The organism is Mitsuokella sp. oral taxon 131 str. W9106, assembly GCF_000469545.1.
Classification (GTDB): Bacteria; Bacillota; Negativicutes; order Selenomonadales; family Selenomonadaceae; genus AWVT01.
In genome coordinates, this window is the sequence record NZ_KI273061.1 from 56,187 (window position 1) to 110,660 (window position 54,474).

At 56.4% G+C, this 54,474-nt stretch carries 53 protein-coding genes and 1 pseudogene (1 of these 54 cut by a window edge); 40 read left to right on the forward strand and 14 right to left on the reverse strand.

Features of this window, described 5'->3' with window-relative positions:
- Window positions 1–684, reverse strand: partial view of a methionine ABC transporter ATP-binding protein gene (locus HMPREF1985_RS07245; RefSeq protein WP_040637447.1) — the 5' portion only. It extends 378 nt beyond the left edge of the window; 684 of the gene's 1,062 nt are visible here — the first part of the coding sequence; the start codon lies at window positions 682–684; its stop codon lies beyond the left edge, outside the window.
- Between the two features lie 284 nt (window positions 685–968).
- Here HMPREF1985_RS07245 and HMPREF1985_RS07250 point away from each other — a divergent pair, with 284 nt between their 5' ends.
- The 13 genes from HMPREF1985_RS07250 to HMPREF1985_RS07310 all read left to right on the forward strand — a co-directional run bounded on the left by HMPREF1985_RS07250 (window position 969) and on the right by HMPREF1985_RS07310 (window position 12,700).
- Window positions 969–1,556 (forward strand): DUF3793 family protein, encoded by a 588-nt coding sequence (locus tag HMPREF1985_RS07250; RefSeq protein ID WP_021771908.1) that lies wholly within the window; start codon window positions 969–971, stop codon window positions 1,554–1,556.
- Window positions 1,557–1,608: 52 nt separating this feature from the next.
- Window positions 1,609–2,040 carry a flavodoxin gene (locus HMPREF1985_RS07255; RefSeq protein ID WP_021771909.1) on the forward strand — a complete coding sequence of 144 codons (432 nt, stop codon included), beginning with the start codon at window positions 1,609–1,611 and terminating at the stop codon, window positions 2,038–2,040.
- Window positions 2,041–2,186: 146 nt separating this feature from the next.
- Window positions 2,187–3,122 (forward strand): NAD-dependent epimerase/dehydratase family protein, encoded by a 936-nt coding sequence (locus tag HMPREF1985_RS07260; protein WP_040637405.1) that lies wholly within the window; start codon window positions 2,187–2,189, stop codon window positions 3,120–3,122.
- 214 nt (window positions 3,123–3,336) lie between these two features.
- Entirely contained in the window at window positions 3,337–4,509 is a 1,173-nt protein-coding gene (locus HMPREF1985_RS07265; protein WP_021771912.1) for an ABC transporter substrate-binding protein, read from the forward strand.
- Between the two features lie 78 nt (window positions 4,510–4,587).
- A complete protein-coding gene (locus HMPREF1985_RS07270; RefSeq protein ID WP_040637407.1) occupies window positions 4,588–5,475 on the forward strand; it encodes a branched-chain amino acid ABC transporter permease in 888 nt (295 codons plus the stop codon).
- A 12-nt stretch (window positions 5,476–5,487) separates the two neighbouring features.
- The gene (locus HMPREF1985_RS07275; protein ID WP_021771914.1) at window positions 5,488–6,450 is read left to right on the forward strand and encodes a branched-chain amino acid ABC transporter permease; all 963 of its coding nucleotides are present in this window, start codon (window positions 5,488–5,490) and stop codon (window positions 6,448–6,450) included.
- Window positions 6,443–7,207 carry an ABC transporter ATP-binding protein gene (locus HMPREF1985_RS07280; protein ID WP_021771915.1) on the forward strand — a complete coding sequence of 255 codons (765 nt, stop codon included), beginning with the start codon at window positions 6,443–6,445 and terminating at the stop codon, window positions 7,205–7,207. The genes HMPREF1985_RS07275 and HMPREF1985_RS07280 overlap by 8 nt, the downstream gene beginning before the upstream one ends.
- Window positions 7,208–7,211: 4 nt before the next feature.
- Window positions 7,212–7,928: an ABC transporter ATP-binding protein gene (locus HMPREF1985_RS07285; RefSeq protein WP_021771916.1), complete on the forward strand. Its 717-nt coding sequence runs from the start codon at window positions 7,212–7,214 to the stop codon at window positions 7,926–7,928.
- A gap of 51 nt (window positions 7,929–7,979) precedes the next feature.
- Window positions 7,980–8,627, forward strand: coding sequence for a CBS domain-containing protein (locus tag HMPREF1985_RS07290; RefSeq protein WP_040637409.1), 648 nt, complete (start codon window positions 7,980–7,982; stop codon window positions 8,625–8,627).
- 178 nt (window positions 8,628–8,805) lie between these two features.
- Window positions 8,806–9,771, forward strand: coding sequence for a type I phosphomannose isomerase catalytic subunit (locus tag HMPREF1985_RS07295; RefSeq protein WP_021771918.1), 966 nt, complete (start codon window positions 8,806–8,808; stop codon window positions 9,769–9,771).
- Window positions 9,772–10,180: 409 nt separating this feature from the next.
- Window positions 10,181–11,878 carry a methyl-accepting chemotaxis protein gene (locus tag HMPREF1985_RS07300; RefSeq protein ID WP_021771920.1) on the forward strand — a complete coding sequence of 566 codons (1,698 nt, stop codon included), beginning with the start codon at window positions 10,181–10,183 and terminating at the stop codon, window positions 11,876–11,878.
- 190 nt (window positions 11,879–12,068) lie between these two features.
- Window positions 12,069–12,425, forward strand: coding sequence for a type II toxin-antitoxin system RelE/ParE family toxin (locus tag HMPREF1985_RS07305; protein WP_021771922.1), 357 nt, complete (start codon window positions 12,069–12,071; stop codon window positions 12,423–12,425).
- Window positions 12,422–12,700, forward strand: a complete 279-nt coding sequence (locus HMPREF1985_RS07310; protein ID WP_021771923.1) for a helix-turn-helix domain-containing protein — start codon at window positions 12,422–12,424, stop codon at window positions 12,698–12,700. Before HMPREF1985_RS07305 ends, HMPREF1985_RS07310 begins: the two co-directional genes overlap by 4 nt.
- A gap of 210 nt (window positions 12,701–12,910) precedes the next feature.
- Here the strand turns inward: HMPREF1985_RS07310 and HMPREF1985_RS07315 are convergent, their stop codons facing one another.
- Entirely contained in the window at window positions 12,911–14,596 is a 1,686-nt protein-coding gene (locus HMPREF1985_RS07315; RefSeq protein WP_021771925.1) for a sigma-54 interaction domain-containing protein, read from the reverse strand.
- A gap of 286 nt (window positions 14,597–14,882) precedes the next feature.
- Between HMPREF1985_RS07315 and HMPREF1985_RS07320 the strand changes: the two genes are divergently transcribed.
- The 3 genes from HMPREF1985_RS07320 to iadA are packed head-to-tail and all read left to right on the forward strand — an operon-like array spanning window position 14,883 to window position 17,288.
- Window positions 14,883–15,539 carry a nucleoside recognition domain-containing protein gene (locus HMPREF1985_RS07320; protein ID WP_021771927.1) on the forward strand — a complete coding sequence of 219 codons (657 nt, stop codon included), beginning with the start codon at window positions 14,883–14,885 and terminating at the stop codon, window positions 15,537–15,539.
- The gene (locus tag HMPREF1985_RS07325; RefSeq protein WP_021771928.1) at window positions 15,539–16,036 is read left to right on the forward strand and encodes a YjiG family protein; all 498 of its coding nucleotides are present in this window, start codon (window positions 15,539–15,541) and stop codon (window positions 16,034–16,036) included. The genes HMPREF1985_RS07320 and HMPREF1985_RS07325 overlap by 1 nt, the downstream gene beginning before the upstream one ends.
- Before the next feature lie 52 nt (window positions 16,037–16,088).
- Complete coding sequence (iadA, locus tag HMPREF1985_RS07330; RefSeq protein ID WP_040637411.1) at window positions 16,089–17,288, forward strand: beta-aspartyl-peptidase; 1,200 nt, start codon at window positions 16,089–16,091, stop codon at window positions 17,286–17,288.
- 143 nt (window positions 17,289–17,431) lie between these two features.
- On the opposite strand, the gene HMPREF1985_RS07335 is transcribed toward iadA, so the two are convergent.
- Window positions 17,432–19,021 carry a solute:sodium symporter family transporter gene (locus tag HMPREF1985_RS07335; RefSeq protein ID WP_051349081.1) on the reverse strand — a complete coding sequence of 530 codons (1,590 nt, stop codon included), beginning with the start codon at window positions 19,019–19,021 and terminating at the stop codon, window positions 17,432–17,434.
- Window positions 19,022–19,347: 326 nt separating this feature from the next.
- Here HMPREF1985_RS07335 and HMPREF1985_RS07340 point away from each other — a divergent pair, with 326 nt between their 5' ends.
- The 3 genes from HMPREF1985_RS07340 to HMPREF1985_RS07350 all read left to right on the forward strand — a co-directional run bounded on the left by HMPREF1985_RS07340 (window position 19,348) and on the right by HMPREF1985_RS07350 (window position 22,880).
- Window positions 19,348–20,319, forward strand: coding sequence for a TAXI family TRAP transporter solute-binding subunit (locus tag HMPREF1985_RS07340; RefSeq protein WP_021771932.1), 972 nt, complete (start codon window positions 19,348–19,350; stop codon window positions 20,317–20,319).
- Window positions 20,320–20,429: 110 nt separating this feature from the next.
- The gene (locus HMPREF1985_RS07345; protein ID WP_051349088.1) at window positions 20,430–20,915 is read left to right on the forward strand and encodes a DUF1850 domain-containing protein; all 486 of its coding nucleotides are present in this window, start codon (window positions 20,430–20,432) and stop codon (window positions 20,913–20,915) included.
- 30 nt (window positions 20,916–20,945) lie between these two features.
- Window positions 20,946–22,880: a TRAP transporter permease gene (locus HMPREF1985_RS07350; RefSeq protein WP_040637413.1), complete on the forward strand. Its 1,935-nt coding sequence runs from the start codon at window positions 20,946–20,948 to the stop codon at window positions 22,878–22,880.
- A gap of 101 nt (window positions 22,881–22,981) precedes the next feature.
- Here HMPREF1985_RS07350 and HMPREF1985_RS07355 read toward each other — a convergent pair whose 3' ends face one another.
- Complete coding sequence (locus HMPREF1985_RS07355) at window positions 22,982–23,614, reverse strand: sigma-70 family RNA polymerase sigma factor (protein WP_051349082.1); 633 nt, start codon at window positions 23,612–23,614, stop codon at window positions 22,982–22,984.
- Between the two features lie 299 nt (window positions 23,615–23,913).
- Here HMPREF1985_RS07355 and HMPREF1985_RS07360 point away from each other — a divergent pair, with 299 nt between their 5' ends.
- From HMPREF1985_RS07360 to HMPREF1985_RS07380, 5 genes are all read left to right on the forward strand, one after another.
- The gene (locus HMPREF1985_RS07360) at window positions 23,914–24,477 is read left to right on the forward strand and encodes a hypothetical protein (RefSeq protein ID WP_021771937.1); all 564 of its coding nucleotides are present in this window, start codon (window positions 23,914–23,916) and stop codon (window positions 24,475–24,477) included.
- Between the two features lie 176 nt (window positions 24,478–24,653).
- A complete protein-coding gene (locus tag HMPREF1985_RS07365) occupies window positions 24,654–24,875 on the forward strand; it encodes a DUF1659 domain-containing protein (RefSeq protein ID WP_040637416.1) in 222 nt (73 codons plus the stop codon).
- Window positions 24,876–24,928: 53 nt separating this feature from the next.
- Complete coding sequence (locus HMPREF1985_RS07370; protein WP_021771939.1) at window positions 24,929–25,141, forward strand: DUF2922 domain-containing protein; 213 nt, start codon at window positions 24,929–24,931, stop codon at window positions 25,139–25,141.
- A gap of 164 nt (window positions 25,142–25,305) precedes the next feature.
- Window positions 25,306–26,481: a class I SAM-dependent methyltransferase gene (locus HMPREF1985_RS07375; RefSeq protein WP_021771940.1), complete on the forward strand. Its 1,176-nt coding sequence runs from the start codon at window positions 25,306–25,308 to the stop codon at window positions 26,479–26,481.
- 7 nt (window positions 26,482–26,488) lie between these two features.
- Entirely contained in the window at window positions 26,489–27,136 is a 648-nt protein-coding gene (locus HMPREF1985_RS07380) for an HAD family hydrolase (protein WP_021771941.1), read from the forward strand.
- A gap of 88 nt (window positions 27,137–27,224) precedes the next feature.
- On the opposite strand, the gene HMPREF1985_RS07385 is transcribed toward HMPREF1985_RS07380, so the two are convergent.
- Both HMPREF1985_RS07385 and HMPREF1985_RS10810 read right to left on the reverse strand, forming a co-directional pair.
- A complete protein-coding gene (locus tag HMPREF1985_RS07385) occupies window positions 27,225–28,313 on the reverse strand; it encodes a PRC-barrel domain-containing protein (RefSeq protein WP_021771942.1) in 1,089 nt (362 codons plus the stop codon).
- A gap of 33 nt (window positions 28,314–28,346) precedes the next feature.
- Window positions 28,347–29,384 carry a hypothetical protein gene (locus HMPREF1985_RS10810; RefSeq protein ID WP_021771943.1) on the reverse strand — a complete coding sequence of 346 codons (1,038 nt, stop codon included), beginning with the start codon at window positions 29,382–29,384 and terminating at the stop codon, window positions 28,347–28,349.
- A gap of 207 nt (window positions 29,385–29,591) precedes the next feature.
- Between HMPREF1985_RS10810 and HMPREF1985_RS07395 the strand changes: the two genes are divergently transcribed.
- The 15 genes and pseudogenes from HMPREF1985_RS07395 (at window position 29,592) to bioA (ending at window position 47,061) form a co-directional block, all read left to right on the forward strand.
- On the forward strand, window positions 29,592–31,268 hold the full coding sequence (locus HMPREF1985_RS07395) for a sigma 54-interacting transcriptional regulator (protein ID WP_021771944.1): 1,677 nt from the start codon (window positions 29,592–29,594) through the stop codon (window positions 31,266–31,268).
- Window positions 31,269–31,554: 286 nt separating this feature from the next.
- Window positions 31,555–31,821 (forward strand): HPr family phosphocarrier protein, encoded by a 267-nt coding sequence (locus HMPREF1985_RS07400; RefSeq protein ID WP_040637418.1) that lies wholly within the window; start codon window positions 31,555–31,557, stop codon window positions 31,819–31,821.
- A 107-nt stretch (window positions 31,822–31,928) separates the two neighbouring features.
- Complete coding sequence (ptsP, locus tag HMPREF1985_RS07405; protein WP_021771946.1) at window positions 31,929–33,641, forward strand: phosphoenolpyruvate--protein phosphotransferase; 1,713 nt, start codon at window positions 31,929–31,931, stop codon at window positions 33,639–33,641.
- Window positions 33,642–33,834: 193 nt separating this feature from the next.
- Complete coding sequence (locus HMPREF1985_RS07410) at window positions 33,835–35,067, forward strand: putative porin (protein ID WP_040637419.1); 1,233 nt, start codon at window positions 33,835–33,837, stop codon at window positions 35,065–35,067.
- A 294-nt stretch (window positions 35,068–35,361) separates the two neighbouring features.
- Window positions 35,362–36,867 carry a phosphoglucomutase gene (locus HMPREF1985_RS07415; protein WP_040637454.1) on the forward strand — a complete coding sequence of 502 codons (1,506 nt, stop codon included), beginning with the start codon at window positions 35,362–35,364 and terminating at the stop codon, window positions 36,865–36,867.
- Window positions 36,868–37,203: 336 nt separating this feature from the next.
- A pseudogene (locus HMPREF1985_RS07420) lies at window positions 37,204–38,717 on the forward strand (class I SAM-dependent DNA methyltransferase).
- Between the two features lies 1 nt (window position 38,718).
- On the forward strand, window positions 38,719–39,024 hold the full coding sequence (locus tag HMPREF1985_RS07425; protein ID WP_021771952.1) for a nucleotidyltransferase family protein: 306 nt from the start codon (window positions 38,719–38,721) through the stop codon (window positions 39,022–39,024).
- Window positions 39,014–40,261 (forward strand): restriction endonuclease subunit S, encoded by a 1,248-nt coding sequence (locus tag HMPREF1985_RS07430; RefSeq protein WP_021771953.1) that lies wholly within the window; start codon window positions 39,014–39,016, stop codon window positions 40,259–40,261. The genes HMPREF1985_RS07425 and HMPREF1985_RS07430 overlap by 11 nt, the downstream gene beginning before the upstream one ends.
- 28 nt (window positions 40,262–40,289) lie before the next feature.
- Window positions 40,290–40,559 (forward strand): AbrB/MazE/SpoVT family DNA-binding domain-containing protein, encoded by a 270-nt coding sequence (locus tag HMPREF1985_RS07435; RefSeq protein ID WP_021771954.1) that lies wholly within the window; start codon window positions 40,290–40,292, stop codon window positions 40,557–40,559.
- 108 nt (window positions 40,560–40,667) lie between these two features.
- Window positions 40,668–40,859: a hypothetical protein gene (locus HMPREF1985_RS11455; RefSeq protein WP_196805364.1), complete on the forward strand. Its 192-nt coding sequence runs from the start codon at window positions 40,668–40,670 to the stop codon at window positions 40,857–40,859.
- A gap of 76 nt (window positions 40,860–40,935) precedes the next feature.
- Window positions 40,936–41,553, forward strand: coding sequence for a type I restriction endonuclease (locus HMPREF1985_RS11460; RefSeq protein WP_021771956.1), 618 nt, complete (start codon window positions 40,936–40,938; stop codon window positions 41,551–41,553).
- On the forward strand, window positions 41,454–43,958 hold the full coding sequence (locus tag HMPREF1985_RS07445; protein ID WP_196805366.1) for a type I restriction endonuclease subunit R: 2,505 nt from the start codon (window positions 41,454–41,456) through the stop codon (window positions 43,956–43,958). The genes HMPREF1985_RS11460 and HMPREF1985_RS07445 overlap by 100 nt, the downstream gene beginning before the upstream one ends.
- A gap of 378 nt (window positions 43,959–44,336) precedes the next feature.
- Window positions 44,337–44,951 carry a biotin transporter BioY gene (locus HMPREF1985_RS07455; protein ID WP_021771959.1) on the forward strand — a complete coding sequence of 205 codons (615 nt, stop codon included), beginning with the start codon at window positions 44,337–44,339 and terminating at the stop codon, window positions 44,949–44,951.
- Between the two features lie 17 nt (window positions 44,952–44,968).
- Window positions 44,969–45,649 carry a dethiobiotin synthase gene (gene bioD, locus HMPREF1985_RS07460; RefSeq protein ID WP_021771960.1) on the forward strand — a complete coding sequence of 227 codons (681 nt, stop codon included), beginning with the start codon at window positions 44,969–44,971 and terminating at the stop codon, window positions 45,647–45,649.
- A gap of 62 nt (window positions 45,650–45,711) precedes the next feature.
- Window positions 45,712–47,061, forward strand: a complete 1,350-nt coding sequence (gene bioA, locus HMPREF1985_RS07465; RefSeq protein WP_021771961.1) for an adenosylmethionine--8-amino-7-oxononanoate transaminase — start codon at window positions 45,712–45,714, stop codon at window positions 47,059–47,061.
- 117 nt (window positions 47,062–47,178) lie between these two features.
- On the opposite strand, the gene HMPREF1985_RS07470 is transcribed toward bioA, so the two are convergent.
- The 8 genes from HMPREF1985_RS07470 to HMPREF1985_RS11465 are packed head-to-tail and all read right to left on the reverse strand — an operon-like array spanning window position 47,179 to window position 53,915.
- Window positions 47,179–47,358 carry a hypothetical protein gene (locus HMPREF1985_RS07470; RefSeq protein ID WP_021771963.1) on the reverse strand — a complete coding sequence of 60 codons (180 nt, stop codon included), beginning with the start codon at window positions 47,356–47,358 and terminating at the stop codon, window positions 47,179–47,181.
- 41 nt (window positions 47,359–47,399) lie between these two features.
- Window positions 47,400–48,815, reverse strand: a complete 1,416-nt coding sequence (locus HMPREF1985_RS07475) for an MBOAT family O-acyltransferase (protein ID WP_231385177.1) — start codon at window positions 48,813–48,815, stop codon at window positions 47,400–47,402.
- Window positions 48,816–48,848: 33 nt separating this feature from the next.
- Window positions 48,849–49,097 (reverse strand): acyl carrier protein, encoded by a 249-nt coding sequence (locus HMPREF1985_RS07480; RefSeq protein WP_021771965.1) that lies wholly within the window; start codon window positions 49,095–49,097, stop codon window positions 48,849–48,851.
- Between the two features lie 30 nt (window positions 49,098–49,127).
- Window positions 49,128–49,862, reverse strand: a complete 735-nt coding sequence (locus tag HMPREF1985_RS07485) for an SDR family NAD(P)-dependent oxidoreductase (RefSeq protein WP_021771966.1) — start codon at window positions 49,860–49,862, stop codon at window positions 49,128–49,130.
- On the reverse strand, window positions 49,862–50,275 hold the full coding sequence (locus HMPREF1985_RS07490; RefSeq protein ID WP_021771967.1) for a MaoC family dehydratase: 414 nt from the start codon (window positions 50,273–50,275) through the stop codon (window positions 49,862–49,864). Before HMPREF1985_RS07490 ends, HMPREF1985_RS07485 begins: the two co-directional genes overlap by 1 nt.
- A complete protein-coding gene (locus HMPREF1985_RS07495; protein ID WP_051349084.1) occupies window positions 50,272–52,083 on the reverse strand; it encodes an HAD-IIIC family phosphatase in 1,812 nt (603 codons plus the stop codon). Before HMPREF1985_RS07495 ends, HMPREF1985_RS07490 begins: the two co-directional genes overlap by 4 nt.
- Window positions 52,084–52,115: 32 nt before the next feature.
- Window positions 52,116–53,105, reverse strand: coding sequence for a hypothetical protein (locus HMPREF1985_RS07500; protein ID WP_155943537.1), 990 nt, complete (start codon window positions 53,103–53,105; stop codon window positions 52,116–52,118).
- A gap of 51 nt (window positions 53,106–53,156) precedes the next feature.
- Window positions 53,157–53,915 carry a hypothetical protein gene (locus HMPREF1985_RS11465; RefSeq protein WP_231385182.1) on the reverse strand — a complete coding sequence of 253 codons (759 nt, stop codon included), beginning with the start codon at window positions 53,913–53,915 and terminating at the stop codon, window positions 53,157–53,159.
- A gap of 271 nt (window positions 53,916–54,186) precedes the next feature.
- On the opposite strand from HMPREF1985_RS11465, the gene HMPREF1985_RS11820 reads away from it, so the two are divergent.
- Window positions 54,187–54,378: a helix-turn-helix domain-containing protein gene (locus tag HMPREF1985_RS11820; RefSeq protein ID WP_071782675.1), complete on the forward strand. Its 192-nt coding sequence runs from the start codon at window positions 54,187–54,189 to the stop codon at window positions 54,376–54,378.
- Window positions 54,379–54,474 lie beyond the last annotated feature (96 nt).

Sequence of the window (54,474 nt, forward strand, 5' to 3'; positions counted from 1 at the left end):
GACGTCGAGCACGCTGCCTTCCTCCGCGATGATGCCGTTCTCGATGACGGCGACGCGGTCGCAGAGCTCCTTGATGACCTGCATCTCATGCGTGATGACGACGACGGTCAGACCGAGCTTTTGGTTGATGTCCGTGATGAGTGCGAGGATCGCTTTCGTCGTCTGCGGGTCGAGCGCGCTCGTCGCCTCGTCGCAGAGCAGCACCTTCGGCTCGCTCGCGAGCGCACGCGCGATGCCGACGCGCTGTTTCTGACCGCCCGACAGTTGGGACGGGTACTGGTGCGCCTTGTCCGAAAGGCCGACGAGCGTGAGCAGCGGCGTGACTTTTTTCTGGATCTCCGCCGCGCTCTTTCCCGCGAGTTTCAGCGGGAATGCGATGTTGTCGTAGACGGTCGCGGACGAGAGCAGGTTGAAGTGCTGGAAAATCATGCCGATGTTCTTGCGCGCTTCGCGAAGCTCTGCGCCGCTCATCGCCGTCATGTCCTTGCCGTCGACGGTGACCTTGCCTGCTGTCGGGCGTTCGAGCATGTTGATGCAGCGGATGAGCGTCGACTTGCCCGCGCCCGAAAGACCGATGATGCCGTAGATTTCGCCGCGGCCGATGGTGAGATCGATGCCTTTCAGCGCCTTGACGGGACCGGCCGGGCTATCGTAGGTTTTCTCAATATGGGAAAGCTCTATCACGTATTTCGCCTCGAATCCATAGTTACGATATATGTTTGAATGGTAGCATAGGATGGAGCGGTTGTCAATGCTTTTCGACACGCCGCCAATCCTCTTCATTATAGCATGATAGCATGATTCCATGCACGGGATTGAAAATTTATTTTATATATTGAAAATCAATATCACTTATGATAATATGGGCTACGTGAGGGAATTTTTTCAGTGAACAGTCATAGCGGTCATAAGGAAGCCGGCCATTTGGCGTATCGCTGCGGCTGCGCCGTGCGTGAGGAAAGGCAGTGATGGCATTGGGGACGACGAAAACGTTTGAAGCAATCTTGGGGCAGCACGCAGCGCCGACGCTCGTCGGCATCAAGGCCGCGAGCCTGCTCTCATTCCGCAAGGACCGCTATCGCGATTTCAACGCGCTTCTCGCTTCGTATCAGCCGTGCTTTTCGTGCAAGGGCATAGCGACGTTTCGCGTCGCGGAGGGCGAGGCATTCGTCCTCCTCCTGTTCTACCGCGAGGGGGCGCTCATGGAGACGATGCGAAGGGCGTTTTCCGTGCCGGAGGCACGGCAGCTCTTGGTGTCGCTTGGCTATCGCACGGACGATGCGCTTGCCGATCTTTTGGAGCATCTGCGCCTGCGCATGCGCCTTCGGAAGACGTTTCCGCATGAGATCGGACTTTTTCTCGGCTACCCGCCGGAAGATGTTGTGGGATTTATCAAATACAACGGGCAGAATTTCTGCTATAGTGGGTACTGGAAGGTCTACGCGAACGAGAAGGAGACGCGTGCGCTCTTTGAGCAGTACTCCGTCTGCACGCATGAGTTCTGCACGCGCCTCGAAAGCGGGACGTCGTTCCCAGAGCTCGTGCAGGCGAGCTGAGCAGTGAGACTGGCGCCTTTTGAGGCGCGTTTGGAGATAAGGAGGATTTGCCATGAGCAAAGTAGCAATCGTTTTTTGGTCCGGCACGGGCAATACGCAGGAGATGGCACAGGCCATCGAGAAGGGCGCGAAAGCGGCAGGCGCCGAGACGAGTCTCTTCGAAGTCGAGAGCTTCGACAAGGGCACGCTCGCAGACTACGACGGGATTCTCTTCGGCTGTCCCGCAATGGGCGACGAGGTGCTTGAAGAGGGTACGTTTGAGCCGTTTTTCGCGGAGGTCGAGGGAAGCCTTTCGGGCGTCCCCGTCGCCCTCTTCGGCTCGTACGGATGGGGCGGCGGCGCATGGATGGCAGACTGGGCAGCGCGCACGAAGAAGGCGGGCGCAAAGCTGTTTTCGGACGGGCTCGCGGTCGAGAACGCGCCCGATGCGGACGCACTCGCGGCATGCGAGAAGCTCGGCAAGGACTTTGCGGCATCGCTCTAGTCCTGTCTTCAGGCCATTCGGGTTGGCTCGGCGCATCGGCTTTTGCCGGTGCGCTTTTTGGTTCGGCGTGAGCATCGTGCAAGGGGAGCGGGATTATGATATAATGGCGCGGTATGATGGATACGGCAATCGAGGAGGCTATCGCTATGAAAATACTCGTCACGGGCGGCGCGGGATTTATCGGCTCGCACCTCGTCCGTCTCTTGCTCGAACAAGGACATGCAGTCACGGTCCTAGACGACCTCAGCACGGGCGCGAAGGCGCATATCGAAGGGCTGCCGATTGGGCTTTGGCGGGCGGATATCCGCGAGAAGGCGGTCACGGCGCGCATCGCGGCAGCACGTTTTGACGCCGTCGTGCATCTCGCGGCGCAGACGATGGTCGACGCCTCCCTTCGCGACCCGCATTTTGACGCGGAGGAGAACGTCATCGGGCTCGTGAATGTCCTTGAGGGCGCACGTCTCGGCGGCACGCGCCGCGTTGTTTTCGCGTCGACGGCGGCAGTGTACGGCGATGTCTCTGCGCGCGATCTTCCCGTCCGCGAGGAGCAGGCGCTCGCGCCGCTCTCGTTCTACGGCATGACGAAGGTGGCCGGCGAGCAGTATCTCGCACTCTACAAAAAGATTTTCGGCCTCGACTACGTCGTCCTGCGCTTTGCGAACGTCTACGGCGAGCGGCAGGGCGACAGGGGCGAGGGCGGCGTCATCAGCATTTTTGCAAAGCGCGTCGCGCGCGGCGCGGGCATCACGATCTTCGGCGACGGCGGGCAGACGCGCGACTTCATCTATGCGGGCGATATCGCATCGGGCATCGCGTGTGCGCTTCGGACGAAGCATGCGTGCCGCGCGTACAACCTCGGCACGCAGACGGAGCTGTCCTTAAACGAGCTCGTGCGCGTCCTCGGCAAAGCTGCAGGAAAGGCGCTTGCGCCTGCGTACGCCGCGCCGCGTGAAGGGGACATCTACCGTTCGGCACTCTCCAATGCGGCGGCGAGGAGGAATCTCGGCTGGACGCCTAAGGTGACGCTTGAAGAAGGGCTTCGCCGCACGTACGCGTACGTCAAGGAGACCGCAGCGCAATGAAGACCTTCGGATTGGCGCGGATCTCCGTCGAGGTGCGGGCAAAGCGATGCGCCTGGATGGAGACGCCTATCCGTGCATTCCGATCGATCCGGCAAAACGACGAAAAGCAGGCGATACGCTTGACTGTTGTAACGTTGTAACCTATAATAGTTCCATCATCTTCCATCATCTTCCATCATCGAAAGGCATATCGGTATCGTTAGGGGGAATCCAAATGAAGTTTGGCAAGAAGAGCTTGCGTCTTGCGGCGCTCGCTGCGACGCTTTTGGTGGGCGGCGCACTCGCGGGCTGCGGCGGCAGCGGCGCGGACAGCAATGAAATCAAGGTCGGTGCGAACTTTGAGATGACGGGCAACGTCGCCAACTACGGCAGCGCGACGCTCGATGGGCTCAAGCTCGCGATTGACGAGGTCAACGAGGCAGGCGGCGTCGACGGCAAGAAGATCACGCTCGTGACGGCGGACAACAAGTCCGAGGCGTCCGAGGCGGTCAATGCGGCGACGAAGCTCATCTCCGACGACAAGGTCTCCGTCATCGTCGGTCCGGCGGTCACGGCGAACGTCATCGCGGAGTCGCAGGTCGCGACGGACAATAAAGTCCCGGTCATCGCACCGGACGGCACGAGCCCCGATGTCACGGTGGAGAACGGCAAGACGAAACCGTTCATCTTCCGAAGCTGCTTCATCGACCCCCAGCAGGGAACGGTCATGGCGAAGTTCGCAAGCGAGAACCTCAAGGCGAAGACGGCGGTCATCTACGTCGACAACAGCACGGACTACAGCAAGAGCCTCGGCAAGGTCTTCAAGGAGAAGTTTGAGGCAGCCGGCGGCAAGGTCGTCATGGAAGAGGCCTTCCTCGCAAAGGATCAGGATTTCAAGGCGACGCTGACGAAGCTCAAGACGGCGAATGCGGACATCCTGTTCGTCCCCGCTTACTATGAGGAAGTCGGCAAGATCGTCAAGCAGGCGCGCGAGCTCGGCATGACGATGCCGATTCTCGGCACGGATGGCTGGGATGACCCGAAGGTCGCCGACATCGCCGGCGCGGATGCACTGAACAATACGTTCTTCAGCACGCACTACTCCGACAAGGACGAGGAAGTCAAGGGCTTTGTCGATGCGTTCCACCAAAAGTACGGCCATGCGCCGAATGTCTTTGCGGCGCTCGGCTACGACGCAGGCAAGATGCTCATTGACGCGATCCGCCGCGCGGGCAGCGCCGACCCGGAAAAGATCCGTCAGGCCATCGAGGATACGAAGGATCTGAAGGTCGGAACGGGCACGATCACGATGGACAAGAACCACAATCCCATCAAGCAGGCCGTCATTTTGGAGAACAAGGGAGGCGACCGCGTGATGGTGGCAAAGATCATGCCGGATGCGGAATAAGCACATCACAAATAGGACACGTGGAATGGGGTCGCAGCGATGCGGCCTCAATCTATGTGTTTGGAAAAGGAGCAGTTCATGGAAGTCACGCAGCAGGTCTTGCAGCAGCTCATCAACGGCATTTCGCTCGGCAGCATCTACGCGCTGATCGCGCTCGGCTACACGATGATCTACGGCATTATCAAGCTCATCAACTTCGCGCACGGCGACATTTACATGGTCGGCGCGTACATCGGTTTTTTCTCCATCACGCAGGCGGGGCTCGGCGTGATCCCGTCGCTCATGATCTCGCTCGTCACGACGGGGCTTTTGGGCATGGCCGTCGAGCGGATCGCGTATCGGCCGCTGCGCCATGCGCCGCGCATTTCGGTGCTCATCACGGCGATCGGCGTCTCGTTCTTTTTGGAGTACACGAGCATGTACTTCGTCTCGCCGACGCCGCGGACGTTCCCCGCGCTGTTCGGCGATGTCGCCGTGGATTTCATGGGCATCGTCATCAATGGGCAGCAGATGCTCATTCTCGGCATCACGGCAATCCTCATGGTCGTGCTCACCTACATCGTCCAGCGCACGAAGACGGGAAAGGCGATGCGCGCGACGTCGTTCGATACGGAGACGGCGGAGCTCATGGGCATCAACTCGGACCGCATCATCTCCATCACGTTCGGCATCGGCTCGGCGCTCGCTGCCGTTGCGGGCGTGCTCGTCGGCATCTACTACAATTCGATCGACCCCTTGATGGGCATCATGCCGGGACTCAAGGCATTCGTCGCCGCCGTCCTGGGCGGCATTGGCATCCTGCCGGGCGCCGTCGTCGGGGGGCTGATCCTGGGCGTCGTCGAGGCGCTCGTCTCGGGCTTCCTCTCGTCGACGTTCCGCGACGCGGCGGCGTTCGCCATACTCATCCTCGTGCTTCTCGTCCGCCCGACCGGGCTTTTCGGCAAGAACACGAAGGAAAAGGTTTAAGGAGGTGCGCGCATGAAACGCAATTTTTTAAGGCGGAATGATCTCATCATGCTCGTGTTCGCCATCATCCTGTTTGCCGTTTTGCAGGGGCTGATCGAAGGGCGCGTCTTGAGCTCCTTTTGGCAGCTCAACCTCCTCATCATCGGCATCAACGTCATTCTCGCGGCGAGCCTCAACCTCATCAACGGCTACACGGGGCAGTTCTCGCTCGGCCATGCGGGCTTTATGGCAGTCGGCGCCTACGTCGGCGTCGTCCTCACGACGAACTTCTCCGTGCCGTTCGGCGCGGCGCTCGTGGCGGGCGGCATCGCGGCAGGGGCGCTGGGCTTTCTCATCGGCATCCCGACGCTTCGCCTGCGCGGCGACTACCTTGCGATCGCGACGCTCGGACTCGGCGAAATCATCCGCATCGTCATCATGAACATCCAGTACGTCGGCGGCGCGGCGGGCTTCAAGGGCATCCCGCACCACACGACGTTTGCGTGGGTGTTCTTCATCATGCTGTTTACGCTGTTCTTCATCAAAAACTTCGTGAACTCGACGCACGGGCGCGCCTGCCTTGCGATCCGCGAGAATGAAATCGCAGCGGAGTCGATGGGCATCAACACGACGAAGTACAAAGTCATGGCGTTCACGATCGGCGCGGCGTTCGCAGGCGTCGCGGGCGGGCTGTTCGCGCATGCGTTCTACCTCATCACGCCCGCGTCGTTTACCTTTATGCAGACGTTCAACTACCTCATCATGGTCGTCATGGGCGGTCTCGGCTCGATCACGGGCTCGATTGCGGGCGCGTTCGTCGTCACCTTCATCTCGGCGGCGCTCGCGAGCTGGCCGGAATTCCGCATGATCATCTACGCGGTCGCGCTGATCCTTTTGATGTTCTACCGCCCGCAGGGCCTCTTCGGCTACAAGGAAATCACGAACATGGGCATCTTCAGGAAATGCTTTGCGAAGGGAGGGAAGGCGAATGGATGAGCTCTTGCAAGCGGAACATGTTTCCATGGTATTCGGCGGGCTCAAAGCCGTCTCGAACTTCAACCTGCACCTAAACAAGGGGGAGCTCGTCGGTCTCATCGGGCCGAACGGCGCGGGCAAGACGACGGCATTCAACATGCTGACGGGCGTCTATCGGCCGACGACGGGAAGCATAACCTTCGCGGGGAAAAGCATTGTCGGGCTGCCCCCGTATGAGGTCACGCAGCGCGGCATCGCGCGCACGTTCCAGAACATCCGCCTGTTTTCCGAGCTGACCGTCCTCGAAAACGTCAAGATCGCATTCCACTTCCACGTGAAGTACGGCCTGATCGAGGCGGTTCTGCGCGTCGGGCGCTACTTCCGCGAAGAGCAGGAAATCGAGGAGGAAGCGATGGAGCTCCTCCGAATCTTCCACCTCGAAGACAAGGCGGACGAGGTCGCGAAGAACCTGCCGTACGGCGCACAGCGCCGCCTCGAGATCGCGCGTGCGCTCGCGGCGAAGCCGAAGCTCCTGCTGCTCGACGAGCCGGCGGCTGGCATGAACCCGCAGGAGACGCACGAGCTCATGGAAATGATCCGCTGGATCCGAAGGGAGTTCGCCCTTACCATCCTCCTCATCGAGCACGACATGAGTCTCGTCATGGGGATCTGCGAGCGCATCTACGTCTTGGAGTACGGCGAGATCCTCGCCGAGGGCACGCCGAAGGAAATCAAAGCGAATCCAGAAGTCATTCGCGCATACCTCGGAGGGGAGTGAGAGCATGGCAGAAACGATGCTGCAAATCGACCATATCGACGTATTCTACGGCGCAATCCACGCATTGAAGGGCGTGAGCCTGGAAGTCCAGACGGGCGAGATTGTCACGCTCATCGGCGCGAACGGCGCGGGCAAGTCGACGACGCTGCGCACGATCTCCGGCCTGCTCGCGCCGAAAGCGGGAACAATTACGTTCCTCGGCGCGGACATCACGGGGAAAAAGGCGCATGAGATCGTCAAGGACGGCATTTCGCAGGTCCCCGAAGGGCGCCGCGTCTTCGCCGAGATGACCGTGCTCGAAAATCTCGAGCTCGGCGCGTTCACGCGCACGGACAAGGCGGGCATCGCAAGCGACCTCGAAATGGTCTTCGCGCGCTTTCCGCGCCTTAAAGAGCGGAGGGCGCAGCTCGCGGGCACGCTTTCGGGCGGCGAGCAGCAGATGCTCGCGATGGGGCGCGCGCTCATGAGCCGCCCGAAGCTCCTGCTCCTCGACGAGCCTTCGATGGGGCTCGCGCCGCTCCTCATCCGCGAGATCTTCGACATCATCGCCGATATCAACAAGGAGGGCACGACCGTCCTCCTCGTCGAGCAGAACGCGAACATGGCGCTCTCGATCGCAAGCCGCGCCTACGTCCTGGAGACGGGACGCATCACGCTCTCCGGCGCGGCGAAGGAGCTCGCCGCGAGCGAGGACGTGCGAAAGGCGTATTTGGGCGGCTGACGCAAAGCAAAGGAACATCAGGGATCAGGGCAAGCAAGGAGGTTGGTTTTCATGTTTGTAGCAAATCGCATGGCAAAGAACCCCGTCACCGTGACGCCGGAGACGACGGTCGAGGAGGCGGCACAGGCGATGAAGCAGGGGCATTTCCGCCGCCTGCCCGTCGTCGATGCGAAGGGGAAGCTCGTCGGCTTCTTCTCCGACCGCGACATCATGCGCGTCACCCCGTCGCCCGCGACGACGCTCTCGCGCTACGAGGAGCGCTCGCTCCTCGCGAAGCTCAAAGTCGCGGACATCATGGCAAAGGATGTCGTCTCGGTAAACGAGGACGCGACGATCGAGGAAGCCGCGCTCATCATGTACAACAACAAGATCGGCGGGCTGCCCGTCGTCTCGAGCGTCGGCGTCGTCGTCGGGGTCATCACGGAGACGGACATCTTCAAGACCTTCGTTGATGTCATGGGACTAGCCGCAGGCAAGACGCGGCTCACGCTCCTCGTCGACAACAAGGTCGGCGTCGTCCACGACATCGCGGGCATCTTCACGGAGCTTGGGCTCTCGCTCGACTCCCTCGTGACCTGCCGCCAGCCGTATGGCAAGTACGAGATCGTCGTGCGCGGCGACATCCCCGATGTCGAGGCGCTCAAGGAACGCATCGAGAAGAAGGGCTACGAGGTCATCCACACGGCGAGGATCGGATAGAAGGCAGCGCGCATCGATGCCCGCCGCAAATGGGGGCTCCCCGGTTTGCGGCGGGCGTTTCCATGGAAGCGGATCTTGGGGGCGGATCTTGCTTTTTATAAGAGCCCCTATTCTTTCGAAAAGAACCTATAAAGAACTTATCTAAAGCACATATCGTTTATGGCACGGAGGATGGCTTATGAAATACCCCATGAAGCTGGTTGCACCACTCAAGGATTACCTGTGGGGAGGGACGCGCCTCAAAGAGGAATTCGGCAAAAAAACGCAACTGGAACAAGTAGCCGAGAGCTGGGAGCTTTCCTGCCACAAGGATGGAAAGAGCGTGATCGCAAACGGCGCGGCATCTGGAAAGACACTGGCGGCATGGCTTGCGGCGGCAGGGAAGGATGCGCTCGGCACGAAGGCGGCGAAGGCTTCCGGCTTCCCGCTGCTCATCAAGCTCATCGACGCGCATGACAATCTCTCCGTGCAGGTGCATCCCGATGATGCCTATGCCCTGCGCGTCGAGGGCGAGCACGGCAAGACGGAAATGTGGTACGTCGTGGACGCCGCGCCGGGGGCAGAGCTGCTTTACGGGTTCCAGCATGAAATCACGAAGGAAGAGTTCCGCCGGCGCATTGCGGAGCATACCCTTTTGGATGTCGTGCGGCATGTGCCGGTCCGAAAGGGCGATGCGTTCTTTATCCCCGCGGGCACGCTGCACGCGATTGGGAAAGGGCTTCTCATCTGCGAAATTCAGCAGAGTTCCAATTCGACGTACCGCGTTTATGACTATGGACGCGTCGGAGCGGACGGGAAGCCGCGCGCCCTCCATGTCGAAAAGGCGCTCGACGTGACCTCGCTCTCCCCTGCCGCGCAAGGGGCTTTGCGGACGCCCCAAATCGATATTTTCGCGGGCGTGCGGGCACGCCTTCTTGCCGCCTGCCCGTATTTCACCGTCTACCATCTCGCGGCAGCGGGGGAATGTGCGCTCGATGCGGGCGCGGATTCCTTTCATGCCCTGACGGTGCTGGGCGGACAACTGAAGCTGTGCGCGGCGGGCGAGGCGCTTTCCCTCCAAAAGGGCGAGACGGTCTTCTTGCCGGCGGGGCTTGGGCGCTACGTGCTGCGGGGGGACGGGGAGCTGATCCTCAGCAAGGTTTGAGCGACTGGGGCGTTTGCGGAAGCCGTGCGCCTTGGCATCGTCCCATCGTCCCATCATCCATCCGCGCATCCGTGCGCTTTTGCCGACGAGGAGCTTGCCCCGCATGCTGCATGGCGGGCGCGGGGCGTTTTATCCGCGAAAGACATGGGGCTTGCCTAGGGCAAAGCGGTATGGGCGCACGAAAGGTGCGGAACGGTTCTTGGATCTGTGCATAACCGCCTCCAAATTTGTCAGAACATTTTTTTTTTTGGATTGTTCCGAATAAGCAGGAGTTTCATTAAAGAATGAAGAATAAAAGAATCGTTAAGGGGTAGGCAGCGATCCGATCGGGATCAGGACAGGGATCGTTCTCTCCTCGCATGAAATCGCATGAGGCAGAAATGAGGCAGAAAAAGGAAGTGGATGCGAAATGAAATTACGGACAAAGGCGACGCTGTTTGTCAATGTATGCATTATCGTGGCGTGTGTGGCCATGGCGATTTTGAGCTGGCACAATGCGAATGACAGCTTTGATGCGTCGCTTCAGCTGCAGACGGCGTCCAATCTGAAGATCCTGAAGGGAGACCTGGAGGCGCGCTTCGACGGGGATTGGCATGTAGAAAGCGGGCAGCTTTTCCGCGGCACGCAAAACCTCAGTGAAGCGACGGATCTCGTCGACACGCTCGGCGAGTCGAGCGATGGGTTCGTGACGTTTTTCGTCGGGGACACGCGCACGATGACGAATGTCAAGGATGCACAGGGCGCGCGCAGCATCGGGTCGAAGGCATCCGGGAAGGTCGTTGACGCCGTGCTCAAGAAGGGCGGGAGCTACACCGGGCACACGACGATAAACGGCGCGGACTACATGGCGGCGTACCTGCCGCTCACGGATGCCTCGGGGCAGAACGTCGGCATGATTTTTGCCGGCAAGGCAATCAGCCACATGGCAGGCGTCAAGAGCGACTTCATGGCGAAGGCGCTCGTCAGCACGCTGATTACGGTGCTGGTCCTGATCGCGGTGCTCGGCGTTCTCTCGTACGTCGGCATCGGCAGGGCGCTGCAGCCGCTCGTCTACCTGACGGAGGTGCTGCAAAAGATCGCGGACGGCGATCTCACGAACAAGCTGTCGGCGACAGATCGTGCCGATGAGGTCGGCATGCTGCAGAACAGCAGCAGCAAGATGATGAAAAGCCTGCGCGACATGGTGAAGAATACGGCACAGGCATCCGAGCAGGTTTCCGCGTCGAGCGAGGAGCTCACGGCAAGCGCGAACCAAACGGCGCAGGCGTCGCAGTCCGCGGCAGAGTCCGTCGTCTCCATTGCCGAGCAGAGCGCGGAGCAGAGTGGGATCGTCGAGGAGACGACGAAGAAAGTCGAGGGCGTGAACGAGCGCATGAAATCCGTGTCGAAGGCGCTCGTCACGGCAAAGGATGCCGTGGACGCGGCGCAGCATGCGACGGAAGAGGGCGACCGCGTGCTCGATGCGGCAATCGACGGCATCGAGGAAATCGCGCGCGGCTCCGTCGAGTCGGGCGAGGCGGTGCAGAAGCTCTACGAGGGTTCGAAGAACATTGCCGAGATCAATAAGGTGATCACGGACATCGCAGGCCAGACGAAACTCCTCGCGCTCAATGCGGCAATCGAAGCGGCGCGCGCGGGCGAGCAGGGCAGAGGGTTTGCCGTCGTGGCGGACGAGGTGCGCAAGCTCGCGGAGGAATCCGAGTCGGCGGCGCAGGAGATCGGCGGGGTCATCCAAACGAACAGCGAAGAGATCGAGCGCACCTTTGCGCTGGCGAAAAAGCAGCAGGATGAGGTGCACGGGGGTGTCGCGCAGGCGAAAGCAGCAGGCGAGAAGTTCCACGACATCATGCAGCGCATCGCCGATTTGAATACAGAAATCGCGCACATTGCCTCCATCGGCGAAACGATTCAGAAGGAATGCGTCGAGACTGTCAAGGGCGTCGCGCGCGTCAGCGAGGTCGCGCACAACGTGCAGAAGAAGGCGACCGACGTCAGCGCCGTCAGCGAGGAGCAGGCCGCGTCGACGGAGGAAATCGCGGCGGCAAGCCATACGCTTGCCGAGCTCGCCGAGAAATTGCAGGCGGGCGTGCAGAAATTCCGGCTTTGAATGATTCACGGAAAGGCGAAGGGCTTTGGGCAAAGGGGGAACACACTTTGCCCAAAGCCCTTTTTGGTGCTGGAGGAGGTACGCTTTTCCTGCCTGTTTTGCAGCAGGCTTTTGTATCGATAATTTGTAGAAAAATTTTTTTTATGCTATAATGATTATAGGGTAAATCCAATATCGCGAGGGATAATAGGTGGGAAAATTTGAGATTGCCTTTTATGAAACCATTTCTGGGAATAGGCCAGCGGAAGCTTTTTTGCTGGGGCTGGATGCGAAAATGCGTGCGAAGCTGGTTCGGACGATTCAATTATTATCCGTCAATGGGAATCAATTGAGAGAACCGTACTCAAAAGAATTAACCGATAAAATTTTTGAGCTGCGCGCGAAAGTTGGGAGCGATATTTCACGTGTATTATACTTCTTTGTCGTTGGACGTCGGATTATCTTGACGCATGGTTTTATCAAAAAAACGAGAAAGACGCCCACGAATGAGATTGAACGGGCGAAACGATATCGCCAAGACTATATGGAAAGGACAGATGCGTTATGACAAATTTCGATGTTTTTTTTGCGAAGCAGATGCAAGACCCTGCATTCCAACAAGAATATGATGCACTGGAGCCGGAATATGACATTATTCAGGCAATGATTGATGCGCGAAAGAATTCGGGACTGACGCAAAAGGAACTGGCGATGAAGACGGGGATTGCTCAGTCGGATATTAGCAAACTGGAACATGGAAACGCCAATCCGTCTTTGCGGACGCTGCAGCGATTAGCTGCAGGAATGGGCAAGAAACTTCGTATCGAATTTGCATCTGTGTAGGGAAGATTCGGATATCCAATCAACATCCATTTTGGGATGATGCCGTGCAGGACCTGCAGGATACGATGCTGTAACAGGCAAAAGCCCGGTGCAAACGGAATGCGTTCCCGTTTGCACCGGGCTTTTGTATCCTCCTGCCTGAGGATCTGAAGCAGCGCCCCGTACGGGAAAGGCTGCTCCGCATGGTTGCGCGTACGCGTGCCGGTGCCGTCATGTGGCATTCATGCGAATGCCGCCGCGCCCTCGCGTCAGGCGGATTGCGCCCTCCTTTTCCAGCGCTTTCAGCTCGGCTCGGATACGGCTTTCCGGCGCGCTCAGACGGGCGGCGAGCGAGCGCCTGCCGATGGTTTCGCCGGCTGCATTCGCGCGCCGGATCTCGTCGCGGATCCGCTCTCCGAGCGGGCGTGCGGGGAGCGGCGAGGCGGCGTGCACGGCGCTTCGCCGCTGCAGGTTGGGCGGCAGGTCGGCAAGTGCGGGGCAGCGGTGCCCGCAGACGCTGTGCAGGTATTCGACCGCATTTTGCAGCTCGCGGATATTGCCCGGCCATGCGTATTGCAGGAGGCGGTCTTTTATATGGCTGAACCAGATGCCCGCCTGCAGGTCGTCCATGCGGCTGTCCAGCTGCCGCAGGATATGCTTTGCGAGCAGCAGGACGTCCGTGCCGCGATTCGCGAGCGGCGGCAGGGCAAGCGGCAGGACGCTCAGGCGATAGTAGAGGTCGCGGCGGAATTTTCCCTGCCGCACGAGCGCTGCGAGATCCTGGTTTGTCGCGGCGATGACGCGCACGTCGATATGGATGGGGATGACGCCGCCGACGCGCCGGATCTCTTTTTCCTGCAGCACGCGCAATAGTTTCGCCTGCAGGGCGAGCGGCACGTCGCCGATTTCGTCCAAAAAGATCGTGCCGTGGTTGGCGTGCTCGAAAAGGCCGACCGCTCCGTGGCGTGCCGCGCCCGTGAAGGCGCCTTCGACGTAGCCGAACAGCTCCGAATCCATGAGGGATTCCGTGACGGCGGCGAAGTTGACGGCGACGAACGGTCCCTTGGCGCGCGGCGAGGCATTGTGGATGCTTTGCGCGAGCAGTTCCTTTCCCGTGCCGCTTTCGGATTCGATGAGTATGGTCGATTCCGAGGCGGCGAATTTTCGGGCGAGCGCAATCGTATGGCGCAGGGCGGGGGCATTCCCGATGATGTCTTCGAAATGATAGGCGGCGCGGGCGTGCTGGCCCGGCGTCTTGCGGATCGTGCTTTCGAGCCTTGCCAGTTCGTCCTTCAGGCGGATCGCCTTGTTCTTGTATTGAAAGCTGAGCTTGGTGAGCTTGATGATGTCGTGGATGTAGTAGGCGGAGAGCAGGTTGCCGTATTCGCTTAGCGCATGGAAATGTTCCAAAATCTGTACGAGCGCCGTAATGTCGAGCTGGCGCGTTCCGATGTCGATGATGGTCTGGATTTCTTTCGGGACGAACTGCGCCTCGCCGGGCGTCACGGCGATGTTCGTCTCATGCGTGCGGGGCATGCCGGGCGCGTACGCGTAGTAGTTCAGGTGGTCGATGCCCATGGTCTGCAATAGGACAATGACGTTTTCCGCCGTGTCGATATGGTCGTTGACGAGCAGCACGTCCGTGCCCGCCGGCACCGCCAGGAGCTTTTCGATCTCATTGTAGTTGATGGCGCGCTGCGCGATGATGAACGGCGTATGGGGCGGGAGAAAGTCCTGCCCTCCGTCGAATGCGATTTGGCTCGTAAAGACGATGAGGTCGGCGTCAACCTGCTTATGCGTGCGCATCGCGGTGCAGAACGATTGCAGGTTGGCCTCGCTGCCGATGATTTTTGCGAGCTGCTCGCGGCAATGGTCGGCCGTGTTTTGCCCACAGGAGATGATGGCAATGTTTTTCATGTCCGCTCCTTTTGGGATACATTAGGATAATCCCTATTATAAATCCAATTGATTCCCGTTTCAAACCGATCTGATCCGACTTTTGATGAGAAAGCAAAAGGAAAATCATGATTTTGCATGAGAATATCCGCTTCAAGGAATCGCGGATCCAATGAAGTTCGTCCGATTGGCGTAGATGTTTCGTCCGTATGATCGTTTATTTTGTCCATTTTGGCACAAATCTTGCGAGGAATATAAGTGTGGCCGTCATTTCGATCATGTGGATTCGAAAAAGGAGAGGATACGAATGGACAAGGAAAAAACGCCGAAGGCGGGGATTCTTGGGTACGTGGCATTCTTTTTTGCCATCATCCTGTTTTCAGGCATTTTTGCCAACGCGGATAGCTGGCTGCGCGTCTTTGACTTCAATACGCTGAACGGCAGCTTCGGCACGATCACCGATGCGGCGGGGAAGGCGCTGACGTTCCGCGGGGCGAACGGAGCGGGTGCGCGCGATGGATTTATCTTTGCGATTACGCTGATTCCCGCCGTCATTCTCGCGCTCGGCATCGTCAACGTCGTCGACGGGCTCGGCGGCATGCGTGCCGCACAGCGCATGATGACGCCGATCCTGAAGCCGCTGCTCGGCATACCGGGCGCGACGGCTCTCGCGAACATCGCGAACCTGCAGTCGACCGATGCCGCGGCCGGCATGGTCAAGGAACTGTACGACAACAAGGAGATCAACGATACGGAGCGTTCCATCACCATCATGTACCAAACGAGCGCGAGCGCCACGGTGACAAATTACTTCGGTTCCGGTCCTGCGGTCTTTGGCTTTATGGTCTGCCCGCTCATCCTGCCGATTCTCGTCATGTTCGCCTTCAAGATCATCGGCGCGAATATGCTTCGCGTCTATCTGAAGTTCGTCAGCAGGAAGCAGTCAACGGGAGGTGCGGAATAATGGAAGCGAAGGAAAATGCGGCAGCGGCAAGCGCGCCGAAGAAAACCATATTGGATCTTTTTGTCGAGGGCGCCCGCAGCGGTTGGACCATCGGCACGACGAGCCTCCTGCCGAATGTCATCATGGCGTTCGTCATCATACGCGTGCTCGATATCACGGGGCTTTTGCATCTGATTGGGGTCGTGTTCTCGCCCGTCATGGCGCTTTGGGGGCTTCCAGGGGAGGCGGCGACGGTCATTGTGACATCCTTTATGAGCATGGGCGGCGCGGCGAGCGTTGCGGCAACGCTCTTCATGGACGGCAAGCTCGACCCTATCCAACTGAGCTCGCTCGTTCCGGGCATCTACCTCATGGGCAACCCGGTCCAGAACATCGGCCGCTGCCTCGGCATCTCGGGCACGAATACGAAGCACTACGTGCCGATTCTCGTCATCTCGTTCATCAATGTCCTGCTGTCGATTTGGGTCATGCGCCTGCTGCTTCTGGTTTTTGACTGATGGGTTCTTGTCATGGATGATGGGTTTTTGTATATGGAAGGAAGGAATGGATATGCCAGAAAAAACATTTTTCACCTTGATTCGCCATGCGCACGTCTATGCGCCGGAAGACCTCGGCGTCACGGATTTCCTCATCGCAGGCGAAAAGATTGCCGCGATGGGCAGCGGCGTGGAAGCGCCGAAGGGGGCTGCCTGCCGCACGGTCGACCTTGCAGGCGCACGCGTCCTGCCGGGGTTCATTGACTCGCATGTCCACATGATCGGCGGCGGCGGTGAGGGCGGCCCGCATACGCGCACGCCGGAGCTGCTGCTCTCGAAGGTGACGGTCTGCGGCGTCACGACGCTCGCGGGGCTTTTGGGCACGGACGGCGTCACGCGCCATGTCGAGAGCCTGCTCGCGAAGGCGCGCGCGCTTGAGACGGAAGGGCTTTCCACCTATATCTACACGGGCGCGTACCAGCTCCCCGACACGCCGACGATTACGGGCAGCGTCCGCAAGGACATCGTCGTCATTGACAAGTGCATCGGCGCGGGCGAGATCGCGATGAGCGACCATCGCAGCGGGCAGCCCTCTGTGCAGGACTATCGCTACATCGCCGCGCAGGCGCGCGTCGGCGGCATGATCAGCGGCAAGGCAGGCCTCATCAACATGCACATGGGCAATGGCACGGATGGGCTCAAGGTGCTCTTTGCCATCACGGAGAGCGGCGAGATCCCGAAGACGCAGTTCCTGCCGACGCATATGAACCGCAAGCGCTCGCTCTTTGAGGAAGGCTTCGCGTGGGCGAAGGCGGGCGGATACATCGACATAACGTCGGGCATCAATCCCGAAGACCCCGGCTCGGAGGGGGCGGTCAAGCCCGCGACGGCCGTCCGCGAGGCGCTCGAGGCAGGCGTGCCGCTCGAGCGGATTACGATGAGCTCGGACGGCAACGGCAGCATGCCCGTGTTCGATGCGGCGGGGAATCCCATCGGCGTCGGCGTCGGCGACGAGAAGACGATGTTCACGGAGTTCCGTGACATGGTCGAGAAGGAAAAGCTGCCCATCGGGCAGGCCATTCAGGTGCTCACGGCAAACGTCGCAAAAGCCATGCAGATTTACCCGAAGAAGGGCACGGTCGGCGCGGGGCGTGATGCGGACTTTATCGTCATCACCGAGGATTTCCTTCTGCAGCACGTCTGGGCGCGCGGACAGCAGATGGTCGCGGACGGCAAGCCCATCGTGTTCGGCACGTTTGAGCCGAAGGAATAAAACCAAAAACATGGCAGCCTTGGCTTCGGCACAGACGCATGCGCCGCCGGAACGCGGCGCCGACGACGTCATGAGCGAAGATCGTTCCTCATAAGAATCCGCCTTCGATCCCATTGGGACGGAAGGCGGATTCTTGCTGCCCGTTATTTTGCGAGGACGAGCGGGGAGAAGAGGAGGTAGAGCGATACGATGCCGGCGAGCACGACGGCGGCAAGTATCTTGCGGTATTTCCACGGCGTGAGATCGACTTTGTTCGCGCTCGGCCGGAAGCGGAATTCCTGCGGGAGCGGTGCGAACTTTGCGAAGAGCAGCAGGACGAGGATGTCGAGCAGGAAGAGGACGCTGTGGATGTAGAGGAAATGGATGCCGTCGAAAGCAAACTTCGCGATGACGTAGAACCCGATGTGGAATGCAAAGCACGCTTTTGCGCCCGTCGCCGACACACTCTTGTTGAAGAAGCCGAAGAGGATGATGGCGATGAGGGGGATGTTATAGAAGCCGACGTATTCCTGCAGGAAGTTGTAGAGGCCGGTCGGCGCATGGATGAGGAGCGGCGCGAGCGTGACGGCGATGAGCGAGATGATGACGTTCGCGACCTTGCCCGCATGGACGGTTGCGGCCTCCGAGGCATTCTTGCGGAAGATGCCCTTGAAGAAGTCGAGGGAGAAGAGCGTCGAGACGCTGTTTAGCGCGGCGACGTAGGTGCTCAGGATCGCGCCGAAGATGATTGCGCTGAAGACGCCGTACAGTCCTTCCGGCAAAATGGCGTGGACGAGTGTCGGGTAGGCAGCATCCGAGAGCGGAAGCGATCCTTGGAACATGACATAGGCGATGATGCCGGGGAAGACGAGGTAAAAGGGGCCGAAGAGCTTGAAGATGGCGAGCGTCAGGACGCCTTTCTGCCCCTCTGCGAGGTTGCGTCCCGCAATGGTCTTCTGCACGATGAACTGGTTCGTGTTCCAGTAGAACATCGTGTTGAAGAGCAGGCCGAAGAGAAGCGTCGGCCAAGGCACTGCCTTGGAGTCGACCGCTCCGAAGGCATTGAGCTTTTCCGGCGCAGATGCGACGACAGCCGAAACGCCTTGGATGATGCTCCCGTCGCCGAGCACGTAGAGCCCGATGAAGGGGATGCTGATGCCGCCGATTAAAAGGCCGACTCCGTAGATGCTGTCGCTGATGGCGCTGATGCCCATGCCTCCCATCAGGAGGTACGCAAGGCCGATGATGCCGACGGCCGTCGCCGTGACCATGAGACCTTGGTAATCGGAGATGCCGAGAAGTGTGCCGACGCTGAAGAGCTGGTTGAATACAAGCGCGCCGGAGTAGAGGATGCTCGGCAGCAGCACGAAGATGTAACTCGACTGGATCAGAAAGGAAATGACGAGGCGGAATTGGTTGTCGTAGCGCAGAGCTAAGAATTCCGGGATTGTGGAGACGCCGTGCTTCAGGTAGTTCGGCAGGAAGACGAAGGCGAGCGTGAGGATGGAAAGGCAGGCGATGATCTCCCATGCCATAGTCTCCATGCCGACGCTGTAAGCGAGGCCGCTTTGCCCGACAATCTGCTCGGTCGAGAGGTTCGCCATGAGCATCGTTCCCGCAATGACGAAGCCGCCTAGGCTCCTTCCGCTGAAGAAGTAGCCGTCGGTGTTTTGCTTGTTGATGTGTTTCGTTCGGCGGTAGGCATAGAACCAAATGCCGGCGACGATGATGATGAAGGTCAGGATAGGAACCATGGATATCATCCTTTCAACAATAAAATGAATAAAATCAACTAACATAGAACTAATAGATAATCAACTATGAACACTAATATTATAACGAATGGAAATAATTTTACAAGATCGATGCCAGAAAGGAAACATCCATTTGGATCATACGCACCTCGATCGGCTGCCGGGGTGATGGGCAGCAAATCCAGGGACAAATCGGATTTTTTCGATTTGCATATTGTATTCTTGTGCAGCCCAGTCAAAGAAGCTTGATTTGTCCTAAATACTATGCTAATATAGTATATGTTATATGTATATATGATATTAACCAAAGAACGGGAGGCGATTTTATGAAGTTCCATTCCATTCGCAGGTTTCTCATCGCCGGCCTTGTCGCGGCGGCGGCGATCGCTGCGGTCGCCGGCTGCGGCGGGGACGGGCAGCAGGCAGGAGCAAAGAAGTTTCTGAACATCGGCACGGGCGGCACGGCGGGCACGTACTACCCGATCGGCGGTGCGATGGCGGAGATCCTCAACAAGGAGATCCCGGGCATGAATGCGAGCGCGCAGTCGACCGGCGCCTCGGTTGCGAACATCAACATGCTCCAAGATGGCTCCATTGACCTTGCCATCGTACAGAACGATATCACCTATTACGCGGTCAACGGCACGGAGATGTTCAAGGACAAGAAGTTCGATGGGCTGCGCGGCATCGCGACGCTCTATCCCGAGACGTGCCAGTTCGTCACGCTGGATTCGAGCGGCATCAAGAGCGTCAAGGATCTGAAGGGGAAGCGTGTCGCCGTCGGTGCGGCCGGCTCGGGCGCAGAGGCAAATGCGCGCCAGATCATGGAGGCGTACGGCCTCACCTATGACGACATCTCGGTGCAGTACCTCTCGTTCGGGGAGGCGGCGAGCGCGCTCAAGGACGGCAACGTCGACGCGGCGTTCCTCACGGCGGGTTACCCGACGGCATCGGTGCAGGATATTTCCTCGCAGAACAAGATCCGCCTGCTCCCCGTCGAGCCGGCTGCGGCGGACGCGCTCATCGCGAAGTACCCGTTCTACACGAAGACGACGATTCCCGCCGGCACGTATGCAGGCTGTGACGAGGAGATCCCGACGATCTCCGTCATGGCGATGCTCGTCGCGAGCGACAAGGTCGACGAGCAGATGGGCTACGATATCGCCAAGGCGATCTTCTCGAACCTTGACCGCCTGCAGGCGGCGCACAGCGTCGGCAAGCTCATCACGAAGGAAGGCGCGAAAAACGGCATGTCGCTTGACATGAATGCGGGCGCGGCAAAGTTCTTTGGCGAGTGAGCCGGCATTCGGGAACATGTGAAGGCAATGCAGCCTTCCTCGCAGGAGGAAGGCTATTGCTTTTCCTGACCGAAGCGATTGCGCTTAGGATCTCGCAGGATTGGTGGACTATGGGTCGGATTCGCATTTCGGTTCTGCTCACGGCGGCAGGCATCCTGCTCGCCGCCGCACAGATCCTCCTCGAGCCGTGCCTTCTCGTCACGGCAAACGGCGAGCGCATCGCGCTCGCCCCCGCGCAGGCGGGCTTCCCGCTTTCGGTTCGCTTCATCCACTCGGTGCAGAAGACGCCCGTCGAGGAGAACCTGCGCATTGAGGACGGCGGCTTTACGCTCGACTCGACGCGCTACCAGTCGTTCGGCGTCGGACTGCCGTTCCTCGCGGAGGAAGGGCGCTTTCGCCGCGAGGGCGACGATTTTGTCTTTGACCGCATGAACCGCCATTTTCCGGCGCTCTCGCTGCGTACGGGCGTCGGAACGCATCTTGTGCTCACGCTTGGCGCGGGCGGCGCAAAGCGCGTGCTCGCCCTATACGAGCGCTGGGCGCCGGGGACGCGGATCGATCTTTCCGTGCGCCCGCTTTGGCGCGTGATGTTCTAGTTTTCTAGTTTCCAGGAGGGAATGTTGTTTATGCAAGACAAGCCAACTGCTTCGGCGGACGATATTCTGAAACAGTACGACCGGGAATCGGACACCATGATGTACCATGGCGTGATGGCGAAGATCGTCACGGCGCTTGCCATCGCGTTCTCCGTATTCCAGCTCTACACGGCGATATTCGGCGTGCTCGACGCGCAGCTCCAGCGCGCGGTCCATTTGGGATTCGGGCTGTGCCTCGTCTTTTTGCTCTATCCGACGCGCAAATCGTGGTCGCGCCATAAGCTGCATCCCCTGGACCTCGTGCTCGCGATCCTCGGCGCAGCAGCGCCCGCCTACATCGTCATCGCGTACCAGAGCCTCGTCCTGCGCTCGGGACTCGTGTCAGGCACCGATCTCGTGATCGGCACGGCCGGCATCGTGCTCGTCATCGAGGCGGCGCGCCGCGTCGTCGGGCTTCCGATGGTCTGCGTCGTACTCGCATTCCTCCTCTATGCGTTCGTCGGCCCTTATATGCCCGGTGTGCTCGCGCACCGCGGGCTTACGCTCTCGCAGCTCGTCGGCCATCTCTACTTCACGACGGAAGGCGTCTTCGGCATCCCGCTCGGCGTCTCTTCGACGTTTATCTTCCTCTTCATCCTCTTCGGCGCTTACCTTGAGTCGACGGGGCTCGGCAAGTTCTTCATCGACCTCGCGAACAGCATTGCGGGCTGGGCGAGCGGCGGCCCGGCGAAGGTCGCCGTGCTCTCGTCGGGACTCATGGGCACGGTCTCCGGTAGCTCGGTCGCCAATGTCGTCGGCACGGGTTCCTTGACGATCCCCATGATGAAAAAGCTCGGCTATCACAAGAATTTTGCGGGCGCGGTCGAGGCGGCGGCGTCCACAGGCGGACAGCTCATGCCGCCCGTCATGGGGGCGGCGGCGTTCCTCATGGCGGAGTTCGTCGGCGTTCCCTACATCGAAATCGTCAAGGCGGCGGTCATTCCTGCCCTGCTCTACTTTGCCGGCGTATGGCTCGGCGTCCACTTCGAGGCGAAGCGCGAGAATCTGAAAGGCATCCCGCGCAGCGAGCTGCCGAAGCTATCCACGATCCTGAAGGAGCGCGGGCATCTCGCACTGCCGCTCATCGTCATCGTCTATCTCCTCGTCGCGGGCTACACGCCGATGCGTGCGGCGCTCTTCGCCATCATCCTCTCGATCCTCTGCTCGATGATCCGGAAGTCGACGCGCATGAAGCCCCTCGAGATCGTCATGGGGCTTGAGCGCGGCGCGCGCGGCGTCCTCTCCGTCCTCGTCGCCTGCGCGGCGGCGGGCATCGTCATCGGCGTCGTCACGAAGACGGGCGTCGGGCTGAAGCTCGCGTCGGGGCTTCTCGACCTCTCGGGCGGCATGCTGCTCCCGACGATGTTCTTCACGATGATCACGGCGATCATCCTCGGCATGGGCGTGCCGACGACGGCGAACTACGTCATCACGTCGACGATCGCCGCGCCCGCGATCATCCAGATGGGCGTTCCCGTCCTGTGCGCGCACATGTTCGTCTTCTACTTCGGCATCATCGCCGACGTGACACCGCCCGTCGCGCTCGCGGCGTTCGCGGGAGCCGGCATCGCGGGCGGCAATCCCCTGCGCACGGGAATAAACGCCTCGAAACTTGCGATCGCGGCGTTCATCATTCCGTATATGTTTGTGCTGTCGCCGAACCTCCTCATGATCGATGCGACGGCACTGAATCTCATCATGACGACGGTGACGGCGCTCGTCGGCATGATCGCGCTCTCTTCGGCGCTCATCGGCTTCCTCGCCGACAAGGCGACGCGCATCGAGCGCATCGTGCTCATCATCGCCGGACTCCTGCTCATCAAGCCGGGCATCGGGACGGACGTTCCGGGATTTGTCCTCTTCGCCATCATCCTCGCGATTCAGATGCGCCGCAGCCGCGCGCGCAAAGCCGAAGCAAACGCGTGACCCGCATCTGCCGGAATCGGGCGTCCGCATCAAAGGGACACCGCAATGGATATACGCGGACGCCTCGCTTTGAAAGCGACCGTGCATCTCTCCCCATCCGGTCAATAGGCAGGCGTCGCTTTGCCGCCCTCCATGAAGATCCTCAGTTTTCTGAGGATCTTTTTCTTTGCGAAGGATACCGCCTGATGCGTGACATGCAGCAGCTCGGCGAGTGCCGTCACCTTCATGTCCTCAAAGTAGAGGAGGCGCAGAATCTTCTTCTCGCGCTCGGAAAGCGTCGCGATCGCCTGCTGCAGGACGATCCTGCGGCACGTCCGCTCGTCCTCGGCATCCGCGCGATCCTGTGCGCCGCTGTATCGCTCCCAAAAGCTGCCCGCATCCGCGTTCTGATCGGGGTGCGTCTCCCGTTCCCAAAGCTTTCGCGCACGGCGAAACGCGTTGTAGAGCGCCGCGTGGACGCGGCTCGCGGCAAAGGCGGCGAAGTGTACGCCGCGGCTCGCATCGAAGTCGCGGATCGCCTCAAGGAACGCCAGCCGCGCGATGCTCGGCGCGTCGGCGGCGAGCGCGGCGCGCAGGTAGGGCTGACGCGACTCCTTGATGATGAGCCCCTCGTACTGCGCGAGCAGGCGCTCCTGTGCGGCGCGGTCACCCGCTGCCGCGCGGCGGATCCAAGCGTTTTCTGCCTCCGTCGGCAGGATGCTTCCCGCTTCGCCGCGCACGATTTCGTTTTTCATGAAAACCACTCCTTTCCCTTGCAAAACAAATGCAGTTCGCATTTTAGCGAAGATCGGAGGGCGGCGCGAATGCACAATCGCGATGCAGGCGAGAGGGAATTGGACAAAATTGAGGGGCTGGGGGCGCGGATTTTTGCCGGATCGCGGCGGATTCGGAAATTTTCAGGAAGCATGGGTCTCGTTTTGTTCGAGAATCTTTAACCCAAGGCAAATCTGGGATTGCTTTACTGAAACGTATGTTCTATAATAGGCCTAAGGAAATTTCGTGCTTTAGGGGTCAGGGAGATTAGGAGGATCAAATGGAAAATCAGTTGGAGAAGTACCCCATGCCGAAGGAAGAAGAGCTCCTTGCCATCCTGCCCGAGAGCGGCACGGCAGGCGAGAACGGCACGCGCATCATCGCACGGCGGGCGGCGTTTTGGGTGCCGAACTGCGTCTCGTACGTCCTGCGCTACTACGCGGCGCGCGAGGGGCGCACGCTCGCGCTCATCAAAAAGGCGCACTTCGCGCGTATCCGCGGCATGGTGGGCAGGCGGAAAGCAGGGCAGAACGCGCGGCGCAATCTGACGGTCATGCTCGCGCCGTGGCTCATCCTCGTACCGACGCAGGTACGCGAGGCGGACGGCGAGCGCGGCACGCTCGGCTATGTCAACGCGAGCCGCCCCGTGCAGCTCGCGCCGCTATCGGAGGGGCGCGCGAAGTCCGCGCTCATCCTCGCAAACGGCATGCGCATCGCATCGTTCTGGACGGTCGAGCGCAACGAGGCGCACCTAAGTTACGGCGATTACCTGCACGTGTGCGCGCTCCTTCGCCTGCGTGCGCGGCTGCAGGAGGAGGAACGCCTCATGGCGGCATCCTTTTAGCGCATTCACGCAGGTTTTTTCCAAAATTTTTCCGTCGCGCGTTGCAAGACGGTGCCTATCGTGCAGGTACATTGGTGTCAGGAGGCAAGAGGCGGGCAAAGGAGCCCGATGCCCCTGCGGGGACAGCCGGCAGTCCCGGGAAGGACCAGCACGAAAAGAGAAAGGGAGTAGGTACTATGGCAACGCGCAAAGGAGCAACGAGCAAGCTCGTGATCAAGATCGCGGCAGGCATGAATGCCGCGGGCAAGGCGACGTACAAGCAGCGCACGTTCACGAACGTGAACCCCGCGCTCACGGACGAGGATTTCCTCTCGATCGGAAACAAGCTCGCCGCCCTGCAATCCGAGGAAGTCGGCGGCATCGTCCGGCAGGACGCTGCGAGCATCATCGCGGGCTGAGCTGCTCGCATGCTGCTCGGAACTGGAACGGATTTTGGAAAGGAGAATGAAAGATGAAGTCTACGCTCAAAATGGTCATGAAGCTCGATGAAAAGAAGACGGTGACGCTCTCGCTCGCTTCCCCGAAGACGGGACTCACGAAGGCGGAGGTCGAGACGTGCCTCAACGAGATCATCGCGAAGCAGGCGATCCTCGTGAACGGTGCAGCGCCGACTGGGATCAAGGAAGTCTACGTCCAGAACACGGAGGCGCAGGCGCTCGCCTAAACGGCCTTTAAGAGCTGCGGCGGACGCATCGCACGGAGAAGCCCCGACAGGCAATTCTGCCTGTCGGGGCTTTTTATCCGTTTTTAAGGGAAACATGCTATAATAAGAATGATTTCATACAGACCCGGTTTTGCCGGCGGGTTTTGGGCGAAAGGAAGATCACTATGCCATTCACACATTTGCTCGAAAGCTTCTTGATCCACTATTTGGAGCGGTTCAGCGATGCCTGCTTCTGCGTGCGCCTGCGCGACAAGACGTATACGATCGGCGCGGGGGAGCCGCTTTTCACGATCCATGTGAAACAGGACATTCCGAAGAAAGAGCTTCTGACGAGCGCAGAGCTCGCGATGGGCGAAGCGTACATGCGCGGCGACATCGATATCGAGGGCGATCTCTTTACGGCGCTGTGCGTCCTGCTCCCCCATTTCAGCAAGGACAGCATCGATCGCAGCGCCCTGTCGAAACTCTTCCACGCAAGCACGAAGAAGAGCGATCAGAAGGAGCAGGTCGCTTCGCATTACGACCTCGGCAACGACTTTTTCAAGCTCTGGCTTGACAAGACGATGAGCTACTCCTGCGCGTACTTCAAGAAGGAGGACGATGACCTCTTTACGGCGCAGCACCAAAAGGTCGACTACATTCTCGAGAAACTCTATTTGAAAAAGGGCATGACGCTCCTCGACATCGGCTGCGGCTGGGGCTTCCTCCTCATCGAGGCGGCGCAGAAATACGGCGTCAAAGGCTATGGCTGCACGCTGTCGAAAGAGCAGTGGGCAGAGGCGCAGAGGCGCATCGAAACACTCGGCCTTCAGGATCTCGTGACGATCGATCTCATCGACTACCGCGATGTCGCCCGGAGCGGCAAGACATTTGACCGCATTGTCAGCGTCGGCATGATCGAGCACGTCGGCCGTCCGAACTTTCCCGTCTACATGGGCGATGCGAGCGATATGCTGAAGGACGGCGGGCTGTTCCTCCTCCACTACATCAGCGGACAGGACGAGCGCGCGACGAGCGCGTGGACGCGCAAGTACATTTTCCCCGGCGGGACGCTTCCGTCGCTGCGTGAGATCATTCACATCGCCTACGATGAGAAGTTCCGCGTCATCGATGTCGAGAGCCTGCGCCGCCACTACTACAAGACGCTGATGCACTGGTACGGCAACTTCCAAAAGGCAAAGCCGCAGGTGGAAGCCGCGCGCGGCACGGAGTTCGTCCGCATGTGGGATCTCTACCTCTGCGGCTGCGCCGCCTCGTTCTACGTCGGCAACATCGACCTGCATCAGATTCTGATGACGAAGGGCAACAACAACGACCTTCCGCTTACACGCTGGTACTGAGAGACGCATGAAGACAAAGGCATTTATTTTCGATATGGACGGCGTCATCATCGACAGCGAGCCGATCCACATTCGCGTCAAGCGCGATACGTTCGCGCACTTTGGGCTGCATTTCGACGAGAAGCGGTTCAGCCGCTACATGGGGCGTACGAGCCGCGAGCTCTTCGGCGATCTCCTGCGCGAGAACGGGCGCAGCGATCTCGACCTCGATACCGTCGTGCGCTATAAGCACGAACGCTACCTTGCGGTGCTCAGGCGCGGCGAAGTCGCGCCCATCGAGGGCGCGGTCGAGCTCATCCACCGCCTTCACGCGGCAGGGCTGCCGCTCGCGCTCGCGACGTCGTCGTGGGAACGCGTGATGGAGACGGTGCTCGACCGTTTCGCGATACGCCGCTTCTTTGCGTCGGCAATCTCTGGCAGCACGCTCCCCGCGAGCAAGCCGGATCCCGCGATCTACCGCATGAGCGCCGAGCGCCTCGGGATCGCGCCGAAGGACTGCATGGTGCTCGAGGATACGGCGGCGGGCATCATGGCGGCGAAGCGCGCGGGCATGCGCGTCATCGCGTACCGCAATCCGAACTCCGGCGTGCAGGATCTCACGGGCGCTGACCGCATCGTTGGCCGCATGGCGGATATCCGCGCCGAAGATCTCTGAGCTTCACTCCCGAAAATCCGAGAATCCATGGAAAGCATAAGAAAGAGGCATAGCCGCACCACGGGCTATGCCTCTTTCTTATGCCTTTTTACTGCACGTTCATGGAGAGTTCGATGAATTTGTTCGCAAGCTTTGCCTTTTGGAGGACTTCCTCGGTGATGTCCGCGCCGGCTTCGACGATGACGATGCCATTTTCCATCTTGATGGTGCGGGCTGCCTTCTTGCCAAGCAGGAAGCGGCGATGCCGCTCTTCCGTTGCCTTGTCGGCAGCGGCCTGCTTGGCGGATTCCTTCTTCGAGTCCTTCGTCGGCTCGTGCTTGGCAGCTGCCTTGGATGCTGCTTTCGGCGCGTGCTTTTCGGGCTCGGAGGGAGGCTCCTTGGCGGGCGTTTCCTCCGTTATAGGGGCAGAGGCGGGTGCTTCCTCCTCCTTCGCAGGCTCAGAAGCGGGTACAGCGAGCCCTTCCTCCTTCGCAGGCTCGGAGGCGGACACAGCAGGCGCTTCCGCCTTCGCAGGCTCAGAGGCGGGTGCATCGGGTGATTCCTCTTTCGCAGGCGCAGCGGGCGTCTCTTCCTTTGCCGGCGCTGATGATGCGGGCTTGGCCGGCGCTTCGGGCGCAGGAGCCGCTTCAGGCACTGCTTTTGCTGTGGGCGCATCGACGGGCGTTCCGTCGTCTTCCGTCCACGCAGAGGATGCTACAAATTCAGTTTTTTTTTCCCCGCTCGGATCGATGACCGTGACCTGCTTGCCGAAGATTGAGATCTGATCGTTCGTGACTTCGGATGTCGTGCCGTCCGGCGCCGTGACTTCGCACTTTTCGATCTTGCCGTCGTCGCCGATGAAGACTTCCGTGATGTTGCCCTGGATCGTACCGGACTTCGTGATCGCCTTCGTGCCGATGATGCGGATGTTCTCGTCGAGAAGCTGTTCGTAGTCACCGGCATCGTCGAGCTTCAGGATGTTTTCGCTGTTCGTGATGGTGACCGCGTCGTCGCCGATGGCGATCACGGACTCATACGGGATCAGCTTGACGCCGCGATACCAGTCATCGTCCTCGATGGTGATGGCTGCGACGCTGCCGTTGCGCGCGTCCATGAGCAGTGTCTTGCTCATGCCAAGCTCACGGCCTTCCGTGATGCTGATGACGGGAAGGCCAAGGATCTCTACGCTTTTCTTCATTGAAATTCCCCCATATAAAATGATAGCTTAAACCTAAGCATGATCGCCCTGCTGGGAAAACTCGGCTTCAATCTCGTCGAGCAGCTCTTTCGGGATATCCTGAAAGGGCGTGGCAGGGACGCGGTGCTTCGCCAGAATGTCTTGTACTGCGCCGAGGTAGCGGAGGGATTTCATAAACTCGCGCTGCATGTTCTCGTGCGTTGTGACAGACGGCAAGGTGAGCGCCTTCGTGTATGCGCGGATCGCCTCCTGGTATGCCGCGTGCTCCTTGTAGAGCCCCGCGAGCTCGATGATGAGGAACGGGGCATAGCTGTCGTCGGGATATCGCTCGATTGCCGCCCGGTAGGCGGCGATCGAGTCGCCCGGCGCATCGACTTTCTGCGCGTAGGCGTAGCTTAGGAGATCGTCGAGCGTTTCCATCGCCGCGATTTTCTCCTGTGCTTCCGCCGAGGCGGGCGTGACGAGCGGCTCGTGCGGCATCTCTGCCGGCTCAGATGCCTGCGTTTGCCCGGCTGGCTCCGCAGATCCCGCTGATCCGGCTGGCTCGACGCATTCGTCTGCCCGGTCCGCTGTGCCCTCTGCTTCATCTGTCTGCGGCTTCGGGGGCGCCAGATCCGCTGACCCTGCTGGCGCTGTTGTCTCCGCAAGCTCCTGCTCCGCTGTTTCCGCGCGGAGCCCGTCCGCCGGCACTTCGACAGGAGCGCCCTCTTCGCGCGCTTCCTGCGCTTCGCCCTCCTTCGGCTTCGGCGCATCCATCCCAGGAACGGGTTCCTCCCAAGGCATTGGGACGGATGGCCATGCGGCAGGCTTCTTGTCCTCGCGGCGCAGCAGCAGCTCGTTGAATCCCGTGACGATGAGCGCCGCAAGGATCGCAAGACCCGCGAGACGCATGTACTGATAGACATCAAGGACCATGCTCGCCTTGATGGAAATACCTGTGACGAGGGCGGAGAGCACCGCACACAGCAGGAGCGAGGAAAGCTTGACGCGTATGCCAACCTTACGGCATAGGACGCGCACAAGGAGGACGCTGGCGATCATGATGCCGAGTGTCAGCAAGACATAGATCATGCGCACACCCCCCTTGGTATGTATTATGCCCCATTTTTGCAGAATATGCAAATGGCATACTCGCCAAATTCTTATCTTCGACACAGTGGGGCGATATCCTGCCGAATGCGCTGGGCGAAAATATTTCTTTGTTCATTCGATTTCTTGGATTTCGTTTTCCCCGTCCATATAGTATAATGTAAGCATACGCGAAAAGGGGGAAGTGGCGTGCGGTACGAAGAAGAGGCCGTGATCGGCGAGCCGGGCGGCATCCATGCACGGATCGCCGCGATGATCGTGCGGCGTGCGCAGGAGCTTGGGAAGCGCTACGCCTGCAGGCTCAGCCTGCGCAGCGCGAAGAGCGATCCCATGGAGATCCAGAACGTCCTGCGCCTCGTTGCGCTCAAAGTCGCATGCGGCGACTCGGTCTTCGTCTCGGCCGAGGGAGACAACGGACGTCAGGCCGTCGGCGAAATGGTGCGCTTCCTGGAGAGCGGGTTCGAGCTCACGGGCGCGAGCGAAATACGCGGCGTCGATGCGCTCCTGCAGGAAAATGCGCTCATGCAGGAGCGGCTGCAAATGCTCTTGGAGGCAGTGCAGGACGGCATCTGCGTCGTCGACCGGACGGGCGAAGTCACCTACGTCAACCCCGCCTACCTGCGCATCGTCCACCGCTCGCAGGAAATGGTCGTCGGGCAGAACGTCTTCGAGTCCGCGCCGCACGGCAACCGCTCGGGCGTCCTGCGCTCGGGGATCGCGCGCATCGGCAGCATCAGCCGCAAGCGCGACGGCACCGTGCTCGTCGCGAACGTCAACCCGATCTTCGTTGACGGTGAGATCGCGGGCGTCGTCTCCGTCATACGCGACATCACGGAGCTGCAGAACCTCATGGAGAGCCTCTCCGCCGCCAACGCAAAGGCGGAGTACCTCGAAGAAGAGCTGCTGCGCACGAAGCGCAGGGCGGGCGCGTTCGCCGCCTACATCGGCAGGAGCGGCAAGGTCGTCGACGTCCTCGCGATCGCCTCAAAGGCGGCGGCGAGCAAGGCGAATGTCCTCATCCGCGGCGAGAGCGGCACGGGCAAGGAAGTCATCGCCGAGGGCATCCACTACGCGGGCAAGCGCAAGGCGGGTCCGTTCATCCGCGTGAACTGCGGCGCGATTCCGAGTGCGCTCCTCGAATCGGAGCTGTTCGGGCACGAGAAGGGCGCCTTTACCGGCGCGATCCGGCGCAGGCTCGGCAAATTTGAGCTTGCCGACGGCGGGACGATCTTTCTCGACGAGATCGGCGAGATGGACAAAAACATGCAGGTCAAGCTCCTGCGCGTCCTGCAGCAAAAGGAGTTCGACCGCGTGGGCGGCGAGGAGACGATCCGCGTCGACGTGCGCATCATTGCCGCGACGAACCGCGACCTTGAGGCCATGGTGCAGGACGGCTCCTTCCGCGATGACCTCTACTACCGGCTGAATGTCATCCCCATCCTCCTGCCGCCGCTCCGCGACCGTGCGCCCGATATCCCGCTGCTCGTCACGCACTTCACGGAAAAGGTCTGCATGGCGGCGCACCGCAAGGTATGTGCCGTCTCACCCGAGGCGATGCAGATCCTCATGCGCTACCGCTGGCCGGGCAACGTGCGCGAGCTTGAGAACGTGATCGAGAGCGTCATCACGCTCATGGACGGCGATATCATCACGCCCGCTGCGCTTCCCTCGTATCTCACGGGCGCGATCGCCGCGCGTGCGGTCGAGGGATTCGCCGAAGGCTCCGTGTTGCCCTGGGAAGCGTATGAGAAGAAAATCATCGCGAACGCCTTGGCGCGCTGCGGCAGCTTCAACGCGGCAGGCAAGAGCCTTCACCTCTCGCACAAGACCGTCGCCGCAAAAGCGCGCAAATACGGATTGGTATAATTTTCCATAGGCTGGTAAAATATACCATCAAAAACGAGGATATTGGTACGTTTTACCAATTCCACGAAAGAAGGTGCAGGGAAGAAGCATCGTTTGGCATGGCTCGCTGCTCGTATGTTGCCGCCGATCCTTGCGGAAACGCGGTGAAAATAAATTTTTATCGGATAGCTGAAAAGTTGGCACGATTCTTGCGTGACATATAAGGCAGATGTGCCAAACCGTTCACTGTGCGGTAAAAGGCAGGTTGGTTGGGTTTCGTTTTATTTTAGATGGGAGCGATTGCATTATGACGCAGGAAGTAGTTACGATTGAGAACAAGACGGGGATTCATGCACGTCCGGCATCGATCTTTGTGCAGACGGCGACGAAGTTCAAGTCGAAGATCCAGCTCAAGGCAAAGGGCAAGACGGTCGATGCCAAGAGCATTCTCATGATCATGAGCTTGGGGCTTGTCAAGGGAACGGAGATCACGATCCTTGCGGACGGCCCCGATGAGGCGGACGCCGTCAAGGCGCTGAAGGATCTCGTTGACTCGAAGTTCGGCGAGGAATAACAACATGCGGTCCTGCCCTCGCTTATGCCTGCGGCAGGATTGCTTTTTATGGGGAAGCATGCGGACAGAAATCGGCTGAATGGCTGAGCGATACAGGAGGGAATGGTATGGCAGAAGTGATTCGCGGCAAGGGCGTTATTTCGGGGATCGCAGTCGGCAAGATCATGCTTGCCGGACAGAACCTCGACGGCTATCTCGTCCATTATAAGGCGGGCAGCAAGGAAGAGGAAAAGGAAAAGGCGCGGGCTGCGCTGACGGCTGTCGCGGAGAACCTGCGCACGAGCATCGAGCGCCTCAAGAAGCAGGGGATGGTCGAGCAGGCGGCGATCATGGAAGCGCACCGCATGATGGTGCAGGATCCGATGATGGAAGAGAACATCATGGCAAAGATCGAAGAGACGGCTTCCGCGCCGCATGCCGTCCTCAAGGCGGCAGAGGCGCAGGCGGTCCTGTTCGAGCAGATGGCGGACGAGTACTTCGCGGCCCGCGCCGTCGACCTGCGCGATGTCGGCAAGCGCGTCGCAAAGTTCATCCTCGGCGTCAAGGAGCCTGAGATCGGGGACGAGAAGGTCATCCTCTGCGGCCGTGAGATCGAGCCGTCCGTCATCGCGGGCATGCCGACCGAGAACATCGCAGGCGTGCTCTTGGGCTCGGGCAGCACGACGGCGCACGCCGTCATCATCGCAAAGGCGCGCGCGATCCCGACGATCGTCGGACTCAACAAGGAGGACCGCATCGACAAGATCAAGGACGGCGACCACGTCATCCTCGACGGCGAGCGCGGCGAGATCCTCGTCAACCCGTCGGCAGAGGAACGCGCGCGCTACGACGAGCGCATCCGCAAGCAGCAGGAGCTCGCGGCGCACTACGCGGCACTCAAGGACCTGCCGGCTGTGACGCCGGACGGCATCAAGATCGACCTCATGGCGAACATCGGCAGCCACATGGATGTGGACAATGCGCTCTCCTACGGCGCGGAGGGCGTCGGGCTCTTCCGCTCGGAGTTCGTGTTCATGGGGCGGCAGGACATTCCGAACGAGGAAGACCAGTTCAAGGCGTACAAGGAAGCCGTCGAGAAGTGCGGCGGACACCTCTGCGTCATCCGCACGATGGACATCGGCGGCGACAAGCCGCTGCCGTACCTCAACATCCCCAAAGAGGAAAACCCGTTCCTCGGCTACCGCGCCGTCCGCATCAGCCTTGAGCGCCACGACCTCTTCCTGCCGCAGCTCAAGGCGATCCTGCGCGCGGGCGTCTACGGCAAGGCGGCGATCATGATCCCGATGATCATCAACGTCGCAGAGTTCAAGAAGGTCAAGGAGCTCATCGAGGAAGCGAAGCTCGAGCTTGCGCACGAGGGCAAGTCGTACGCCGACAACGTGCAGGTCGGCATCATGGTCGAGACGCCGGCGGCGGCGATCATGACGCCGGTGTTTGCGAAGTACGTCGATTTCTTCTCGATCGGCACGAATGACCTCGTGCAGTACACGCTTGCTTGCGACCGCGGCAATGCGAGCATCTCGCACCTCTACAACCATTTCAATCCCGCGGTGCTCCGGCTTATCCGCCGCACGATCACGAGTGCGCGCGAAGCGGGCATCTGGGCTGGCATGTGCGGCGAGATGGCGTCCGATCCGAATGCGGCGGTGCTGCTCATGGCGATGGGCATCCATGAGCTCTCGATGAGCGCGCCGTCGATCCCGCGCGTCAAGGAGAAGCTCCGCGCAGTCAGCTCGATCCAGGCGAAGGAGGTTCTCTCCGACGTCATGAAGATGGAGGATGCCGACGAGATCAAGGCATATCTGCAAAAGGTTCTCTGAGCATCGTGAAGCCCCCGTGCTTTCTGAACAAAAGATGAAAAAATGGAAAAACCCTTGCCTTTGCGAGCGAACTGTGTTATCCTGTCAATGGTTCGAGGAACCGATGGGAATCAGAGGAAACATGGATACTCGCGGAATCCTTCGGTGACTTGGACAAGACGTTCATTTCTATCCTATGAAGGAGGAGTTTCTTATGAAGAAGACTCTCGTATCCGCACTCACGACGGCGCTCGTCGTCGGCGCAGCATCCACGACGTTTGCTGCTTCGAATCCGTTCTCGGATGTTCCGGCTGGCCATTGGGCCTATGATGCGGTCTCGCAGCTCGCGGCAGACGGCGTCATCGAAGGCTATGGCGACGGCACGTACCGCGGCGACAACCAGATCACGCGTTATGAGATGGCGCAGATGGTCGCAAAGGCTATGGCCAAGTCGAACGTCAGCGCGGCAGACAAGGCGATGATCGACAAGCTCGCTGCAGAGTTCTCCGATGAGCTCAACAACCTCGGCGTCCGCGTCTCAAACCTCGAGCGCAATGCCGACATGGTCAAGTGGAACGGCAAGGCCGAGTACACGATGGCTCGCCACGTCAATAAGGACGCTGCGGATACCGACAGCGACCACACCGACAATTTCCTCTTCCGCCTCGAGCCGTCGGCTGAGGTCAACAGCAACTGGCACGTCAATGCGCGTGTCGACGCCAATATCAATGCGGCAAAGGACGAGGGCGACGACGGCAATGTCTCGCTCAAGCGTATTTGGGCGCAGGGCGACTACGACAACTTCTCCGTGAAGCTCGGCAAGTTCGCGACGCTCGACAACGACAGCATCTTCGATACGACGATGTCCGGCGCAGAAGTCAGCTTCGGCAACAACGTCAAGGGCGTCCTCGGCTATGGCCGTCAGAACCTTAACGATTCGGAGTCGTTCCACAATGACAAGGCTGCCAATCACTTCTACGTCGGTGCGAACTACGCAGAAGGCAAGTTCATGGGCGGCGTTTCCTACCATACGCTGAAGAGCAATGCGACGCCGAGCAAGGATACGTTCAAGGAGGGCGTCGCTAAGGCGGACTACCGCTTCGACAAGAACTCCGACATCAACGGCTTCTATGCGAAGTCCTCGAAGATGAGCGGCAAGACGAAGAACGCGCAGGCCTACAGCTTCGAGTACGACTACAAAGGCGCTGAGCAGGAGAACGCCGGCACTTGGGGCGCGTGGCTCGCATACCGTCACCTCGGCCAGGACGCTTCGCAGTTCAACACGTTCGATGTCGTCAAGGCTGGCGAAAAGGGCTGGGAGATCGGCGGAAACTACACGTTCTTCAAGAACATCGTCGGCACGCTGCGCTATAGCAACGTCAAGGACATCGACAACTCCAGCCAGAAGGCGCATACGTACTTCGGGCGCGTTGAGTTCTTCTTCTGATCCGATCATCCTCGGATTCAAAGCGCATACGCAGACAAGGACCTCCGCTTTCGGGCGGAGGTTTTTTTGCGCGCATTTTGCAGGGAAATCATCTTGGACCATAAAGCGGGATGAAAGGATCGGGATGAAAGGACAAAGAGGCGAGCGTGAAGGCAACGATACACGGGAGGTGGGAAGGTGGGAAGATAGGAAGTTGGGGAAGACGCATTTTGGCAGGAAATGGAGATTTTGCAGAGAATAAGTAAAAGTATGATAATATAAGAAGATTTTATGCGTGCAGGGGAGGTTTTCTACATGGTTACTTCAGAACAGACGATGATGCGGCTGGCGAACGGCAGCGACGTGCGCGGCGTCGCGATCGAGGGTGTCGCCGGCGAGCCCGTGACGCTATCTGAAGAGGCGGCAAACCGTATCGCGACGGGATTCGTCGAATTCCTTGCGGAACAGACGGGCAAGAAAAAGAGCGCGCTCCGCATCGCGGTCGGCCGCGACTCGCGCGTCTCCGGCCACGCGATCAAGAAAGCCGTCCTGCGTGCGCTCACAGCGGCAGGCGCACTGGTTGTCGACTGCCACATGGCGTCCACGCCGGCGATGTTCATGTCGATCGTCCTGCCCGAGACGAAGATGGACGGCTCGATCATGGTCACGGCGAGCCATCTTCCCTACAACCGCAACGGGCTGAAATTCTTTACGAAGGACGGCGGCACGGAGCAGCGCGACATTCAGACGATCCTGCGGGCTGCCGTGCGCGCACCGGAGCAGGAAGGCGATCTCTCGAAGGTGCAGAAGCTCGACTTTATCGACCGTTACTGCCACTTCCTGCGCAAGAAGATCCGGCAGGCGCTCGATATGGGCGATACGCCGCTGAAGGGCATGCACATTGTCGTCGATGCGGGAAACGGTGCGGGCGGTTTTTTCGCGACGCAGGTACTCGGACGTCTCGGCGCGGACACGTCGGGAAGCATTTTCCTCGAACCGGACGGCATGTTTCCGAACCATATCCCGAATCCAGAAAACAAGCAGGCGATGGCGGCGATCCGCGAGGCGGTGCTGCAGTCAAAAGCCGATCTCGGACTCATCTTCGATACGGATGTCGACCGCATGAGCGCCGTGCTCGCGAACGGCAAGGAGATCAGCCGCAACGCGCTCATCGCAATGATGGCGGCGATCCTTGCGCCCGACTATCCCGGCAGCACGATCGTCACCGACTCCGTCACGAGCGACGAGCTGACGGAATTCCTGCAAGGCAAGCTCCACCTAAGGCACCTGCGGTTCAAGCGCGGCTACAAGAACGTCATCGACGAGTGCATCCGCCTCAACCGGTCGGGCACCGTCTCACCGCTCGCGATCGAGACGAGCGGGCATGGGGCGCTCTCGGAGAACTACTACCTCGACGACGGCGCTTACCTCGCCGTCAAGCTCCTCATCGCCGCGACGAAGGCGAAGAAGGCGGGCAGGAGCCTCGCGTCGCTCGTGCAGGGTCTCGGCGAGCCTGCCGAGGCGCGCGAGTACCGCATGAAGATCGCGGAAGAGGACTTCCGCAGCTATGGCGAAAACGTGCTTGAGACGCTTCGGACGCGCGCCGAGGCAGCAGGCATCCGCGAGGCGAAGCCGTCGTATGAAGGCGTGCGTCTCGTGTTTCCAAATGGCTGGGCGCTGCTTCGCCTCTCGCTCCACGATCCGCAAATGCCGCTCAATATCGAGAGCCGCAAGAAGGGCGGCGTGAAGGAGATTGCGGACAAGATGCAGGAGCTCTTGCAGGGGTTCGACCGTCTCGACTTCAGCGTGTTCGACAAGTAAACAGACGCGACATTGGATTGACGGGAAAATGCAAGGAGACCAACCGCAATCGGCAGGTCAAGCGCCGAGCTGTCCTTTCGCACATCAAGCTCCTTTCCCTCCAGTATCATTTTGGTCGTGACAATGAACATCGTGAGGCTTCATGGCAGACCATTCTTCAAGATGTGTTTGATCATTTTGGAGGAGGATACGGAACAAATTGACCGCTTGGACAGGGCAAACCTCCTGTATCTAGTCATACAGAAATTTGCGGAGGAAGTTGACCTTTCGCCGAAAGCCGTGAGCAACAATGAGATGGGATATATTTTCGAGGACTTGATCCGCCGCTTCTCGGAGATGTCCAACGAAACGGCCGGGGAGCATTTCACGCCACGCGAGGTCATCCGGCTCATGGTGTCGATCCTCTTTGACCCGGACATGAAGCATATTTGTGAGCCATTCTTTATGGCAAAGCTGTACGACCCTGCAGCCGGCACAGGCGGGATGCTATCCGCCGGCATCGAAAAAGCAGCAGAGCTCAATGAAAATGCACTCATCGAGGTCTATGGGCAGGAACTCACGAAAAGACCTATGCCATTTGCAAGTCCGATACCATGATCAAAGGAAAGGGCTATGAAAACATCCACCTCGGCAACAGCTTCACGGACGACGCCTTGAAACAGGAGAAGTTTCATTATATGCTCTGCAATCCGCCCTTCGGCGTGGAGTGGAAGAAGTATGAGGCATTCATTCGGGACGAAGCGGAAGAAAAAGGCGATCGCGGAAGATTCGGTGCGGGGCTTCCGCGGATTTCGGACGGGGCATTTTTGTTTCTCCAACACATGATCAGCAAGATGCTCCCCGCAGATGAGGGCGGCAGCCGCATCGGCATCGTGTTCAACGGCTCTCCGCTCTTCACGGGGGATGCGGGGAGCGGCGAGAGCGAGATTCGGCGATGGATCATTGAACAGGACATGTTGGAAACCATCATCGCCCTTCCCGACCAGCTTTTCTACAATACGGGGATTTTGACCTATGTATGGATTGTCACGAATCGCAAGTCCGACGTTCGCAAACAGAAAATCCAACTCATCGACGGAACTTCCTTTTTCGAGCGGATGAAAAAGCCCCTCGGCGAAAAGCGCAAACTCCTGACGGAACAGCACATTGACGATTTGACGAAAATTTACGGCGCGTTCCTGCCGGGAGAGCATTGCCGAATTTTTGATAATGATGACTTTGCCTATTGGAAGGTAACGATGGAGCGTCCTCTCCGGCTGAATTTCGAGGTAAGCGAGGAGCGAATTGCTAGGTTGTGGGAGCAAAAGCCCTTCACCAATCTTGCCACCAGCAGGCGCAGGGATGAAAAAGCCGCCGCAGAGGAAATCAAAGCCGGAGAAAGGCTGCAGCAGGATATCCTGCTGCAGCCTGCGATGGACAGCACAGTGCTGTATAAAAATCGTGAGGAATTTATCGCTGTCCTAAAGGAAGCACTGAAAAACGCCGAAATCACCGTAAAACCCAATGTTCAGAAAGCCATCCTTGCCGCACTCGCCGAGCGGGACGAAACAGCGGATATCTGCTTGGACAAGGATGGCAACCCCGAGCCTGACACGGATCTTCGGGACACAGAACAGATTCCCGTGAAACAGGACATCGAGGAATACATTCGGCGGGAGGTTCTGACCTATGTGCCAGATGCCTGGGAGGATGTGTCTAAGCGGAAAAAGGGCTATGAGATTCCCTTTACTCGTTATTTTTATCGCTATGAGGAAGTAGGAGATGCCGAAAGCACGCTGCGGGACATTGAGACACTCGGGAAAAAGATACAGGAAGACATTGCCGCTCTGTTCGAGGATCGGAGGGATTGATATGTCGGAGATGATTTTTACTTTTGACGAAATCAAGCAGCGGTTACAGCCGATTTTTGCAGGGCATCAGATTCGCCAGGCGATTCTCTTTGGCTCTTATGTAAAAGGGACGGCAACGAAAACGAGCGACGTGGATTTGCTTGTGGACAGCAATCTGCGCGGACTGAAATTTATGGGGTTCGTGGAGGAGCTGCGGGAGGCTCTGGACGATAAAGATATGGATGTGTTCGACATCAAACATATTGAGCCGAAGTCCCGCATTGCTGAGGAAATCAAACAGACGGGAATTGAGATTTATGCGCGATAGGTATGCGGAGTATAAGGATAGTGGCTTAGAGTGGATTGGCGAGATTCCGGCGCATTGGAAAACGATGCGATTTAAGTTTATTGCCCAGCTTATCAATGATAAATCCATCCATGATGGGAAAAAATACATAGGCATGGAAAATATTGAATCATGGACAGGAAAATATCTTGATATGGGAGAAATTGTTCCAGAGAGTTTGTGCAATAATTTCTGTAAGGGAGATATTCTTTTTGGTAAGTTACGTCCTTATTTAGCAAAAGCATATATTGCAGAAGAAAATGGCACCTGTTCAAGTGAAATTCTCGTTTTTCGTACCAGTTCGATTTTAAGGAGATACCTTTTTTATTTGTTGTTGTCATTTGGATTTATTGAGCACATAAATTCCTCGACCTATGGAGCAAAAATGCCCCGTGCAAATTGGGATTTTATTGGAAAGAGCTACATTCCGATACCTCCGCAAGATGAGCAGAATGTCATTGTCGAGTTTCTCGATAATAAATTACATAAACTTGACCATCTCATAAACGAACGTACAGATCAGTTCTCCATGCTCACTCGATTCAAGCGCGAGCTTATTGCGAAGTGCGTCACCAAGGGACTGGACAAATCTGCGCCGATGAAGCCGAGCGGTGAGGATTGGATTGGCGACGTGCCGACGCATTGGCAGATTGTACCGTTAAGGGCGTTCTTGAAACCAAATAACAGGAAAAACCCCGGGGGATTGCCCCTGCTCTCTGTGGAACGGGAGCGTGGAGTTGTAAACAGAGAAACGGACGGCTCGCCGGATAATCATAATCGCGTTCCCGATGACTTGTCGAATTATAAGATGGTCAATGAAGGGCAGTTTGTCATGAATAAAATGAAGGCATGGCAAGGATCGTATGGTGTTGCTCCTTGTGCCGGCATTGTCAGCCCTGCCTACTATGTTTATGACTTGGTCTTTGAGAATAAGGAGTTTTTCAATTATGCCATACGGAGTAAATGTTATGTTGGATTTTTGGGACGGGACTCCTATGGGATAAGAATCGATCAATGGGATTTTAAGGCGGAGCGTATCAAGCATATACCGTTTGTTGTCCCTACTGTAGAAGAACAGCAAGAAATCGTAAATTATCTATCAAAACAGGAATCTAAGATTAACAGCCTGCAAGCAAACATCGAGGCACAAATCCAAAAACTGAAAGACTACCGCCGCATCCTGATTCACGATGCAGTGACGGGCAAGATAAAGATTTAGCAAAGTATCATACGAGGAGGGAATTGAGATGGAGTTGGCAACGATTAACGCGAAAGGACAAATAACGCTCCCCTTGTCTGTGCGCAGACAACTCAGACTGAACAGCGGCGATCGCGTTGCTTTCGTGCGCGATGGCGAGAAACTTATCATCACGAGTGATCCTGTGACGGCACTGACAGAAGTGCAGGCGGCTTTTCAGGGGGCTGCGGAGGAGGTGGGGCTATATACCGAAGATGATGTTGTCCGTATGGTGAAGGAAATCCGGGCAGAGAGGCGGGAGAATTCGTCGTGCGAGTAATGCTTGATACCAACATTCTTGTATCCATGATAATCTTTCCGAACCAAATATTTCTTGATATGTTGGAAACGATAACATGAGATATTTGTCACGCCGCAGGATATGGACTTGGGCTTATTTGAAATTCGCGATACCATGGATTATCCCGTGCTGTATTCTGCCATCGTTGCCAAGGCTGATGTACTGATTACGGGTGATAAGGATATTTTGACGGTAGAGCATATCAATCGCCCGGAAATTTTGACGGCGAGGGATTTCGTGGCGAAGTTTGGTGAGGATTCGGAGAATGGGCAGGCATAAATATTCCTTTGAAATCCATTGACATTGGATCTGTCGATGCAGTGACGGGCAAGATAAAGATTTAGGAGGTATCGTCATGCCGATCGATACATCGGAGCGTGTCTTTGAGCGTGAAATCGAATACTGCCTCACGCATTTGGGCAAGAAGTCGCAGCGGTATATCAAGGGCAATCCGAAGGACTTTGACCGTGCTTTGGCGTTGGACGGGAAGATGCTCATCGCATTCGTGCAGGACACACAGCCGGACAAGTGGCAGGCCATCGTCCGGCGACACGGTGCGGAGGCTGCCGCTCAAAGCTTGCTGCATCGGGTTGGCATTGAACTGGACAAGCGCGGCGCGATTGACTGTCTGCGTCATGGCATCATCGATATCGGCGTGGAGGTGCGGCTGGCCTACTGGAAACCGGGAAGCCGCATGAATCAGAGCGCCCTTGCGCTCTACGAGAAAAACCGGCTCTCCATCACGCGCCAAGTAAAATATGCCATGAACAGCGAACATTCGATTGATACGGTGCTGTTCGTGAACGGGATTCCCGTCGTCACGATGGAGCTGAAGAACCCGATCAAAGGGCAGACCTATCAGGATGCCATTGTGTGCAATACCAAAAAGACCGCAGTCCTCGTGAGAAGCTGCTGTCCTTCAAGAAGCGCGCCCTCGTGCATTTCGCCGTGGATCCCGACGAGGTGTGGATGACCACGCGACTCGACAAGTTGGACACGCATTTCCTTCCGTTCAATCGCGGCCATGCGGACGGTTCTGCCGGCAATCCGCCTATAGAGGGGGACTATCGCACATCCTATCTATGGAAGGAAGTTCTGCAAAAGGACAGCCTCTTAGATATTCTGCAGCGATTCGTCCAAGTGCAAAAGGACAAGAAAAACGGTCATGAGTGGATCATCTTCCCACGCTATCATCAACTGGATGTGGTGCGGAAACTGGTGGCGGATGTCAAGCAGCGTGGCAGTGGGCATAGCTATCTCATTCAGCATTCCGCCGGATCCGGCAAATCCAATTCCATCGCTTGGCTCGCTCATCATCTGGAAAGTATTCATGATGCCGATGAACAGGTGATTTTTCACAGCATTATCGTGATTACGGATCGGCGGGTGCTGGACAAGCAGCTCCAAAGGGACATCTTTAGCATGGAACATAAGCGGGGCGTGGTGGTGCGCGTAAGCCGCAATGCCAAGCAGCTGACGAGTGCCTTGGAGAAAGGGCAGCGTATCATTGTCTGTACGCTGCAGAAGTTTCCCTTTGTGGATGTGCAGCGGATTTGCACCACAGGGCGACGATTCGCCATCATCGTGGATGAGGCGCATTCGTCCCAAAGCGGCAAGGCGAGTGAACGCATGAAGGAAGTGCTGGCAGATATTTCCGCTGATGGTGGGGAGACAATCGAACAGCGACTTCACGAGTATGCTGTGGCAGAGGCGAGAGCGGAGGAGGAAACGCCGGATCGGGATGAGGAACTAGCTGACGAAATTCGAAAGCAGATTGCCGCGCATGGCAGACAGGAAAATCTCTTCTTCTTCGCATTTACGGCAACGCCCAAGCAAAAGACGTTGGAGATGTTCGGCACCGCCGTACCGGGGAAGAAGCCGGTGCCGTGGCATATCTACAGTATGCGTCAGGCCATCGAGGAGCACTTTATCTGTGATGTGCTTGAAAACTACACCACCTATGAAACATATTTCCAGTTGGGAAAGAAGACAAAAGAAAATCCCGAATATGCCAAGAAGCAGGCGAACAAGGCGCTGGGCAAATACATGAGCCTCCATCCCCACAATCTGAGACAAAAGACGGAAATCATTGTGGAGCATTTCCGCAGCCATGTCATGGGGCAAATCGGCGGTCGCGCAAAGGCAATGATTGTCACCGGATCAAGGCTCCATGCGCTCCGCTACTACTTCGAGTTTGAGCAATACATCAGAAAGATGGGGTATGACGATCTTGGCGTGCTAGTGGCATTTTCCGGTGTGGTCAAGGATGACATCACCGGGGATCTGGTGGAATACACAGAGGAAAAAATCAACAAGTTCCCTGAGGATCAACTGCCGGAGAATTTTGCCGGGAGTGACTACCAGCTGCTTTTGGTGGCAGAAAAATACCAGAGGGGTTTTGACCAGCCGCTTCTCCATACGATGTATGTGGACAAGCAGCTTTCCGGTGTTAAGGCGGTGCAGACATTATCCCGTATCAATCGTATGTGCAAGGGCAAGACCGATACCTTCATTTTGGATTTTGTCAACACACGGGAGGATATTCAAAAGGCATTCCAAGAGTATTACATCTCCACCACGGTTTCCGACACCACCGATCCCAATGTGGTATATGATATGAAGAATTTTCTGGACGGTGCCATGCTGTACGATGAGCGGGATATTGACGCCCTTGCAAAGGTTTTTTTCAGGGAGAAAAAGCAGCAGAGCAATATGGACTTAGCAAAACTGAACGCTTTTCTCGACCCGGTGGTAGAGCGATATCGGAAATTATCCGACGAGCAGGAACAAAGCGATTTCCGTCGGACGTTGGTGAAGTTTATCCGCTCCTATTCCTTTCTCACACATATCATTTGCTTTGATGATGTGAAGCTCCATAAGTTCTACGCCTTCGCCAAGGCATTGGTGCGAAAAATTCCCAAGGATCGAGCCGAACGTATTCCCCATATCGAAAGCGATGTCAATCTGCAGTATTACCGCCTTCAAAGGGTCTATGAAGGTTCCATCGGTCTTGAGGCGAGGGAAGGCGTGCTGCCGTATGGATCACAGTCCGGCCTGCCGCTTACGGACGAGAAGGAAAAGCTGTCCGAGATTATCCGCAGTCTCAACGAGCGTCTCGGCACAAACTTCACGGAGATGGACAAAGTGCTGGAGCAGTTGGTGGACGATATGTCTGCCGACGAGGAGCTGGTATTGCGGGCGAAGAATACGCTCGATCTCTTCAAAATTGTCTACGACGAAAACATCATGAACATTGTGCTGCGGCGCATGACGCAGAACCAAGAGTTCTGCGAGAAGTATTTGGATGATGATGAGTTCCGCGGGGAGATTGACAAGGTGCTGCTGCCTTTGGTGTACGAGCGCCTGTCTCAAATGTAGTGCGATCCGGCGAGACTTAAAATATTCTCGCCGTTTTGTTTGGAAAAGGTCTTCCAAATTGCAAGAATAACTTGAATACCAGGCAATCCGATCAAGCAGCCAATCTTAGCAGAAGCTCTTCGAGAAAGCGCGCTTCGGGGCTTCGATATTTTTTTCGTGCCGGCTCTGTGGTAGGCTGTAATAGATCCATGGCAATTCTCCTTGTGCATATGGTTTCGGGCAAATTACATTTTGCCATAAGGGATTCTTGCTATGGATTTTTCGTGTGGAAGTTGAAGTTCATGATACAATCCGCCCTCTGGTTGACAATAAATAAAATAACGAGTAAGATAAAGCAAGCTTATGAATCTATCAGCTTAATGGAGGTGTCTGAAGATTATGAAGCTACGTGAAGTAATCCTATGCGGGCTGTTTATCGCGCTCATTACGGTCGGGACGTTCGTGCGCATTCCTGTGGGTACGGATGTCTACACGCTGCAGTTCCTCTTTACCCTGCTTGCGGGGCTGATGCTCGGTGCGCGGCTCGGTGCACTCGCCGTCGGTACATACGTGCTCATGGGGCTCGTGGGGATTCCCGTATTCGCCTCGGGCGGCGGCCCTGCCTATGTGCTTCAGCCGACGTTCGGCTATCTTGTCGGGTTCATCCTGCAGGGCTGGGTGACGGGCGCACTGGTTCGCCGCGGCGTGCCGACGTTCCGCCGCGCGCTCGCCGCGTGCGTTGCAGGCATGGTGGTGGTCTATGTTCTCGGCATTTCGTATTTCTACTTCGCATCGAACTATATCATCGACGCACCGATCGGCTTCTGGATGGCGGTTTGGTACTGCGGCGTGCTGCAGGTCCTGCCGGACTTCCTGCTCTGCGTCGCGGCGGCGTATATCGGGATTCGCCTCTACAAGGCGGGGCTCTGGATTCGTGAGACGCAGGAGATGCAGACGCGCAGCACTGCTCCCGCGCAGGGAGCAGCGGTGCATGCGAAGCGCATGGATATCTGACGGGAGGCGTATCATACGTGGGTAAGGCGTTATTTGTCACGGGGACGGGGACGGACATCGGCAAGACGTATGTCACGGCACTGATTGTGAAATGTCTCCGTGACGCGGGACTCTCGGCGGGGTACTATAAGGCGGCGCTCTCAGGCGCAGAGGTCGCCGCGGACGGCACGCTCCTGCCGGGCGATGCACTCCATGTGGCGCGCGTCGCCCGGCTCGATGCGGCGGATGTCACCGTTTCTTATGTCTATCGAGATGCGGTCTCGCCGCATCTCGCGGCGCAGATCGAGCACCGTCCGATGGACTTTGCTAAGGTGGCAGGGGACTACTGCCGCGCGAAGAAGCGCACGGACTATCTGACGGTGGAGGGGAGCGGCGGCATTATTTGTCCGCTGCGCTGGGACGACGATGAGCACGTCGTCCTCGACGATCTCGCCGTGCGGCTGAGGCTCGCTGCGCTCGTCGTTGCCGATGCGGGGCTCGGAACGATCAATGCCGTCGTGCTGACGGCAGAGCATCTGCGCGCGCGCGGCATTCCCCTGCGGGGCTTTATCTTCAACAACTGGCAGGGCGGTCTGATGCAGGAGGACAATGTGCGGATGGTCGAGGAGATCACGGGCGCGCGTGTCTTGGCGCGTGTGCCGCACGGCGCGGCGGAGCTGCCGATGGGGGCGGATGCGCTCGCCGCACTGTATGCGTAAGGTGTGTTTAGGGAATCGCTGGGTGTATCGGTGATTCCCTGTTTTGTAGGAGGGGACATTTTATGCCGACAATAGAGGAGCGCGACCTGCGCCATATCTGGCATCCGTGTGCGCAGATGAAGGACTATGAGCAGCTGCCGCCGATGGTGATCGACCATGCAAAGGGGGCGTGGCTCTACGACGTGCACGGCAAGGGCTATCTCGATATTGTCAGCTCGTGGTGGGCGAATCTCCTCGGGCATACGAATGAGAAGATCAATGCGCGGATTGCGGCGCAGCTGGATCGGCTCGAGCACGTCATCTTTGCGAATTTCTCCCATCGTCCCGCGATCGAGCTCGCAGAGCGGCTGGCGGCACTCGTGCCTGCCGGACTGACGAAGTTCCATTTCAACGATAATGGTTCGTCCGCAGTGGAGGCGGCGCTCAAGATGGCGTTCCAATACTGTCAGCAGACGGGGCGTACGGGAAAGACGCGGTTTATGTGTCTCTCCGAGGGGTATCACGGCGAGACGATCGGCGCGCTCTCCGTGGGCAGCATGGATCTCTTTGCCGAGATATATAAGCCGATGATGATGGACAACATCCATATCGAGGCGCCCGACTGCTATCGCTGCCCCTATGGGGAGACGCGCGACACCTGTTCCTGTGCGTGCCTTGAGCATGCGGAGCGTGCCTTTGCCGCGCACGGGCACGAGACGGCAGCGATGATTGTCGAGCCGCTCCTGCAGGGGAGTGCGGGGATGCGCATCTACCCCGAGGAATATCTCAGGAAGCTGCGCGCCCTCTGCGACGCGCATGATGTCCTCCTCATCGCCGACGAGATCGCGACGGGATTCGGGCGCACGGGACGGCTCTTTGCGTGTGAACGTGCGGGCATCACGCCTGACCTCATGTGCCTTTCGAAGGGGCTGACGGGCGGCTATATGCCCATGTCCATCACCGTCGTCAAGGAGAAGATCTACGACGCGTTCTATGCGGATTGGAGCGAGGGCAAGGCATTCATGCATAGTCATACGTACGCGGGCAACCCGCTCGGCTGCAGCGCGGCGCTTGCCGTGCTCGATATTCTCGATGAGGAGAATGTCCTGGAGCGTGCGGAAGAGACGGCATCGTGGCTGACTGCGCGCATGGCGGAGACATTTGGTGCGCATCCGAACGTCGGCGAGATCCGTCACATCGGGCTGATTCATGCCGTCGAGCTGGTCGAGGATCGCGAGGCGAAGCGTCCCTTTGATCCCAGTCGCCGCCTTGGCTATGCGATCTATCGCCGTGCGCTCCGGCACGGGCTGCTCCTGCGTCCGCTCGGCGACGTGCTCTACTTCAACCCGCCGCTGAACATCGGGCGTGACGATCTTGACACCGCCATCGCCAAGATGAAGGCGTCGATGGACGAGGTGCTGGGCGTACAGTGAACGCATGAAACATGGGGCTGCTGCACGAAGATGTTGGATTCATGCAGCAGCCTTTTTGCGTGGAGACTATTTTTGTGTAGGATTGACAGACCTATGTTACACTGAGCCAAATGTTTTTCAAACATTCGTTTGGTGAATCCGCTCAGAACGGCAAAACTCCTTCTCTTCATTTAGCAAAAAGGTAGAGTCTACGCCACTCGAAAAGGCGACAGCGACACTCTGCAGATCAGCGATGTGTTGCTTTAACGCACCAATTTTATTCTTTATAGCAATTCTTCCGATAGTCATCTCACCCATCGACAGATCCCCATACACCAAGATAGCTCCGTAAACATTTTTCAGAACTGAAAGTACAAGAACGCTGTCACTTGAGACAAAGACATGATCGCCCATACAAACAAGATAGCCACAGCGAAAGCCCACTTGTTATTCGGCTGTATATTCTTTACTAGACAATTGGAACTTGGGCACAATGCAACAAGCAACAGTGACACCAAGAATACCTTCTTGGGCAGATGCCCCCCCGCCAATATCTCAACGGGAACATCAAAATAGTGGGAGGCAACTCCTGCCACACTGGACGGAAGTGCCACACCATGACCTCCTGCCATTGCATAAAGCACCTGTAAGGCATCCGCAACGGAATTCGCGCGGAAGAACACGAACGCTGCCAACACCAAAAGGAGTGTTAACACATAACCAAGAGGTCTCCACATCCAAAAATGGTACTTCTTCCACGTATGATTCAGGACAAGTCCACCGCCATGTAAAGCGCCAAATATAATATAATTCCATCCTGCGCCATGCCATGCTCCTGCAATAAGCATCGAAAGAAAGGTGGCCAACATTGCTTTGCCAAAGGTTATCTTCTTAAATGCCATTATCATGGGGGTATAAAGATAGTTTGTAATGGTCGTCGTGAGAGACATGTGCCAGCGCTGCCAAAAATTGATAATTCCATAAGCACGATATGGCGCATCGAAATTAATCGGAATCTGTATGTTCATCATGCGAGCGATACCAACAGCCATGTCACTGTACCCTGAGAAATCGAAATACAGCTGCATCATGTAGCAGACTGCAACAGCCCAGCTGTCCAGTAAGGTAAGATGCTCAGGGTGAGCAAAGCCAGAACCAACAAACGAAACAAAACTATCCGCAATAAGAACTTTTTTTGCGAGTCCTATAATAAACAACGTAAGACCGCGACCCAAGTTATCCCAGTCAACAAGACGCAGTGTGCGGTCATTAAACTGCTTCATCATCGAGCGATGATATAAAATAGGCCCAGCCAAAAGATGCGGGAAGAACGAAACAAACAGTGCATAGTGAACTAGATTGCGTTCTTTTGCAACTCCTTCGTAGCAATCCACTAAATAGACCATCTGTGTGATCGTGAAGAAGCTAATGCCCAATGGCAAAACGATATGCAAGAGCGGAATATTCTCTCCCAAAAAATTCAAATTTTCGATAAAGAAGTCTGTATATTTAAAGAATCCAAGAAGGCCAGCATTAAAGATCATACCGAGTAGGAATACGCTTTTGGCTGGCTGCTTCATGCGACGCCGAAGAATAATCACGCCACTGACAAAATAGTTCCCGCCTATACTCAGTAAGAGCAGTGGAAGATAGCGAATATCCCAGTACGAATAGAAAAATAGGCTTAAAAAAATAAGCCAGATATTCGCCCATTCCGATGGTCTCTCCCGACTGCCTAAAAAGAAATATCCTCCTAGTGCAATCGGGAAAAACAAGAATAGAAACTCATAAGAGTTAAACAGCACGACTCAGTTCACCTCTATTTTTTCCTGAATCAAATCAATCATCTCTCCTACGTTCTTCAGTTCCTGAAGTTCGCCAAAGGCAAACTTTATCTGAAAGTGTTTTTCGATGGCAACCACTAGGCGTATATGCGACAGAGAGTCCCAATCCTCAACCTGTTCCGCATTGCTTTCATTTGTAATGATGAAATCCTTATCGTCAAAAACATCGTGAAAAATCGGCTGAAGTTCATTTAAAATTTCTTCTTTCGTCATGGTGATCTACTCCTTCTGTATCATTAGATTTTAGAACTCTTCACCGCCGGTAATTGGGATATTCGCACCGGTGATAAAGGTGTTCTCATCAGAAAATAAATATTCAATCATTCCCGCTACATCTGCAGGCGTCACATTCCGTTTTGCCGGGTTACCCACAGCACTTTGCTGAATCACCTGCGTATGCAGATTGTGCAAAAACTTCGTCTCCATCATCGAAGGCGAAACCATATTCACTTGAAGACCCTTACCAGCATACTCAGCGGTGATCGCGCGCCCAAGCCCCAAGAGTGCATACTTTGCCATGACATAACTGGAAAGGTACTTGGGCGGTATATTGATTGTGCAGGAAGAGAGTCCAATCACAATCTTACCGGTTCTCGCCTTTACCATCCGTTTTATCACTGCCTGCAAAACCACAAGGAAAGAACGGCATTGCACGCTCAGCTGTTTTTCCGCCTCGCTCCATGAGATCTCCGTAAAACGTTGATTCTCAATTGGTATGGCTGGTGCATGAAGGATATGTGTCGGCACAAATCCTTCTTCCTTCAATTTATGAGCAAACTTCTCTGTGCTCCCTATATCACAAAAATCAGCTTGAAGCAAGCTCACTTTAGCGGGAATACCCTGTGTTATTCTCTCAAGCTCTTCTGCATGCTGAAAATATTGAGCAACAACCTCATCACCCTCCTGCCATATATGTCTGTGCAGGAAACTACAGCATAAGTCAGAGGATGCCCCCAGCATTAAGTAACGTTTCCCCATCAAAGAACCCCCGCTTCGATTCTGGCCTTAGAGACCTTTTTCCCGTTCTGATTGCGGATCACAGCTTTAATCACAACTTGCCGCACACTATCATTCTTCTCTGCGACCTTCCCCTCAACACATAGCACATCTCCAATGAATACAGGATGCAGAAAATCACTATGAACACTTTGCAGCAAGCAGTTTTCTCCCGGAATGTATTCTCCTGCAAAGCAGCTATACAGCGATGCGGTCAGCATTCCATAGACAACGCGATCTCGAAAGCCACGCGTCTGCGCAAATTCCACACACGTATGCAGCGGATTGTTATCGCCCGAGACAGCACGGAACTGCTGCATCATCTCCGATGTGATCGCACGCATAAACGCGGCACTCTGTCCCACAGAAAGTTCTTCATAAGTATAACATTTCATTCGGTTCTCTCCAACAACGTAATGTATTTTCCTCTTTTCTCATATCCTCCAAGAGGTAACCGCCAAACAGTATCGTCTCCACTCTGCATGATTTTTTCAAAACCAAATGCCGCATATAGATCTGCGACCATCTTATTCTTCGCTGTCTTATAGTAGTACCCAACCAATTCTTGACATCCATCGGCAGCAGCTCGTGCAGCAAGAGCATCAAGCATCATCTGCTCCATACCTCTTTTCAGAACACGGCAACTCATCAGCCACAGGCGAATATGTAGGGTGTCATCTATTTTCTCACCGATAACAACACTAACCAGCCCGTTATCTCCGAACTTATCTCTCAACCGACCATACAGGGTAACATAGCGTTCATCGTCAGACACCTGCTCAATATCGGCACGAGTATAACGGCGTGTCGTCAGATTAAACTGATTCGATTTATTGGTCAGCTGGGCAATCCGATCATAGTACAGTGGACGAAATTCACCAATCTCCGCCTCCATGCCCAATGATTGCAGGAACTCATCATACGTCTTCGCCGTTTCTGCAAGTGATTTGCGCCGAAGATTCCCACGATAGGACTCATTGCGTTTTCGGTCATCTTCAGAGATCATCACCGGCTCAAAGAATCCCGCCCCCTCGATTGCTCGAATGTAAGAGGACACATCTACAGGATCTACTTCCGGTACAGCTACTTCCGGCATGGTGTCCCGCACAAGCTGTCTTTCAGCAGGATTATCATCGATAAACACGAGACTGTCCGTTCCTATGTTGATTTCTTCGGCAATAGCCCTAAGATTGTTGTTTTTTGGCTCCCAGTTTGCATAAAAAGAGATAAAATCTTCAATATGGAGCACACTGTCCGGATGGTTAAAACCCGTCTTGGCAATATCATTTTCATTCTTTGAACACACTGCCAAGATAACGCCTCTCTCTTTCAGTTTTAAAACATACTGTTGAAAAGCAGTATAGGCTTCCGCTGTCGGTGTTTCATGACCGATTTCAATATTCTCCATGCCGTCATCACCAATAATGCCGCCCCAAAGAGTATTGTCCAAATCTAAAACAAGACATTTCTTATTTTTCCCCAAGATACCCTTGATGATCTTCGCCAGTCCAAGGGAGACTTCCGGAATTACATCATAACTCATGGCGAGTTTATATGCATAATACTGAAATCGATTGTGCCACTTGAGCAAGCCGATACGAGCAGCAAGTCCATGTAGATCATGCAGATAAAAATTATCATGCGACATGGCATAATCGGCAAACCTTCGATTAAGTGCCTCCACGAATCGCGTCATACCATAATGTTCTACTGCATCTAGGCTGCCAAGCTCTATTTCATACGAGAGCTCCATATTATTTTGGACAATAACAGCATTCGGGTATCGTTCCATCAGACCATTCCATACCTGTGTGAATCGCTCCATCTCCATCTGAAGCTTCTGTCCAACAACAGCATCTTCATCACCGAGCACGGGAAGGTTAAGGATATTGATCACACTCGTAAACACGATGATGATATCCGGCTGAAACGACTCTAATTCAGGATTTCCGAATACCGCATCCTCATAGAATTTATTGTACTCAGACTGGTAGAACTGTGGACGAATTCCCGCGTCTAAAAGAAAGAGCTCCAGTATGTTCTTTATGTCATCTACGGTTGATCCACAGAGAACGGCGATGCGCTTATCCATATACTCGACATTGGGTCGTGCCAACAGCTCTCGGCGAATACTCTTTTGCTTTCGCATAAGCAAATCGTTATCATACGGATAAGTAAAGACATGATTCAGATTCATTGACATGAAAGCCCCTCCATTAAGATCGCGCGGAAAAGTTATTGCGAATCGTCCTGGGATTCTAAAGCACGAATATGCTTTTCAACATTATCTTCGGTGACCCAAACACCGAAGTCTTGCGGTGGCGTCCCTGTACGAAACATACGATCAATCATCATATCCCCAACGAGAGGACGATAATGTGCAGTATCATAATAGTTATAGTTGTTTTCCGTAATCTCATTAAGTCCACTAAAATCATAGTATCCGGTAACATGCGCCAGCTGCCGCTTAAACTCGTTAAACTCGCCTCTATCCAATGCTAAATATGTTGTCTTATGCGTCGGATTGATGAATACGATCAAATCTATGCCATGTTCTTCGGTTAGTTGCTTGATCGTTCTAATTTCGCTGATTGTTGCATCGACTCTATCGCCAGTTTGATGTGACGACTCCATGAATTTGGGATCATGTATGTGCTTGTCCGGGTCTTCTTCGATAAGCTGTTCTGTTTGATGATGAAAAGTCCTCCCTGTACCATACACATCGTACATGATTTTTTGTTCAGACGCATGAAACGCAAAGGGGCGCACTGTCAAAAATGCCAAATAAGTTTTCCAATTATACTGTTCATAATGAGCTCGAAAGAGATTGCTTTTATATGCTCTTGGATCGCTGATATAAGATATATCATCTAGTCCAATCAAGACCTGCTTAATTGTCACGCCATGGGCTAACAAAAGTCTTAAATCCTCCAACCACTCCTGTGGAAGGCCTTCTGTATACGTCATATTGTAATATGTTAGACCGTTATCAATGCGTGAGAGATCCAAGCTCTCAACGCGCGATGAACCAAAACAAAACGCATCATAGCGTTTTGGATGTGCCAACAAATACCGTATTTTAACAAAATGTTGTGGAACCGCACTTTTTGGCTCGCTATAATTCCCATGAAAGATTCCGTACTCATCCATACAATAATTAAAGATAGCCAAACAACATAACAAAACCCCTGCCAATAAAAGGATCTTCTCTACGTATTGCTTCATCGCATCTCCCATAAAATATTGTATCTGCTGATCAAAGATTGCTTGGTGGAGCTATCTTATCCTCCTAATCTCTATAATCTTCCCATAAGCCACTGAAATTTTTCTCTGCATTGCGCATCGTATGATATCCTTCCCATAGCCTCGTATCCGTACTTCATCCTCCAAAATCTCCACAACGCGATACACCTTATCGCCAAAGCCGCTGTGCTCCATCATGATAGCGTTCGGTGTTAGCAGCAATACCTTTGCAAATGTCGCCTCGTGTTCCATGGAGGATAGTCCTGGCTTGCCAGGATACCACGGATTCCGCTCCATGCCTTCTTTTCGCACAGTAACATGAGCTACCGTCGCACGAAACCCATTACAGCGTTCGGGCAGTGGCGTGTAGATATGTCCTAGGATCAACGATAATACCCTCTCCACTGTCATAGAGATGGGGAGATTTGAAGATATAGAGTCCCATCCAAGCATAGGGATAACAGCGTATCGCAGAGATATATCTTCCACTTGTTTTGGAAAGTGATACTCCTGCTTATCCAGTTCTGCAAGCAGCATTGCATCAAGAAGTTCCTGCACACACATGGTAATATGTGTGGAAGTAGTCCCAGTGAAGCACGTTCTTCTTTTAATTAAGGGTGTACCAGTAAGAGCGATTTTCACAGCGTTCACATCCGTATCGAAGAGATTCGTCAAGAAACTGCCTTCAGTTTTGTAGCCGCGATGCGCCTCGTCGATAATGAAAATACGCTGCCAGTTAGTGGCATAAGATGGCAAATTCAAACGGTCAATGATAAGGTAAAATTTTGTCACTTGGTTGTTTGACGAGTAAAAATCGGACAGGTTATTCGCCAAATAATATGAGAGTGCTGTTTTTCCACTTCCTTGTGATTACGCGCATGCGAAGCACGTCCAAGAAAATCAAGGTAAACCCCATATTAGAAATATTCAACACGAATCCTGATTCTCCTGTTTTTGTGGTTGTAGGTTTACAATACATGTGTTACAAAATAATCATGAAAAGAGGACGCACCTTGTGTTATGCTTTTAAGTAGCAAATCCAAAAGCAAAGGAGTGGCCTCTCATGAACAGAATCGCACAAGAAGCAGACTTCCGTCCAGCCGTAGTTCGATACGCCGAACGGCACGTCCCATCACAGGCAGCCATCCAGTACCGCGTCTCTCGTATGACGGTGTATCGTTGGCGCAAGTGTTATGATGGAACGAAGGAATCCCTTATTCCAAGGTCACGTCGTCCGCATCACCATCCAAACTAGAACACAAAGGTCTAGGATGCGCTCATCCAAAACATCGCGCCGACGAGCGCGATGAAACGCGGTTCGAGAAGCAGCTTCGGGAATATGGCATCGAGC

What these genes read in the sequence shown, in the direction of transcription:
- HMPREF1985_RS07250 (WP_021771908.1), top strand. Translation starts at nt 969, where the DNA reads ATGGCATTGGGGACGACGAAAACGTTTGAAGCAATCTTGGGGCAGCAC.
- HMPREF1985_RS07255 (WP_021771909.1), top strand. Translation starts at nt 1,609, where the DNA reads ATGAGCAAAGTAGCAATCGTTTTTTGGTCCGGCACGGGCAATACGCAG.
- HMPREF1985_RS07260 (WP_040637405.1), top strand. Translation starts at nt 2,187, where the DNA reads ATGAAAATACTCGTCACGGGCGGCGCGGGATTTATCGGCTCGCACCTC.
- HMPREF1985_RS07265 (WP_021771912.1), top strand. Translation starts at nt 3,337, where the DNA reads ATGAAGTTTGGCAAGAAGAGCTTGCGTCTTGCGGCGCTCGCTGCGACG.
- HMPREF1985_RS07270 (WP_040637407.1), top strand. Translation starts at nt 4,588, where the DNA reads ATGGAAGTCACGCAGCAGGTCTTGCAGCAGCTCATCAACGGCATTTCG.
- HMPREF1985_RS07275 (WP_021771914.1), top strand. Translation starts at nt 5,488, where the DNA reads ATGAAACGCAATTTTTTAAGGCGGAATGATCTCATCATGCTCGTGTTC.
- HMPREF1985_RS07280 (WP_021771915.1), top strand. Translation starts at nt 6,443, where the DNA reads ATGGATGAGCTCTTGCAAGCGGAACATGTTTCCATGGTATTCGGCGGG.
- HMPREF1985_RS07285 (WP_021771916.1), top strand. Translation starts at nt 7,212, where the DNA reads ATGGCAGAAACGATGCTGCAAATCGACCATATCGACGTATTCTACGGC.
- HMPREF1985_RS07290 (WP_040637409.1), top strand. Translation starts at nt 7,980, where the DNA reads ATGTTTGTAGCAAATCGCATGGCAAAGAACCCCGTCACCGTGACGCCG.
- HMPREF1985_RS07295 (WP_021771918.1), top strand. Translation starts at nt 8,806, where the DNA reads ATGAAATACCCCATGAAGCTGGTTGCACCACTCAAGGATTACCTGTGG.
- HMPREF1985_RS07300 (WP_021771920.1), top strand. Translation starts at nt 10,181, where the DNA reads ATGAAATTACGGACAAAGGCGACGCTGTTTGTCAATGTATGCATTATC.
- HMPREF1985_RS07310 (WP_021771923.1), top strand. Translation starts at nt 12,422, where the DNA reads ATGACAAATTTCGATGTTTTTTTTGCGAAGCAGATGCAAGACCCTGCA.
- HMPREF1985_RS07315 (WP_021771925.1), bottom strand. Translation starts at nt 14,596, where the DNA reads ATGAAAAACATTGCCATCATCTCCTGTGGGCAAAACACGGCCGACCAT.
- HMPREF1985_RS07320 (WP_021771927.1), top strand. Translation starts at nt 14,883, where the DNA reads ATGGACAAGGAAAAAACGCCGAAGGCGGGGATTCTTGGGTACGTGGCA.
- HMPREF1985_RS07325 (WP_021771928.1), top strand. Translation starts at nt 15,539, where the DNA reads ATGGAAGCGAAGGAAAATGCGGCAGCGGCAAGCGCGCCGAAGAAAACC.
- iadA (WP_040637411.1), top strand. Translation starts at nt 16,089, where the DNA reads ATGCCAGAAAAAACATTTTTCACCTTGATTCGCCATGCGCACGTCTAT.
- HMPREF1985_RS07335 (WP_051349081.1), bottom strand. Translation starts at nt 19,021, where the DNA reads ATGGTTCCTATCCTGACCTTCATCATCATCGTCGCCGGCATTTGGTTC.
- HMPREF1985_RS07340 (WP_021771932.1), top strand. Translation starts at nt 19,348, where the DNA reads ATGAAGTTCCATTCCATTCGCAGGTTTCTCATCGCCGGCCTTGTCGCG.
- HMPREF1985_RS07345 (WP_051349088.1), top strand. Translation starts at nt 20,430, where the DNA reads ATGGGTCGGATTCGCATTTCGGTTCTGCTCACGGCGGCAGGCATCCTG.
- HMPREF1985_RS07350 (WP_040637413.1), top strand. Translation starts at nt 20,946, where the DNA reads ATGCAAGACAAGCCAACTGCTTCGGCGGACGATATTCTGAAACAGTAC.
- HMPREF1985_RS07355 (WP_051349082.1), bottom strand. Translation starts at nt 23,614, where the DNA reads ATGAAAAACGAAATCGTGCGCGGCGAAGCGGGAAGCATCCTGCCGACG.
- HMPREF1985_RS07360 (WP_021771937.1), top strand. Translation starts at nt 23,914, where the DNA reads ATGGAAAATCAGTTGGAGAAGTACCCCATGCCGAAGGAAGAAGAGCTC.
- HMPREF1985_RS07365 (WP_040637416.1), top strand. Translation starts at nt 24,654, where the DNA reads ATGGCAACGCGCAAAGGAGCAACGAGCAAGCTCGTGATCAAGATCGCG.
- HMPREF1985_RS07370 (WP_021771939.1), top strand. Translation starts at nt 24,929, where the DNA reads ATGAAGTCTACGCTCAAAATGGTCATGAAGCTCGATGAAAAGAAGACG.
- HMPREF1985_RS07375 (WP_021771940.1), top strand. Translation starts at nt 25,306, where the DNA reads ATGCCATTCACACATTTGCTCGAAAGCTTCTTGATCCACTATTTGGAG.
- HMPREF1985_RS07380 (WP_021771941.1), top strand. Translation starts at nt 26,489, where the DNA reads ATGAAGACAAAGGCATTTATTTTCGATATGGACGGCGTCATCATCGAC.
- HMPREF1985_RS07385 (WP_021771942.1), bottom strand. Translation starts at nt 28,313, where the DNA reads ATGAAGAAAAGCGTAGAGATCCTTGGCCTTCCCGTCATCAGCATCACG.
- HMPREF1985_RS10810 (WP_021771943.1), bottom strand. Translation starts at nt 29,384, where the DNA reads ATGATCTATGTCTTGCTGACACTCGGCATCATGATCGCCAGCGTCCTC.
- HMPREF1985_RS07400 (WP_040637418.1), top strand. Translation starts at nt 31,555, where the DNA reads ATGACGCAGGAAGTAGTTACGATTGAGAACAAGACGGGGATTCATGCA.
- ptsP (WP_021771946.1), top strand. Translation starts at nt 31,929, where the DNA reads ATGGCAGAAGTGATTCGCGGCAAGGGCGTTATTTCGGGGATCGCAGTC.
- HMPREF1985_RS07410 (WP_040637419.1), top strand. Translation starts at nt 33,835, where the DNA reads ATGAAGAAGACTCTCGTATCCGCACTCACGACGGCGCTCGTCGTCGGC.
- HMPREF1985_RS07415 (WP_040637454.1), top strand. Translation starts at nt 35,362, where the DNA reads ATGGTTACTTCAGAACAGACGATGATGCGGCTGGCGAACGGCAGCGAC.
- HMPREF1985_RS07425 (WP_021771952.1), top strand. Translation starts at nt 38,719, where the DNA reads ATGTCGGAGATGATTTTTACTTTTGACGAAATCAAGCAGCGGTTACAG.
- HMPREF1985_RS07430 (WP_021771953.1), top strand. Translation starts at nt 39,014, where the DNA reads ATGCGCGATAGGTATGCGGAGTATAAGGATAGTGGCTTAGAGTGGATT.
- HMPREF1985_RS07435 (WP_021771954.1), top strand. Translation starts at nt 40,290, where the DNA reads ATGGAGTTGGCAACGATTAACGCGAAAGGACAAATAACGCTCCCCTTG.
- HMPREF1985_RS11460 (WP_021771956.1), top strand. Translation starts at nt 40,936, where the DNA reads ATGCCGATCGATACATCGGAGCGTGTCTTTGAGCGTGAAATCGAATAC.
- HMPREF1985_RS07455 (WP_021771959.1), top strand. Translation starts at nt 44,337, where the DNA reads ATGAAGCTACGTGAAGTAATCCTATGCGGGCTGTTTATCGCGCTCATT.
- bioA (WP_021771961.1), top strand. Translation starts at nt 45,712, where the DNA reads ATGCCGACAATAGAGGAGCGCGACCTGCGCCATATCTGGCATCCGTGT.
- HMPREF1985_RS07470 (WP_021771963.1), bottom strand. Translation starts at nt 47,358, where the DNA reads ATGGGTGAGATGACTATCGGAAGAATTGCTATAAAGAATAAAATTGGT.
- HMPREF1985_RS07480 (WP_021771965.1), bottom strand. Translation starts at nt 49,097, where the DNA reads ATGACGAAAGAAGAAATTTTAAATGAACTTCAGCCGATTTTTCACGAT.
- HMPREF1985_RS07485 (WP_021771966.1), bottom strand. Translation starts at nt 49,862, where the DNA reads ATGGGGAAACGTTACTTAATGCTGGGGGCATCCTCTGACTTATGCTGT.
- HMPREF1985_RS07490 (WP_021771967.1), bottom strand. Translation starts at nt 50,275, where the DNA reads ATGAAATGTTATACTTATGAAGAACTTTCTGTGGGACAGAGTGCCGCG.
- HMPREF1985_RS07495 (WP_051349084.1), bottom strand. Translation starts at nt 52,083, where the DNA reads ATGTCAATGAATCTGAATCATGTCTTTACTTATCCGTATGATAACGAT.
- HMPREF1985_RS07500 (WP_155943537.1), bottom strand. Translation starts at nt 53,105, where the DNA reads ATGAAGCAATACGTAGAGAAGATCCTTTTATTGGCAGGGGTTTTGTTA.
- HMPREF1985_RS11820 (WP_071782675.1), top strand. Translation starts at nt 54,187, where the DNA reads ATGAACAGAATCGCACAAGAAGCAGACTTCCGTCCAGCCGTAGTTCGA.